The 57,671-nt window shown below is 65.1% G+C and carries 47 protein-coding genes, 1 tRNA gene and 1 pseudogene (2 of these 49 cut by a window edge); 30 read left to right on the top strand and 19 right to left on the bottom strand.

Features of this window, described 5'->3' with window-relative positions; genetic code table 11:
- The 4 genes from pstB to rnt all read left to right on the top strand — a co-directional run.
- Window positions 1–799, top strand: the 3' portion of a protein-coding gene (gene pstB, locus ACCQ15_RS07885) for a phosphate ABC transporter ATP-binding protein PstB (protein WP_005913798.1). 32 nt of this gene lie to the left of the window's left edge; only the last 799 of its 831 coding nucleotides appear in the window; the start codon falls outside the window, past its left edge; its stop codon occupies window positions 797–799.
- A 128-nt stretch (window positions 800–927) separates the two neighbouring features.
- Window positions 928–1,638: a phosphate signaling complex protein PhoU gene (gene phoU, locus ACCQ15_RS07880; RefSeq protein ID WP_008572166.1), complete on the top strand. Its 711-nt coding sequence runs from the start codon at window positions 928–930 to the stop codon at window positions 1,636–1,638.
- A gap of 110 nt (window positions 1,639–1,748) precedes the next feature.
- Window positions 1,749–2,156, top strand: coding sequence for an RcnB family protein (locus ACCQ15_RS07875; RefSeq protein ID WP_011346994.1), 408 nt, complete (start codon window positions 1,749–1,751; stop codon window positions 2,154–2,156).
- Window positions 2,157–2,413: 257 nt separating this feature from the next.
- Window positions 2,414–3,055, top strand: a complete 642-nt coding sequence (gene rnt, locus ACCQ15_RS07870; protein ID WP_008572178.1) for a ribonuclease T — start codon at window positions 2,414–2,416, stop codon at window positions 3,053–3,055.
- Between the two features lie 232 nt (window positions 3,056–3,287).
- On the opposite strand, the gene ACCQ15_RS07865 is transcribed toward rnt, so the two are convergent.
- The 4 genes from ACCQ15_RS07865 to rnr all read right to left on the bottom strand — a co-directional run bounded on the left by ACCQ15_RS07865 (window position 3,288) and on the right by rnr (window position 10,918).
- Complete coding sequence (locus ACCQ15_RS07865; protein ID WP_372381398.1) at window positions 3,288–6,323, bottom strand: diguanylate cyclase domain-containing protein; 3,036 nt, start codon at window positions 6,321–6,323, stop codon at window positions 3,288–3,290.
- Between the two features lie 261 nt (window positions 6,324–6,584).
- The gene (rlmB, locus tag ACCQ15_RS07860) at window positions 6,585–7,334 is read right to left on the bottom strand and encodes a 23S rRNA (guanosine(2251)-2'-O)-methyltransferase RlmB (protein ID WP_011346992.1); all 750 of its coding nucleotides are present in this window, start codon (window positions 7,332–7,334) and stop codon (window positions 6,585–6,587) included.
- Window positions 7,335–7,642: 308 nt separating this feature from the next.
- Window positions 7,643–8,116 (bottom strand): GFA family protein, encoded by a 474-nt coding sequence (locus tag ACCQ15_RS07855; RefSeq protein WP_033837274.1) that lies wholly within the window; start codon window positions 8,114–8,116, stop codon window positions 7,643–7,645.
- Window positions 8,117–8,389: 273 nt separating this feature from the next.
- Window positions 8,390–10,918: a ribonuclease R gene (gene rnr, locus ACCQ15_RS07850; protein WP_372357533.1), complete on the bottom strand. Its 2,529-nt coding sequence runs from the start codon at window positions 10,916–10,918 to the stop codon at window positions 8,390–8,392.
- Between the two features lie 121 nt (window positions 10,919–11,039).
- Between rnr and ACCQ15_RS07845 the strand changes: the two genes are divergently transcribed.
- A tRNA-Leu gene (locus ACCQ15_RS07845) sits at window positions 11,040–11,126 on the top strand.
- 346 nt (window positions 11,127–11,472) lie between these two features.
- Here ACCQ15_RS07845 and ACCQ15_RS07840 read toward each other — a convergent pair.
- Window positions 11,473–12,996, bottom strand: coding sequence for a platelet-activating factor acetylhydrolase IB subunit (locus ACCQ15_RS07840; protein WP_372381397.1), 1,524 nt, complete (start codon window positions 12,994–12,996; stop codon window positions 11,473–11,475).
- A 294-nt stretch (window positions 12,997–13,290) separates the two neighbouring features.
- The gene (locus ACCQ15_RS07835; protein WP_029819122.1) at window positions 13,291–14,472 is read right to left on the bottom strand and encodes an acyl-CoA dehydrogenase family protein; all 1,182 of its coding nucleotides are present in this window, start codon (window positions 14,470–14,472) and stop codon (window positions 13,291–13,293) included.
- An 88-nt stretch (window positions 14,473–14,560) separates the two neighbouring features.
- On the opposite strand from ACCQ15_RS07835, the gene ACCQ15_RS07830 reads away from it, so the two are divergent.
- The 3 genes from ACCQ15_RS07830 to metH all read left to right on the top strand — a co-directional run bounded on the left by ACCQ15_RS07830 (window position 14,561) and on the right by metH (window position 19,603).
- Window positions 14,561–15,556 (top strand): ArsR/SmtB family transcription factor, encoded by a 996-nt coding sequence (locus tag ACCQ15_RS07830; RefSeq protein WP_011346987.1) that lies wholly within the window; start codon window positions 14,561–14,563, stop codon window positions 15,554–15,556.
- Complete coding sequence (locus ACCQ15_RS07825; protein ID WP_014089821.1) at window positions 15,553–16,683, top strand: homocysteine S-methyltransferase family protein; 1,131 nt, start codon at window positions 15,553–15,555, stop codon at window positions 16,681–16,683. Before ACCQ15_RS07830 ends, ACCQ15_RS07825 begins: the two co-directional genes overlap by 4 nt.
- A 166-nt stretch (window positions 16,684–16,849) precedes the next feature.
- A complete protein-coding gene (gene metH / locus ACCQ15_RS07820; protein ID WP_057681567.1) occupies window positions 16,850–19,603 on the top strand; it encodes a methionine synthase in 2,754 nt (917 codons plus the stop codon).
- Window positions 19,604–19,744: 141 nt separating this feature from the next.
- Here metH and ACCQ15_RS07815 read toward each other — a convergent pair whose 3' ends face one another.
- The 11 genes from ACCQ15_RS07815 to ACCQ15_RS07765 form a co-directional block, all read right to left on the bottom strand.
- Complete coding sequence (locus tag ACCQ15_RS07815) at window positions 19,745–20,950, bottom strand: AGE family epimerase/isomerase (RefSeq protein WP_046935174.1); 1,206 nt, start codon at window positions 20,948–20,950, stop codon at window positions 19,745–19,747.
- Window positions 20,947–21,933 (bottom strand): carbohydrate kinase family protein, encoded by a 987-nt coding sequence (locus ACCQ15_RS07810; protein WP_218506882.1) that lies wholly within the window; start codon window positions 21,931–21,933, stop codon window positions 20,947–20,949. Before ACCQ15_RS07810 ends, ACCQ15_RS07815 begins: the two co-directional genes overlap by 4 nt.
- Window positions 21,930–23,240 (bottom strand): L-fucose:H+ symporter permease, encoded by a 1,311-nt coding sequence (gene fucP / locus ACCQ15_RS07805; protein ID WP_008576532.1) that lies wholly within the window; start codon window positions 23,238–23,240, stop codon window positions 21,930–21,932. The genes ACCQ15_RS07810 and fucP overlap by 4 nt, the downstream gene beginning before the upstream one ends.
- A gap of 13 nt (window positions 23,241–23,253) precedes the next feature.
- On the bottom strand, window positions 23,254–24,429 hold the full coding sequence (locus ACCQ15_RS07800; protein ID WP_218502493.1) for a LacI family DNA-binding transcriptional regulator: 1,176 nt from the start codon (window positions 24,427–24,429) through the stop codon (window positions 23,254–23,256).
- Window positions 24,430–24,566: 137 nt separating this feature from the next.
- On the bottom strand, window positions 24,567–25,418 hold the full coding sequence (locus ACCQ15_RS07795; protein WP_031421979.1) for a transporter: 852 nt from the start codon (window positions 25,416–25,418) through the stop codon (window positions 24,567–24,569).
- 331 nt (window positions 25,419–25,749) lie between these two features.
- Window positions 25,750–26,484, bottom strand: a complete 735-nt coding sequence (locus tag ACCQ15_RS07790) for a DUF2058 domain-containing protein (RefSeq protein WP_014089817.1) — start codon at window positions 26,482–26,484, stop codon at window positions 25,750–25,752.
- An 18-nt stretch (window positions 26,485–26,502) separates the two neighbouring features.
- Window positions 26,503–26,739 (bottom strand): SlyX family protein, encoded by a 237-nt coding sequence (locus ACCQ15_RS07785; RefSeq protein WP_008576524.1) that lies wholly within the window; start codon window positions 26,737–26,739, stop codon window positions 26,503–26,505.
- Window positions 26,732–28,081, bottom strand: coding sequence for a UDP-glucose dehydrogenase family protein (locus tag ACCQ15_RS07780; RefSeq protein ID WP_218489366.1), 1,350 nt, complete (start codon window positions 28,079–28,081; stop codon window positions 26,732–26,734). Before ACCQ15_RS07780 ends, ACCQ15_RS07785 begins: the two co-directional genes overlap by 8 nt.
- Window positions 28,082–28,106: 25 nt before the next feature.
- The gene (locus ACCQ15_RS07775; RefSeq protein ID WP_372381551.1) at window positions 28,107–29,030 is read right to left on the bottom strand and encodes an FKBP-type peptidyl-prolyl cis-trans isomerase; all 924 of its coding nucleotides are present in this window, start codon (window positions 29,028–29,030) and stop codon (window positions 28,107–28,109) included.
- Window positions 28,948–29,133 (bottom strand): hypothetical protein, encoded by a 186-nt coding sequence (locus ACCQ15_RS07770; protein WP_223866235.1) that lies wholly within the window; start codon window positions 29,131–29,133, stop codon window positions 28,948–28,950. The genes ACCQ15_RS07775 and ACCQ15_RS07770 overlap by 83 nt, the downstream gene beginning before the upstream one ends.
- A gap of 30 nt (window positions 29,134–29,163) precedes the next feature.
- Entirely contained in the window at window positions 29,164–29,721 is a 558-nt protein-coding gene (locus ACCQ15_RS07765) for a glutathione peroxidase (protein ID WP_011346979.1), read from the bottom strand.
- Window positions 29,722–29,854: 133 nt separating this feature from the next.
- Here ACCQ15_RS07765 and ACCQ15_RS07760 point away from each other — a divergent pair, with 133 nt between their 5' ends.
- The 7 genes from ACCQ15_RS07760 (at window position 29,855) to ACCQ15_RS07730 (ending at window position 34,503) form a co-directional block, all read left to right on the top strand.
- Window positions 29,855–30,103, top strand: coding sequence for a hypothetical protein (locus tag ACCQ15_RS07760; protein ID WP_074038585.1), 249 nt, complete (start codon window positions 29,855–29,857; stop codon window positions 30,101–30,103).
- Between the two features lie 2 nt (window positions 30,104–30,105).
- On the top strand, window positions 30,106–30,468 hold the full coding sequence (locus ACCQ15_RS07755) for a GntR family transcriptional regulator (RefSeq protein WP_003483692.1): 363 nt from the start codon (window positions 30,106–30,108) through the stop codon (window positions 30,466–30,468).
- Window positions 30,465–31,340, top strand: coding sequence for an ABC transporter ATP-binding protein (locus ACCQ15_RS07750; RefSeq protein ID WP_005913764.1), 876 nt, complete (start codon window positions 30,465–30,467; stop codon window positions 31,338–31,340). Before ACCQ15_RS07755 ends, ACCQ15_RS07750 begins: the two co-directional genes overlap by 4 nt.
- The gene (locus ACCQ15_RS07745) at window positions 31,337–32,323 is read left to right on the top strand and encodes a hypothetical protein (protein WP_011346978.1); all 987 of its coding nucleotides are present in this window, start codon (window positions 31,337–31,339) and stop codon (window positions 32,321–32,323) included. Before ACCQ15_RS07750 ends, ACCQ15_RS07745 begins: the two co-directional genes overlap by 4 nt.
- Window positions 32,324–32,333: 10 nt before the next feature.
- On the top strand, window positions 32,334–33,152 hold the full coding sequence (locus ACCQ15_RS07740) for a DUF4097 family beta strand repeat-containing protein (RefSeq protein WP_280297458.1): 819 nt from the start codon (window positions 32,334–32,336) through the stop codon (window positions 33,150–33,152).
- A 34-nt stretch (window positions 33,153–33,186) separates the two neighbouring features.
- Window positions 33,187–33,717: a DUF2884 family protein gene (locus ACCQ15_RS07735; RefSeq protein WP_280297457.1), complete on the top strand. Its 531-nt coding sequence runs from the start codon at window positions 33,187–33,189 to the stop codon at window positions 33,715–33,717.
- A gap of 363 nt (window positions 33,718–34,080) precedes the next feature.
- Complete coding sequence (locus tag ACCQ15_RS07730) at window positions 34,081–34,503, top strand: hypothetical protein (RefSeq protein WP_014089812.1); 423 nt, start codon at window positions 34,081–34,083, stop codon at window positions 34,501–34,503.
- A gap of 128 nt (window positions 34,504–34,631) precedes the next feature.
- On the opposite strand, the gene ACCQ15_RS07725 is transcribed toward ACCQ15_RS07730, so the two are convergent.
- Window positions 34,632–36,035, bottom strand: coding sequence for a class II fumarate hydratase (locus ACCQ15_RS07725; protein ID WP_136733829.1), 1,404 nt, complete (start codon window positions 36,033–36,035; stop codon window positions 34,632–34,634).
- 283 nt (window positions 36,036–36,318) lie between these two features.
- Here ACCQ15_RS07725 and ACCQ15_RS07720 point away from each other — a divergent pair, with 283 nt between their 5' ends.
- Window positions 36,319–37,641: a hemolysin family protein gene (locus ACCQ15_RS07720; protein ID WP_372381396.1), complete on the top strand. Its 1,323-nt coding sequence runs from the start codon at window positions 36,319–36,321 to the stop codon at window positions 37,639–37,641.
- 10 nt (window positions 37,642–37,651) lie between these two features.
- Here ACCQ15_RS07720 and ACCQ15_RS07715 read toward each other — a convergent pair whose 3' ends face one another.
- On the bottom strand, window positions 37,652–38,635 hold the full coding sequence (locus ACCQ15_RS07715) for a CAP domain-containing protein (RefSeq protein WP_184420639.1): 984 nt from the start codon (window positions 38,633–38,635) through the stop codon (window positions 37,652–37,654).
- A gap of 164 nt (window positions 38,636–38,799) precedes the next feature.
- On the opposite strand from ACCQ15_RS07715, the gene purB reads away from it, so the two are divergent.
- The 14 genes and pseudogenes from purB to ACCQ15_RS07645 form a co-directional block, all read left to right on the top strand.
- Window positions 38,800–40,167 (top strand): adenylosuccinate lyase, encoded by a 1,368-nt coding sequence (gene purB / locus ACCQ15_RS07710; protein WP_057681578.1) that lies wholly within the window; start codon window positions 38,800–38,802, stop codon window positions 40,165–40,167.
- Between the two features lie 243 nt (window positions 40,168–40,410).
- The gene (locus ACCQ15_RS07705) at window positions 40,411–40,911 is read left to right on the top strand and encodes a DUF3060 domain-containing protein (RefSeq protein ID WP_011346970.1); all 501 of its coding nucleotides are present in this window, start codon (window positions 40,411–40,413) and stop codon (window positions 40,909–40,911) included.
- A gap of 245 nt (window positions 40,912–41,156) precedes the next feature.
- Entirely contained in the window at window positions 41,157–42,650 is a 1,494-nt protein-coding gene (locus ACCQ15_RS07700) for a ribosomal protein uL16 3-hydroxylase (protein WP_372381395.1), read from the top strand.
- A 29-nt stretch (window positions 42,651–42,679) separates the two neighbouring features.
- A pseudogene (locus tag ACCQ15_RS07695) lies at window positions 42,680–43,057 on the top strand (DUF7931 domain-containing protein); the annotation flags it as partial.
- A gap of 180 nt (window positions 43,058–43,237) precedes the next feature.
- Window positions 43,238–46,066 (top strand): 2-oxoglutarate dehydrogenase E1 component, encoded by a 2,829-nt coding sequence (locus ACCQ15_RS07690; RefSeq protein WP_071117718.1) that lies wholly within the window; start codon window positions 43,238–43,240, stop codon window positions 46,064–46,066.
- Between the two features lie 42 nt (window positions 46,067–46,108).
- Window positions 46,109–47,323, top strand: coding sequence for a dihydrolipoyllysine-residue succinyltransferase (sucB, locus tag ACCQ15_RS07685; protein ID WP_372381393.1), 1,215 nt, complete (start codon window positions 46,109–46,111; stop codon window positions 47,321–47,323).
- A 111-nt stretch (window positions 47,324–47,434) separates the two neighbouring features.
- Window positions 47,435–48,877: a dihydrolipoyl dehydrogenase gene (lpdA, locus tag ACCQ15_RS07680; RefSeq protein ID WP_008572001.1), complete on the top strand. Its 1,443-nt coding sequence runs from the start codon at window positions 47,435–47,437 to the stop codon at window positions 48,875–48,877.
- 213 nt (window positions 48,878–49,090) lie between these two features.
- A complete protein-coding gene (locus ACCQ15_RS07675; protein ID WP_008572002.1) occupies window positions 49,091–49,684 on the top strand; it encodes an LOG family protein in 594 nt (197 codons plus the stop codon).
- A gap of 266 nt (window positions 49,685–49,950) precedes the next feature.
- A complete protein-coding gene (locus ACCQ15_RS07670; protein ID WP_008572004.1) occupies window positions 49,951–50,553 on the top strand; it encodes an IMPACT family protein in 603 nt (200 codons plus the stop codon).
- The gene (locus tag ACCQ15_RS07665; RefSeq protein ID WP_372381391.1) at window positions 50,550–52,319 is read left to right on the top strand and encodes an ABC transporter transmembrane domain-containing protein; all 1,770 of its coding nucleotides are present in this window, start codon (window positions 50,550–50,552) and stop codon (window positions 52,317–52,319) included. The genes ACCQ15_RS07670 and ACCQ15_RS07665 overlap by 4 nt, the downstream gene beginning before the upstream one ends.
- 241 nt (window positions 52,320–52,560) lie before the next feature.
- Window positions 52,561–53,460 (top strand): hydrogen peroxide-inducible genes activator, encoded by a 900-nt coding sequence (locus ACCQ15_RS07660; RefSeq protein ID WP_011346962.1) that lies wholly within the window; start codon window positions 52,561–52,563, stop codon window positions 53,458–53,460.
- A gap of 89 nt (window positions 53,461–53,549) precedes the next feature.
- Window positions 53,550–55,238, top strand: a complete 1,689-nt coding sequence (locus ACCQ15_RS07655) for an ABC transporter transmembrane domain-containing protein (protein ID WP_011346961.1) — start codon at window positions 53,550–53,552, stop codon at window positions 55,236–55,238.
- Window positions 55,222–56,307, top strand: a complete 1,086-nt coding sequence (locus ACCQ15_RS07650) for an efflux RND transporter periplasmic adaptor subunit (RefSeq protein ID WP_011346960.1) — start codon at window positions 55,222–55,224, stop codon at window positions 56,305–56,307. Before ACCQ15_RS07655 ends, ACCQ15_RS07650 begins: the two co-directional genes overlap by 17 nt.
- Window positions 56,304–57,671: the 5' portion of a TolC family protein gene (locus ACCQ15_RS07645; protein WP_011346959.1), read on the top strand. It continues 36 nt past the right edge of the window; 1,368 of the gene's 1,404 nt are visible here — the first part of the coding sequence; it begins with the start codon at window positions 56,304–56,306; its stop codon lies off the right edge, out of view. Before ACCQ15_RS07650 ends, ACCQ15_RS07645 begins: the two co-directional genes overlap by 4 nt.

The raw sequence follows: 57,671 nt of genomic DNA, 5'->3' as shown, positions 1-57,671 counted from the left end.
TCGCATCGCTGTTCCGGCCGCCACGGGGGCGCCGACGGCGCAGGCGCCGGTGAAGGTGGCCGCACGCAATCTGGATTTCTATTACGACAAGTACCACGCGCTCAAGAGCATCAACATCGAGATTCCCGAAAAGCGCGTCACCGCGTTGATCGGTCCCTCCGGCTGCGGCAAGTCGACCTTGCTGCGCATCTTCAACCGCATCTATGCGCTGTATCCGAAGATGGAAGCGCGCGGCGAGGTGTTGCTGGACAACGAAAACATCCTGTCGCCGAAGTACCCGATGAACCGCCTGCGCAGCAAGGTGGGCATGGTGTTCCAGAAGCCGGTGCCGTTTCCGATGACCATCTTCGAAAACGTGGCCTACGGCATCCGCCACCACGAAAAGCTGTCCAAGGCCGACATGCAGAACCGCGTCGAGCAGGCCTTGCGCCAGGGCGCGCTGTGGGACGAGGTGAAGGACAAGCTGGGGCAGAGCGCACTGGGGCTTTCCGGTGGCCAGCAGCAGCGCCTGTGCATCGCACGTGCGGTGGCGCTGCGCCCGGATGTGTTGTTGCTGGACGAACCGACGTCCGCGCTGGACCCGATTTCCACCAGCCGCATCGAACAGTTGGTGGAAGAGCTCAAGCGCGACTACACCATCGTGATCGTCACCCACAACATGCAGCAGGCCGCGCGCGTGTCCGACTATACCGCCTTCATGTACCTGGGCGACCTGATCGAGCATGACCGCACCGAAACCATTTTTTCGCAGCCATCCAAGCAACAGACCGAGGACTACATCACCGGCCGCTTCGGTTGATGTAAGGCGCGCCAGCGCAACGCCGCATTGACGCAGTTCCGCCGCACCGCCCGGCACGACATTTGCATCATGTGCCATGTCGCCAAGGTTACGGCGGACATCCACCACTGCCACGAATCGAGACCACGATGAACCAGCACCTCAACGACCATATCGTCAAAAGCTACGACGAGGAGCAGCACCGTCTTGTCGCCGAGATCGTGCGCATGGGCGAGACGGCGGTGGCGCAGCTGGAAGCCGCGCTGGATGTGGTGGAGCGTCGTGATGACAACGCCGCGCACCGCATCGTGGTCAACGACGAGGCGATCGACGCACTGGAGCATGCGATCAGCCACGACGTGATGCGGCTTGCATTGCGCGGCCCGATGGCGCGCGATCTGCGTGAAATTCTTGCAGGCCTGCGGATTCCGGCCGATATCGAACGTATCGGCGATTACGCGGCCAACGTGGCCAAGCGCTCGATCGCGCTCAATTCCGCACCGCCGCTGCCGCAGACCGTGGGCCTGCGCGCGCTTGGCCAGATGGCGGCCGATGCCGTGCGCGAAGCCGTACAGGCGTATCGCAACAAGGATGCCGATGCGGCGATCCGTGTCCGCGACGAAGATGCACGCCTGGATGCGCAGTACACCGCGTTGTTCCGCGAGCTGCTCACCTACATGATGGAAGACCCGCGCAATATCACCCCGTGTACGCATCTGCTGTTCATGGCAAAGAATCTGGAACGCATTGGCGACCACGCCACCAACATCGCCGAGAACGTGTGGTTCCTGGTGCATGGCGAGCAGCCCTTGCCTCCGCGCGTGAAGCGCGACGACACCAGCAGCACCGGCGTCATCTAGACCGCGGCAGCGTGGCCGTAAGGCGCCGCAAGGCCTTCTCATTACGTATTCAGCTTGAAACTTCTACGGTGCAGCTGCACAGGCATTTCCTGTGACCCAGGAGTCCGCTGATGAAACGTTTCGTTGGATCCTTCATGGCCTTGACGCTGCTGACCTCTGGCGCAGCGTTTGCAGCACCGCAGCAGCACGAGCTGGATCACGACCGTGACCGCAATGCGCAGCGTCACGACGACCATGGTCCTGACCGCCATGACGATCACCGCGACGACAGGCATGACGACAGGCGCGACGATCGCCGCAACGCGCATCACGAGGATCATCGCAACGAGCGCCGCGGCCCGCCGTATCGCCGCGGCGAGCGGCTGGCACCGGACCATCGTGGTAGTCGCGTTGCCGACTACCACAAGCACCATCTCAAGCCGCCGCCGCGCGGGCACGAATGGCGTCGCGTGGATAACACCTACGTGCTGATCGCAGTGGCCACCGGGCTGATTACCAGCGTCGTCGCGGGTCGCTAAGGGCTCGCTCACCGTGTCGTTAGGGAGGCCCGGTCCGTGGCAACGCGGATCGGGCCTTTTCATTTCGGTGTATGGCGACTGTCGCTGTGTGGTCTGCAGTCGCCCGGTTCGGGGAAGACGCTCGCAGACAGTGGGCCGGCAATGCACGCCGACGCCACTCGAGTGGCCGTGCACCCAATCGTCGGGGCGTCGCTGCCGCCGGTGTGGGCGTGCCAGCCTGCAGCCAGGGCAGAGCCCGGCGTGCGACCTGCTAGGCTATGCGGATGAACGAACCGGTCGATGCACAGCCTGCACCCTCTTTTTTGCCGATGTCGCGCCGCTTTCGTGGCTATCTGCCCGTGGTGGTGGACGTAGAAACCGGCGGGTTCGACTGGAACAAGCACGCACTGCTGGAGATCGCCTGCGTGCCGATCGAGATGGATACCGACGGACGCTTCTTTCCCGGCGAGACCGCCAGCGCGCACCTGGTGCCGGCGCCCGGGCTGGAGATCGACCCGAAGTCGCTGGAAATCACCGGTATCGTGCTCGACCACCCGTTCCGCTTCGCGAAACAGGAAAAGGACGCGCTGGACCATGTGTTCGCGCCGGTGCGCGCAGCGGTGAAGAAATACGGCTGCCAGCGCGCAATCCTGGTCGGCCACAACGCCCACTTCGATCTGAATTTTCTCAACGCCGCCGTGGCGCGCGTGGGCCACAAACGCAACCCGTTTCATCCTTTCAGCGTGTTCGACACGGTGACGTTGGCTGGCGTGGCCTATGGCCAGACGGTGCTGGCACGCGCCGCCCAGGCCGCCGGCCTGGACTGGAATGCCGCCGACGCCCACAGCGCGGTCTACGACACCGAACAGACCGCACGCCTGTTCTGCAAGATCGCCAACGCCTGGCCCGGGCCGGTGTGAGGACGGGATTCGGGATTGGGCATTCGGGATTGGCAAAAGCGTCGTGGTTTCTGGATTGAAGCGGCCAATCGCGTACGTTTACCAAGCACGAGCCGCAACCGTTTGATCACGACGCAGCACTGCTGCCTGCTGCCGTACCCTCATCTGCCCTTCTGGGCACCTTCTCGTGCAGGAGAAGGAACGCCTGCGCTGCCGTTGCCAATCCCAAATCCCGATTCCCGAATCCCGGCGTCTAACCCACACAGATCCGATCGCGACCGGCGCTCTTGGCCTCGTACAAGGCGTGATCGGCGCGCTGCATCAGCGACGAGCCGGTGTCGTCGTCGCGCAGCGCGGCAACACCGGCGCTGAAGGTCACCTGCAAGCCCTCGACGCTGGCCCAGTTGTGACGGGCGTGGAAGAGCGCGCGGATGCGCAGGCAAAGCGCCTGTGCCTCGTCCAGCGTGGTGTCGGCCAATAGCAGCGCGAATTCTTCGCCGCCCAGGCGTGCCGGCAGATCCGAGGCGCGCGCGGCCGCCGTCAGGAGCACTCCCACCTCGTGCAGGACCGCATCGCCGCTGGCGTGCGAATAATGGTCGTTGATGCGCTTGAAGTGATCGATATCCAGAATCGCCAGCACCAGCGGCCGCCCACTGCGCCGTGCACGGCTGATATCGCGCGCCAGCGCTTCGTCGAAATGGCGACGGTTGGGTAGCCCGGTCAATGCATCTTCGTGCGCCTGGCGCTCGAACACATCGGACTTGATGCGCAAACGCGTCAATAGCTCGCTCTTTTCCTGATTGGCCTGCAGCAAGCGCTGCGCCTGCCGTTGCAGGTCTTCGGTGCGCTTGCGCACCAGCTCGGCCAGGCGCGCGTTATGGGTCTTGTAGCGATGCAGCAACACCCGATACAGCAGGGCCAGCAGCAAGAGCGCCCCCAGCGCCGCGGCAAAGCGCACATCCTGGCGTTGCCACCACAGCGGCAATACCTCGAACGCCCACACCGCTTCGTGCGGGCTCCATGCCCCGCCCGGATGGCGCGCAGCCACGTGCAGACGATATCGGCCCGGCGGCAGGCCGATGAATTCCACGCTGCGCTGCCGGCCGCGTTCGGTCCAGGTGTTGTCCAGGCCTTCCAGCCGGGTGCGGTACTCGATTCGCTCCGGCAGCAGAAAGCTCATGCCGACGTAGGACACGTTCAAGCGATGCCCGCCAGCCAGTTGGGCGCGCTGGCGCCACACCAACGGGCGGCCATCCTGCTGCGCGTTCTCGATCACTGCCGGCGGCGGGCGACGTTCGCGAAAGCGCTGCAGACGTGAGGGGTCGACCATGCTTACCCCGCCAGCTGTCACCACCCACACCGTGCCGTCGGCGCGCCGCAGCAGGCTGGGGCCGGAACTGCCGTTGGCCTGTGCATTGCCCATGCCATCGATCTCGCCATAGCGTTCGATCGCGAGCGTGCCGCGCCCATCGGCAACTGCATCGAGCGTTTTGAATTCGGTACGCAGCACGCCGCGATTGCTGCTGATCCACGCATTGCCAAGCCGGTCTTGTACAAGCTGGAACACCGTATCGACCGGCATCCCCTGCTCCAGACCCACGCGTGCGAGAACGCCATTGCGCTCGCGATACAACCCGCGGTCGGTCGCGATCCACATGGCATCGCCGATGGCCTGAAAACCGAATACGCTGCGCGCGCCGCCCAGTTGCTCAAGATTCAACTGGCGCAGCTTGCCGTTGCGTAGCACTGCCGCACCATCGACCGAACCGATCCACACCGCGCCATCGACGTTGGCCAATGCGGTCACCACGCTGGCAGGCAAGCCGTCGATCGCCAACGGCGTGCGCTTGCCATCCACCAGCTGCACCACGCCACGCTGGGTTGCCAGCCATACCGTCTCGTGGTCGTCGATCACGATCGCGCGGATATGCCCGCCGGGAATGCCCTCGGCCTCGCCGTAATGGCGCAGCACGCGCCCGGCGCGCAACACGAAGACACCATCGGCATAGGTGCCTACCCAAAGATCGCCGTGCCGGTCCAGCGCCAGGCTGAGCACCGAAAGGCGTCGCCCCGATGGTGTGGCCACCGGCACCGCCACGATGCGCCCGTCCGGCAGCATCCGGTCCAGGCCGGCGGTTCCGGCAATCCACAGGCTGCCGTCGCGGTCTTCCAACATGGCGCGGCTGTAGTCGCCGCTTAATCCATCGCGCTGGCTGTAGCGACTGAACAGTGTCTCGCGCAGCCGGAACAGACCGCCGTTTGCGCCGACCCAGATGCTGCCTTCGGCGTCCTCGCGCAGACTGACGATGCGCCCAGTCGGCAGGCTGCGACCGGCCGGCAGATGCTCCACGCCGTACGGCCCGATCCGCAGCAGCCCCTGGTTTTCGCTGCCCAGCCACAGGTCGCCATTGCGATCCTGCAGCATCGCGGTGAAGTGACCCTGCCCCGGCACCCGATGCATCAGCTCGGCGCGCTCGCCCTGCAGGCGATACAGCTGATCTCCCGCAACCACCCACACCGTGCCGTCCGTTGCGCGATACGGCCATGCCAACCCCGGCGGAAACCCGAATGCGGCCGGCGCGCGGTGCATGCGCCCATCCGGTTCGCGGTAGATCAATCCATCGAAGGTGCCGATCAACAAGCGCCCCTGCGCATCGACCACCATGCGCGGAAAGCTGCTTTGCAGCGGTGCGTCATCGTGCGGCGGGAAATAGTCGAAGCGCCCATCCGGCCACAGGCAGCCCAGCCCGTGCCCTTCGAACAACAGCCACATGCGGCCTTCGGCGTCCATGGTCATGGCATGGATCAACGCCTGCGGCCACTGCCCTTGCCGCTGCCACTGTCGCCATTGCCCGTCGGCACCATGCCGGACCAGATTGCCGCGCGCATCGCTCAGCCACAGCGCGCCATCGCGATCAACATACAGCGCGCCGACGCCGTTATCGGGCAGCCCAGGGCGCGTGCTGCGGTCGATCACGCTGAATTCCAGCCCGTTGTAGCGCACCAACCCTTCCCAGGTCGCGAACCACAGATACCCGTCGCGGGTCTGGGCGATGTCGCGCAAGGAGTTGTGCGGCAGCCCGTTGCGCGAACTCCAGCTATCGATGGCGTAATCGCGCAAGCGTGCCGTGCCGGCCGGTGAGGCAGTCGCAACAAGCGAACACAGCGCCAACAACAGGCAGGCGCCGACACCGAGCCAGCGCGGCTGCCGTCTATGTTTTCGTCGTGCTGACGCCTGGACGCCGCAACTGCTCTCGCCTGTTTGCCAGGCGCCCACCCCATCGTTCATCACACACAACGCGCCGTTCGCTGGCGATATGGTAGGCAAAAACGTCGCGCTGCGTTCGACGGTGGCTGCGCATGCCTGGAAAGCCTTGCTGCACCTCCCTGCGCGTGCGCCAGTCAACGCCTCGCGAACCGCATCTGCGCGGAACATTGCGCAGATGCCCATCGGCAATGCAACGATCAAGCGTTGGCGCTGCTGTGCATCGCGTAACGCGCGTGGGTTACGCAGGCCGGCACGCCTGCGCTCGCGCCTGCATGCGGGCCGTTAGGTGCCCAGGCGCTGGCGCACGGCCTCGAACAGGGTCACACCGGTGGCGACCGACACATTGAGGCTTTCAATTTCGCCGGGCATCGGGATCTTGACCAGGCCGTCGCAATGCTCGCGGGTGAGACGGCGCAGGCCATCGGCCTCGCCACCCAGCACCAGCCCGACATTGCCGCGCAGATCCACGCTGTACAACGAAGCCTCTGCTTCGCCGGCCAAGCCATACAGCCACACACCCTGCTTCTGCAGGTCGCGCAGGCAGCGCGCCAGGTTGGTCACCGCCACCACCGGAATGCGGTCGGCCGCACCGGCGGAGGTCTTGCGCACGGTGGCGTTCACCGTGGCCGACTTGTCCTTGGGAATCACCACTGCGGTGACCCCGGCCGCTGCCGCACTGCGCAGGCATGCGCCAAGGTTGTGCGGGTCCTGCACGCCATCGAGGATCAGCACCAGCGCGCGCCCTTCGGCGGCCTCGACCAACCCTTCCAGCTCGTTCTCGGCCCACAGCCGCGCGGCGGCATAGCGTGCGGCCACGCCCTGGTGGCGTACCTGCCCCCCCACACCGTCCAGTGCCTGGGTATTGACCCGGCGGACGTCGATGCCCTTGCGGCGCGCCTGTTCTTCGATCTCGGTCAGGCGCGGGTTCTTGCTGCCGGCCTCGATCAACACCTCGCGCACGTTGTCGGCGTCGTTCTCGACGGACGAGGCGACAGCATTGACGCCGACGATCCACTGGTTCTGCTTGCTCATTGCGGGCATACGAAGAGGTAAAGGGGAATGGTAGGGCCTGCGGCCTGTCACGTCACGGCCGGTGCGTGGAGCCCGGCGATGCCAACGACGCGATGCGGCGATGGCACTGGTGCTGGACGCGCAGCGCCCGGGGCCAATGGCGCACGCCTGCATTGACCGCACGCTCACCGCGCACCCCATCGTGTCGATGGATGCCTGCCAGATGGCGCACTGGCGCGTGTTGCCGCGGCCAGTGACGGCCGCGAGCGAGGTGACGCCATTGCTGCTCGCATGCCGCGATCAGCAGCACAACAAACCAAAGCCTTTTCTCACGCCGGCCAATGCGCAGTGTCGTGATCGGGATGTTGTCGCGACACCACGCTGGCCAAAAAAGCCTCCGCGGCGGCATCGTCTTCGGGTGGACGCGTAGGCAGCTGCGCCAGGCCATCGACGAAGGGCAGTTTGCGATCCAGTCCATATTGGATATGCGGCGGCAACTGCTCGGGCGTGTCGAAGGCACCCGCCGCAACTGCCACGCCGTCGGGTGCCTCATACGTCAATGGCGTGCCGCATTCGGCGCAAAAACCGCGCTGCACGACGTTCGACGATGCAAAGCGCTTGGGCTCGCCACGGGTCCAGCGAAACTCGGTGCCTCGCACAGACACCAACGGCGCGTAATACGCGCCGAATGCCTTCTGACACATGCGGCAGTGGCAGATCGAAGCATCCACCAACGCACCACGCACATGAAACCGCACCGCCCCGCACTGGCAGCCACCGCTGTATTCGCTTGAAGTGTCCATGCCCTGCTCCGCGTCAGTCTGTTACGGACATCATTGCAGACCCACTCGCCTGCAACAGCCCACCGGCCTCTCTCACAGCGAATAACACGACTGCGATCACTGCCACGCGGATGCGGCCAATCGTGGAAGTTGCCGCGAACCGCCGGCGCGCCGCAGTTCATCAGCCCCGTCTGTACCCGCCCGACGACCCACGCTTCATTTTAGTGGCTGCTTGTCACCACCACCTCGCGTGGCGGGCTGCCAGTTCGGCCGCCCGCAGCGCCGTCCTGCAACTCAGTACGGCTTCTTCTTGCGCTTGGTCGGCTTCTCGCGTGGCGGCAGCGGCGCTTCGGGCGCTGCGCCATTTTCGTCGGCCAGGCGGAAGTCGATCTTGCGCTCTTCCATGCTGGCCTTGAGCACCAGCACGCGCACCGGGTCGCCGAGGCGGAACTCGCGACCACGGCGCTCGCCGCTGAGCGTCTTGCGAATCGGATCGAACTGGTAATAGTCCTGCGGCAGCTGCGTGACGTGCACCAGGCCGTTGACCTTGGACTGCGTCAACTCCACGAACAGGCCAAATCCCGTCACACCGCTGATCACGCCATCGAACTGGCCACCGACGTGCTTTTCCATCCACGCGGCGCGGTAGCGCTCGTCCACTTCGCGCTCGGCTTCATCGGCACGCCGTCCGCGCTCGGAGCATTGCAATGCCAGCGCCGCCATCTGACGCGGGGTATAGATGAATGTCTGCGGGCTGGCGCCGGTCAACGCATGCTTGATTGCGCGGTGTACCAGCAGATCCGGGTAACGCCGAATCGGCGAGGTGAAATGCGCGTATGCCTCCAACGCCAGACCGAAATGGCCGTTGTTCTCCGGCGAATACACCGCCAGGCTCTGGCTGCGCAGCAACACCGATTCCAGCAACGCCGCATCCGGGCGCGCGCGCACTTTCTTCAGCAACTTGGTGTAATCGCCGGGGCGCACCTTGCTCCATGCCGGCAAGCTCAGCTGGAACTCCTTGAGGAACTCCAGCAGGTCTTCGTACTTGCTCTCCGGCGGGCGCTCATGCACACGGTAAGGCGCAGGCACGTGCACGCTCAGCAGGTAGCGCGCCGCCTCGACGTTGGCGGCGATCATGCATTCTTCGATGAGCTTGTGGGCATCGTTGCGCACCAGCATGCCGGCCTGGGTGACCTCGCCGGTGTTGTCGAGCACGAAGCGCACTTCGGAGGTTTCGAACTCGATCGCCCCGCGCTGCGTGCGTGCCTTCGACAGCACGTGATACAGCTGATGCAGGCGCTGCACCTGCGGCAGCAGCGGGCCGATGAAGGCCTTGGTGTCCGCATCGTCTTCGCCCACCGCCTTCCAGACCTGGTTATAGGTCAGGCGTGCGTGCGAATTCATCACCGCTTCGTAGAAACGCGAGCCGGTCACTTCACCATCGCGTCCCACCTGCATATCGCAGACGAAGCACATGCGGTCGACCTTGGGCATCAGCGAGCAGATGCCGTTGGACAGCGTTTCCGGCAGCATCGGTACCACGAAGCCGGGGAAATACACCGAGGTGGCGCGCTTTTGCGCTTCGTCGTCCAGCGGCGTCCCGGGACGGACGTAGTTGGACACATCGGCGATTGCCACCACCAGACGGAAGCCGTCGACATTGGGTTCGCAATACACCGCGTCGTCGAAATCCTTGGCGTCTTCGCCATCGATGGTGACCAGTGGCATCTGCCGCAGGTCCACGCGCCCGCCGATCATCTGCGGCTCGACCACCAACGGCACGGCCGCCGCTTCGTCCAGCACTTCCTGCGGAAATTCGTGCGGCAATTCATGGCCGTGGATGGCCATTTCGACGACCAGCGACGGCGTCAGCTTGTCGCCCAGTACCGCGATGATCTTGCCGATCGCCGGGCGGCGCGCGTCCGGCGGCGCGATCAGTTCGCAGACCACCAATTGGCCTTCGCGTGCCTCGCCGATACCGTCCGGGGCAATCTGCACATTGCGCTGGATGCGCTTGTCGTCGGGGTCGACGTAAGCCACCCCGTGCTCATAGAAAAAGCGCCCCAGCATGCGGGACATGCCACGCTCGAGCACGCGCGCAATGGCACCTTCGCGACGGCCGCGACGGTCGATGCCGGTGACATTGGCGAGCGCGCGGTCGCCATGCATGACCTTGCGCATTTCGAACGGCGGCAGGAACAGGTCGTCGCCGCCCTCGTCGGGCTTGAGGAAACCGAAGCCCTCCGGATTGGCGATGACCACGCCGGCGATCAGGCTGGTCTGCTGCACCGGCGCGTAGCCACCGCGGCGGTTCTGCACCAGTTGCGCTTCGCGCACCATTGCGGCCAGGCGCTTGCCCAGCGCATCGATGCGGTCGCTCAGATTGAGCTGCTCGGCAATTTCTTCGGCGGTCTGCGGACCGTCGCAGGCTTCAAGCAATTGCAGGATGGCCTCGCGGCTGGCGATCGGCTCGGCATACCGAAGAGCCTCGCGCTCGGCATGCGGATCCTTGAATTCGGCAGTCGTAGGTGCAGCGGTCTGGAAGCGTTCCGGCGGCGGCGCAGACGGGCCACTCTTGCGCGGATGCGGAGCGCGCGGCGCAGGCGGCGCGGACGCCTGCTGTGGCGAGGCTTTGGAGGGGTTGGATGCTTTGTCGGCAGCGCGCTTGTTGGCGGACTTGGTCGATGCGCCGGCTGCGGCGCGGACCAGGAAGTCTGGCATCCAGCCCGGCAACTTCTGCTGTTCGGCAGTGCTGGAATCGCCTGCGCCGGTGGATTTGCGGCGACTCGGCCGATCGGAATCTGGGGTTTTTTTCTTTGTCATTGCTTACATGGTACTGCGTGGCGCGGCGAGATGGGCAGCAAGGCCGGCGCGACCGCCGACGATTGCCGCATGGAACCCATTGACAAGCCAGCCGGGGGCCTGCAAAATTCGCGGCTCACCTGCCCAGGTGGCGGAATTGGTAGACGCACTAGCTTCAGGTGCTAGCGGGGGCAACTTCGTGGAGGTTCGAGTCCTCTTCTGGGCACCAGTTTAAAAAGACCTCCGAGCAATCGGGGGTCTTCTGGTTTCTGGGGTTCGAAAATGCAGTGCGCTGCACTCGATCGCCGCGCCCTCGCCGGCAGCCCGGCCCTAGCTCGCTCTTTCGGCGTTGGAAACGGCAGACCAGCTCATGCCGGGCCTCGCCCGGGACGCAGATGGCCTCGCTTGAGCCCGTTGGCCATCATCACGTTCCACGCCGGAGCGTGGCCCCGCGCACTCCTGAAAACCAAACGCGACTGCCGACCCGCGCGACGCGCCAGCGCGCGGGCGGCCGCACGTCCCCCCCTTACCCTCCGCGCTCGCTTTTGGATGAACGCGCTCGCGTGCCGCCACCGTTACGGCGCAGCGGTAATGCCCGCCTCGCGCAGCGCCTGCGCCCAGATGCGGTAGCCGGACTCGCTGGGATGGGTGCCATCGGGCATCAGCGCTTCGGGCAGCGTGCCGTCGGGCTGCAGCATCTTGGGGCCGATATCGACCAACTGCACCGCCGGATCCTTGGCATAGCGCGCGACCAGCAGCCGGTTTGTCTCGGCGATCGGCGCGCGCCGTGCATCGTCGGGGTTGCGGCCACGCGGCATGATCGCCATCAGGATCAGCTTGCTGTTGGGAAGGCGACGGCGCACCTCGCTCACCACCGCCTGCAGACCCAACTCCGCTTCAGCCGGGGTGCTGGCGCGCGCTTGCGCCGTGCCGCTGAGATTGTTGGTGCCGATATGCAGCACCACCCAGCGCGGGTCCAGACCATCGAGTTCGCCCTGCCGGATGCGCCACAGCACATTTTGCGTGCGGTCCCAGCCGAAGCCCAGATTCAGGACCGGCCGCGTGCCATACAACCATTGCCATGATTCGGGGCCACTGACGCGCGTGGCCTGCGGTGGCCCAGACCAGAAATGCGTGATCGAGTCGCCGATCATCACCACCTCCGGCTTCAGGCTGCGCGCGACGGCCAGCGCTGCGTGGTGGCGTGCGTACCAGTCGTAGGAATCCTGCTCCAGCCAGTCGACCGGCATCAGCGAGGTCGCCGCGTCACGGCCGAGTTCGGCCACCGGCTTGACCGGTGGCTCGCCCAACAGCCGCGCCAGCGTGGGCTCGATCGCTTCGGCCAGCATGCGCTGCCCCCGCGTGTCCGGATGCAAGGCACCGGCCGCCGGACGGAACCGGGTGTCGTAAAACAGATCGGTGCGGAGTTTGCCGTCGCGCTGGAAGACCGAACTCACATCCAGATAGGTCACGCGTGGGTTGTCGCCGTAACGCACGGCCAGGCCCTGATTGATCTGCGCATCGCGCCGCGATTTTTCGCTGGAGAGATCGCTGGGCAACACGCTCAGCAGCAGGATGTGCGTTCGCGGCAGCTTCTGCTCGATCGCCGCGACCACCGCATCGATACCGAGTTGGGTCTGTTCGGCGGTTTGACCGAGATGGCCGGTGTTATTGGTGCCGATCAGCACCAGCGCGACCTTCGGCTGCAGCCCGTCGACTTCGCCATTGGCCAGCCGCCACAGCACGTTTTCGGTGCCGTCGCCACTGAAACCTAGGTTCAGCGCACCGCGGCTGCCGTAGAAGGTTTGCCAGGTCGGTTGGAAGTCTTCGTCCGGCGCCTTGGCTTTTTCGTAGTTTTGAGTGATCGAATCGCCGATCAGCAGCAATTTGGTATCCGGGTGCTGCTTGACCTGCTCCAGCACCTGCGCATGCCGTTGCGCCCACCAGGACTCGCGCAGACGATCGGTTGGCACGATCGAAGGCGGCGAGGTTTGCGCGCCTGCCGTCGTGCAGAACAGCAGCAGCCCCCAGCACCACAGGGTATGCGCTAAGCCGGAGCGTGAAACACGGGACAAAGCAGCGTGCGAAGACCGGGACATGCGCGCACCAGACACGGGAGAAGCGTCGATTGTGGTCCGCGCATGCAACGCAGGACAACCCTTGGCATAGCCGCCCTTGATGATCACAACGCACTGCAGCGAGCACTCCGACGTTGCCGCGTTGCTGCGGCAATGCTGAGGGAATGACGGGCTTCGCCGCGACCCTGTCGTGCCGCGTGCGATCACCAAGCGCTGGATTGCCGAGGCGCCCGCGTCGATTTCGGTGATCTTGGCATCGCGGAAAGCGCTCCAGCGGTGCCGCGCGCAGCGGCAGCGCTGGAGCGCGGCAAGACCTCAGCGCAGCCCGGTTTCGCCGCGCGCGATCACCAGGCGCTGGATTTCCGAGGTGCCCTCGTAGATTTCGGTGATCTTGGCGTCACGAAAGTAGCGCTCCAGCGGCATTTCTTTCGAATACCCCATGCCGCCATGAATTTGCACCGCCTGATGGGTGATCCACATCGCCGCCTCGGATGCGGTGAGCTTGGCCACGGCCGCTTCGGTACCGAACTTTTGCCCCTGCCCCTTCAACCACGCCGCGCGCAACGTCAGCAGCAGCGCCGCATCCAGCTTGCACTTCATGTCGGCGATCTTGGCCTGGGTCATCTGGAACGTGCCGATCGCCGCGCCAAATGCCTTGCGCTCCTTGACGTAGGCCAGCGTGGCCTCATACGCCGCGCGTGCAATCCCGACCGCTTGCGAGGCAATGCCGATGCGCCCGGCATCCAGAACGCTCATCGCAGTCTTGAAACCCTCGCCTTCCACGCCCAGCACCTCGTCGGGCTGCGCAACGTAATCGGCAAACTCGATTTCGCAGGTGGCCGAGGCACGGATGCCGAGCTTGGGCTCGGTCTTGCCGCGATGAAAACCGGCGCGGTCGGTATCGACCATGAAGGCGGTGATGCCGCGCGAGCCCTTGTCCGGCTCGGTCACCGCAAACAACACGATGTACTTGGCCACCGGGCCGGAGGTAATCCAGCTCTTCTTGCCATTGATGACGAAGCTGCCATCGGCCTGCTTGACCGCGCGGCAGCGCATTGCCGAGGCATCCGAGCCGGACTGCGGCTCGGTCAGCGCGAACGCACCGATGTGCGTGCCCTCGGCGATCGCGCGCACGTACAGCTGCTTCTGCGCTTCGCTGCCGTTTTTGAGAATGCCGGTGCAAAACAGCGAGTTGTTGACCGAGACGATGGTGGAGTGCGCGCCATCGGCCGCGGCGATTTCGATCATCGCCAGCGCATAGCTGATCGGGTCCATGCCGGCGCCGCCGTACTCGACCGGCACCTCGATGCCCATCAGACCGTTTTCGCCAAGCAGGCGGATATTTTCCAGCGGGAATTCGCCGCTACGGTCGAATTGCTCGGCGCTGGGCGCGATCTTTTCCTGCGCGATGCGGCGCGCCACATCCTGGATCATCAATTGTTCTTCGGTAAAGCTGAAATCCACGTCGCACCCCTTCAGGCCTGAGCTGGACCCCATTGTAGCGCCAACCATTCGCATGCGTATGTAGTTGACCGCACCTGCCGCCGGCCCGAAAATATCTCCATATCGCGATATAGAGATATTCATGGATCTGGAAGACTGGTCGGCCCGCTTGAAGGTATTCGCCGACGCCACCCGAGTCCGCCTGCTGGCCTTGCTGGAGCAGGAAGAACTCACCGTGGCCGAGCTGTCGGCCATCACCCGGCTGGCGCAGCCGCGGGTGTCCACGCACCTGGCCAAACTCAAGGAAGCCGGGCTGGTCCGCGACCGCCGCGCCGGGGTATCGGCGTACTACCGCTTCGACGAAGTGTCGCTGGACCCGGCGCAGCGCGCGCTATGGCTGGCACTGAGCACCGGCAGCGACGATCCGTTGTTGCGCCAGGATGCCGAGCGCGTGGCCGCGGTGTTGGCCAACCGTGCCGCGGACCAGAACTGGGCCGATTCGGTGGCAGGCGACATGGAGCGGCATTACTCGCCCGGACGCACCTGGGAAGCGCTGGCGCGCACCGCCCTGCCCCTGCTGGAAACCGGCGACGTGCTCGATATCGCGTCCGGCGACGGCGTGCTGGCCGAACTGGTGGCACCGCATGCCACCCGCTATATCTGCATCGATACCAGCGCGCGCGTGGTTGCGGCCGCCAGCGAGCGCCTGCGCAAACTACGCAACGTGGAAGTGCGCGAAGGCGACATGCATGCGCTGCCATTCCCCGATGCCAGCTTCGACCTGGTGGTGCTGATGCACGCGCTGACCTACGCGGCCAAACCGGCGCAGGCGGTGGCCGAGTCGGCGCGCGTGCTGCGCCCGGGCGGCCGCCTGCTGCTGTGCAGCCTGGCCAAGCACGAACACCGCGCCGCGGTGCATGCGTACGGCCACGTCAATCTGGGGTTTGCTGCCAAGGAGCTGCGCAAGTTCGTTGAAAAAGCCGGGCTGGACGTCTCCAGCCTGGAGACGGTGACACGCGAAAAGCGCCCGCCCCATTTCGAAGTGATCTCGTTGATTGCTGTGAAGCCGGGAATGGGGAATCGGGATTCGGGAATCGCCGACCGCAGCGCCGCTGTCTCACGGAGCATCGCATCATGACGCCTGCAGCACTCCACTCCCCCGTTGCACATGCCCTGCCCTGGCTACGTCCCGAGCGCGCAGCCAAGCTCACCGCCGCGCTTGCCGAGCGCATCCTCATCATCGATGGCGCGATGGGCACCATGATCCAGCGCCACGACCTGCAGGAGCCCGATTATCGCGGCACCCGCTTTGCCGAGGGCTACGACAGTGCGCACGTGCACGGCCCCGGTTGCGACCACGCACACGTACCGCAGGGCCACGATCTGAAGGGCAACAACGATCTGCTGCTGTTGACCCGCCCGCAGATCATTGCCGGCATTCATCGCGCCTATCTGGATGCAGGTGCCGATCTACTGGAAACCAATACCTTCAACGCCACGTCGGTGAGCCAGGCCGACTATCACCTGGAACATCTGGTGTACGAGTTGAACAAGGCGGGCGCGCAAGTCGCGCGCGCCTGTTGCGACGAAGTCGAGGCGTTGACTCCGCACAAACCGCGCTTTGTGATCGGCGTGCTCGGGCCCACCAGCCGTACCGCTTCCATCAGCCCCGATGTCAACGATCCCGGCTACCGCAACACCAGTTTCGATGCACTGCGCGAAACCTATCGCGAGGCCATCGAGGGCTTGATCGATGGCGGCGCGGATACGCTGATGGTGGAAACCATCTTCGACACGCTCAACGCCAAGGCCGCGTTGTATGCGATCGAAGAGGTCTTCGAGGCACGCGGCGGGCGTTTGCCGGTGATGGTCTCCGGCACCATCACCGACGCATCCGGGCGCACCTTGTCCGGACAGACTGCCGAAGCGTTTTATGCATCGGTCGCGCACGGCAGGCCGTTGTCGATCGGCTTGAATTGTGCGCTCGGCGCCAAGGATCTGCGCCCGCACGTGGAAACCTTGGCGCAGATCGCCGACGCGTATGTCAGCGCGCATCCGAACGCCGGCTTGCCGAATGCCTTCGGCGAATACGACGAGACGCCGGAAGAAATGGCGTCCACGCTACGCGAATTCGCACAGGCCGGCCTGCTCAACCTGGTCGGCGGCTGTTGCGGTACCTCGCCGGACCATATCCGCGCCATCGCCGAAGCGGTCGCCGATCTGCCACCGCGGCAATTGCCTGGCGCACCAGAGCTGGCGGCGTGATGCGTCAGGCTCACCCTCATCCACCCTTTGCGCACCTTCTCCCGCCTGCGCGAGCAGGTGGCGCGCAGCGCCGGATGAGGGCTGCATTGCACCGCGCCCCAGGGCCGGGCCGTGAACACCTACTCACCACGACCGATCGCGCCGTCATCGTCCAGCAGAGCCTTGCATGAGCACTCCCCGCTACACCCGCCTGTCCGGCCTTGAGCCGCTGGTCATTACGCCGGACCTGTTGTTCGTCAACGTCGGCGAGCGCACCAACGTCACCGGCAGCGCGCAGTTCCGCAAGCTGATCAAGGAGGAGCGCTACGAGGAAGCGGTGGAGGTCGCGCGGCAGCAGGTGGACAGCGGTGCGCAGATCCTCGACGTCAACATGGACGAAGGCCTGATCGATTCGGAGAAGGCGATGACGCGCTTTCTCAACCTGATCATGTCCGAGCCGGATATCGCGCGCATTCCGGTGATGGTGGATTCGTCCAAGTGGAGCGTCATCGAAGCGGGATTGAAATGCCTGCAAGGCAAGAGCGTGGTCAACTCCATTTCGCTCAAGGAAGGCGAAGCAGTGTTCATCGAACACGCCCGCAAGGTATTGCGCTACGGCGCCGCCGCGGTGGTGATGGCCTTCGACGAGGCGGGCCAGGCCGACACCTGCGCGCGCAAGGTCGAGATCTGCACGCGCGCCTACACGCTGCTGACCGAGCAGGTTGGCTTTCCGCCGGAAGACATCATCTTCGACCCGAACATCTTTGCCGTGGCCACCGGCATCGAAGAGCACGACAACTACGCGGTGGACTTCATCGAAGCCACCCGCATCATCAAGGACACGCTGCCGCACTGCCATGTGTCCGGCGGCGTTTCCAACGTCTCGTTCTCCTTCCGCGGCAACGAAACCGTACGCCAGGCAATCCACTCGGTGTTCCTGTTCCATGCGATCAAGGCCGGCATGGACATGGGCATCGTCAATGCCGGCGGCATGCCGATCTACGACGAGCTGGATCCGGAACTACGCGAACGCGTGGAGGACGTGATCCTCAACCGACGCCGCGACGGCACCGAACGTCTGCTGGAAATCGCCGAGCGCTACAAGGGCACCAAGGGCGCGGCGAAAGTCGAAGACCTGGCCTGGCGCGACAAGCCGGTCCGTGCGCGCCTGGCGCATGCGCTGGTGCACGGCATCGACGCATTCGTGGAAACCGACACCGAAGAAGCGCGCCGGCATTCCACGCGCCCTCTGGACGTGATCGAAGGCCCGCTGATGGACGGCATGAACGTGGTGGGCGATTTGTTCGGCGCCGGCAAGATGTTTTTGCCGCAGGTGGTCAAGTCCGCGCGCGTGATGAAAAAGGCGGTGGCCTATCTGCTGCCCTTCATCGAAGCGGAAAAACTGCGCACCGGCGATGTCGGCAAGTCCAACGGCAAGATCATCATGGCCACCGTCAAGGGCGACGTGCACGACATCGGCAAGAACATCGTCGGCGTGGTGTTGGCCTGCAACAACTTCGATGTGGTGGATCTGGGCGTGATGGTCTCGGCGCAGGTGATCCTGGATCGCGCTCGCGAAGAAAACGCGGATCTGATCGGGCTGTCCGGCCTCATCACGCCATCTCTGGAAGAAATGTCGCATGTGGCGCGCGAGATGCAGCGGCAGGGCTTTGACATTCCGTTGTTGATCGGCGGCGCAACGACCTCGCGCGCGCACACCGCGCTGAAGATCGACCCGCACTACACCGCGCCCACCGTGTGGGTGAAGGACGCCTCGCGTGCCGTGGGCGTGGCGCAGTCGCTGATCTCGCGCGACCTGCGCCAGGCCTTCGTTGCCGCCAACGATGCCGATTACGCGGAAATCCGCGCACGCCACCGTAACCGCGGCGATGCCAAGCGCCTGGTGTCGCTCGAAAAAGCCCGTGCGCAGCGCTTCGACGGCGATTGGGACACCTACACTCCACCGGCCCCACGCCAGCCAGGCATCCACGTTTTCGACGACTACCCGTTGCAGGAGCTGATCGAACTCATCGACTGGACGCCGTTCTTTCAGGCATGGGAACTGGCCGGCAAGTTCCCGGCGATTCTCAGCGACGAAATCGTCGGCACCCAAGCCAGCGAGCTGTATCGCGACGCACGCCGCATGCTCAAGCGCATCGTCGAAGAGAAGTGGCTGACGGCCAAGGCCGTGTTCGGGCTGTGGCCGGCAAATAGCGTTGGAGACGATGTTGTCGTCCTGACGGAGCCGGCAGAATCGGGAATCGGGAACCGGGAATTGCAAGGCGATGCCCGCACACTCGACCATTCCCGATTCTCCATCCCCCATTCCCTGCACTTCTTGCGCCAGCAAGTCGACAAGCCCATCGACCGCCCCGACTTCTGCCTGGCCGATTTCGTCGCTCCCAAGAGCAGCGGCAAGCAAGACTGGATCGGCGCGTTCGCGGTCACTGCCGGCATCGGTATCGATGCGCATGTGGCCCGGTTCGAAGCCGCGCACGACGACTACAACTCCATCCTGCTCAAGGCGTTGGCCGACCGTCTGGCAGAGGCGCTGGCCGAGCGGCTGCATCAACGCGTGCGCACCGAGTTCTGGGGTTATGTGGAGGACGAAGCGTTGGACAACGAAGCCTTGATCGCCGAGCGCTATCGCGGCATTCGCCCGGCTCCCGGCTACCCGGCTTGCCCGGAACACAGCGAAAAACGCACCTTGTTCGATCTGCTCGATGCCGAGCGCAACGCCGACATGTCGCTGACCGAAAGCTTTGCGATGCTGCCCACTGCCGCGGTCTCCGGTTATTACTTCAGCCATCCCAAGAGCCAATACTTCGTGGTCGGGCGACTAAGCAAGGAACAGGTGGCCGATTATGCAAAGCGCAAGAGCATCACGCTGGCATTGGCCGAGCGTTGGCTGGCATCGAATCTGGATTACGACCCGGAGTAAGGGCATCTGCTGACCGCAGATATCGTAGGAGCGCACCCGGGCGCGATGGGGGGTCTTATCGGTAAAGCCTCATCGCGCCCGGGTGCGCTCCTACGCGGCAACGCCACCGCATTGCGCGGCGGCGCTTGGATCACGCCAGCATCAAGCAGCCGGCCGCAACACGTTCAAGACTTCGTAGCACGCGCCCATGGTGTGGTAATCGGTCTTACCCGCCGGGCTTTTCTCATCGCTGTACTTGCGGTTGTCCGCATCCAGGATGCGATACCACGCGCCATACTGATGGTCGATCATGTGCGCCCACGAATAGGCCCACAGCGTGTCGTACCACTGCCAGTAGCGATCGTCGCCGCTGCGCTGCGCCAGCAATGCAGCAGCGGCCAACGACTCGGCCTGCACCCAGAAATACTTGTCGTCGTCGCAGACATTGCCGTCAGGGTCGAAGCCGTAATACAGCCCACCGCGCTGCGTGTCCCATGAGCGCTCCACTGCCACGTCGAACAGATGCTGCGCGGTCGGCAGCAACCAGTCGGCCGGCGCATAGCGATCCAGCAGCATCAGCAGCTTGGCCCATTCGGTCTGATGGCCGGGCTGAAAACCCCACGGGCGGAACAGGTGCTTGGGATTGTCGCGGTTGTAATCCCAGTCGATATTCCACTGCAGATCGTAATGCTCCCACACCAACCCATCGGCTTTGGCTGCCTGGCGACGGGTCATGTTCTCCGCGAGCACCAGTGCGCGATCGAGATAACGCTGCTCGCCACTGGCTTCGTACGCGGCGATCATCGCTTCGCACATATGCATGTTGGCGTTCTGGCCGCGGTAGCTGGTGAAGTTGAACTGCGCATCGGCTTCGTCGCGGTACAGCCCGAACTCCGCGTCCCAGAAGTACTTCTCCAGCAGTTGCCAGGTCTCGTCCATCCACGCGCGTGCCTCATCGACACCGGCCTTCAAACCACACGCATACGCCAGCAACACGAACGCCACGCCGTAGCAGTGATTCATGTCGTCTTCGACCACGCCATCGCGCAGCGTCCACGCATAACCGCCGGTTTGCGGGTTGCGATGCACATTGCGCAGATAGTCCAGCCCGTGACGTACCGCCTGCAGATACGCAGCATCGCCGAACTCGCGGTAGGCCATTGCGTAGTTGAAAACGAAGCGCGTACTGCTGACCAGGTGCCGATGCCCGGCATCGTAGATCGAACCGTCATCGCGGAAATACTGGAAAAACCCACCTGCCGGATCGATCGCGCGCGGATGGTAGAACGCCATGGTGTCGGCGATGTGCTGGCGCAAGACGTCAGCCGAACGGAAATCGGGTGCGGGTGTTGCAGGCAAGCGGCTCATGATTGTTCCTGGATCAAGGAATGGACTTCATCGATGCTCGGCATTGCCGCGAACGCGCCCTTGCGCGTCACCGCCAGCGCGCCGACCGCGGCAGCAAACCGAATCACCTCATTGATTGCCGCGGAATCGCCGCATAGCTGCTCCAGCGATGCAGCACGCGTTGCCAGCTGATACAGCAGCCCGCCGACGAACGCATCGCCAGCGGCGGTGCTATCGCGCACCTGCACCTGGAACGCCGGCACCTGGCCCGCATCGGTGCGTGTCTGCCAATGCACCGGTCCGCCGCCATCGGTGACCAGCAACCAACTGGCCCTGCCCTGCCACAGCTTTTGCGTGACCGCACTGGCATCGCCATCGAGCGTTCCCGCCAGATACTCAAGCTCCTCGCGCGAAAGCTTGACCACATCGGCCAACGCCAGCGCCTCCCATAGCAACGCCGCCGGATCGACATCCTGCGGCCACAGCATCGGGCGCAGGTTGAGGTCAAGGCTGACGATGGCGCCATCGGCGCGCGCACGGCGCATGCCGTCGAGCGTGCACTGGGCAATCTGCGGCTCGGTCATGCTGTTGGAGCACACATGCAATACCGCTGCCTGCGTAAACCCGTCCGCGGCGAAGTGCTCGGGACGGAACAACAGGTCCGCTGCCGGTGGACGGTAGAAACTGAAACTGCGTTCGCCCGCGTCGTCCAACGCAACGAACGCCAACGCAGTCTTGGCCTGATCGGTGCGCACGATGCCATCGGTCGCCACGCCGGACTGCTGCAGGCTTTGCAGCAGGAAATCGCCGAACATGTCGCGCCCGAGCATGCCGACGAAATGCGCAGCACCCCCCAGGCGCGCCACCGCAACGGCGACATTGGCCGGCGCACCGCCGGCATATTGCGCGAAGGTACGCGCCTGGTCCGGGCCGGCCTGCGGCAACGCCAGCATGTCGATCAGCGCTTCGCCGAAACACACTACCTGATGCTTGGTCGCACTCATGCGCGTGCCTCCGCCAGTGCGCCGCGCAACCGCGAGCCCCAGATACCGTAGAACACGATGTACAGGTAGCACAGCAACGGCAGCACGAACGACTCATGCAGGCCGATGCTGTCTGCCAGCAGCCCTTGCAGATACGGCACGATCGCACCGCCGACAATGGCCATGATCAGCAGGCTCGACGCGCGCCCGGTCAGCGGGCCGAGCCGTTCGATACCCAGGGTGAAGATGGTGGGGAACATGATCGAATTGAACAGGCCGATCGCCACCAGCGCATATACCGCCAACATGCCGCCGCTAGCCATGGTCAGGCCCAGCAACACCGCATTGATGGCCGCGAACACCGACAACAACACGCGCGGCGACAACTTGGCCAGCAGCGCCGAGCCGATGAAACGGCCGATCATCGCCAGCGTCCAGTAGGCCGACACGTACTTGGTTGCCTCACGCTCGGTGAACCCACCGATCTGCGGCAGCGAGAAGTAATTGACCATCAGGCTGCCGATGGCCACTTCTGCGCCTACATAGAAGAAGATCGCCAACACACCGAAGCGCACATGCGGGTGTTGCAAGGCATCGAGCAAGGAATGCTTGCTGTCGTCTTTCTGTGCGCTGGCGTCGGTCAGTGCCGGCAGGCGGAACAAGAACACGAAAATCGCCAGCAAGAACAGCACGATACCCAGCCCGATGTACGGGCCTTGCACGGCCTGCGCTTCCTGCACGCGATAAGCCAGTTGCTCGGCTTCCGGCAGGGCCTTCAGCTGGTCGCCGCTCATCACCGTGTTGGAGAGGATCAACCAGCCGCCCAACAGCGGCGCGATCGCGGTACCGAGCGAATTCAACGCCTGGGCCAGGGTCAGGCGACTGGAGGCGCTGCGCTCGGGCCCCAGCAAGGCGACGTAGGGATTGGCGGCCACCTGCAGGATGGTGATGCCGGTGGCCAGCACGAACAATGCGCCGAGAAATGCGCTGTACACGCGCAGTTCCGCCGCCGGCCAGAAACCCAGCGCGCCGACCGCCGCCACCGCCAACCCGGCCACGATGCCCTGCTTGTAGCCCAACCGATTCACCAGCCAACCGGCCGGCAGCGACATCAGGAAGTACGCACCGAAGAAGGTGAACTGCACCAGCATCGCCTGCGCGAAATTGAGCTCGAACACCGCCTTCAGATGCGGGATCAGGATGTCGTTGAGGCAGGTCAGAAAGCCCCACATGAAAAAGATCGTGGTGACCACCGACAACGCGACGCCGTTGTTGACGGGCGCCTTGTTGCCGCTGGGCACGGAGGATTGCGTGGAAAGGGAAACCATAGGGATTGCCTGGTCAGCGGCCTGAGGCCTTGGTGGGGGAATGGGCGGATGGACCGCTTGGGGGAGGTGATGACATTCGCGATGTCGGTCCGCAGGCGCTGCTCGCACGAATATTCAAGGCAACTGCGGCGGTCAGCTGTTGTGCGGCGAGCTCGGGGCTACCGATGCGTTGCAGTACCAGCTGCGCAGCCTGCCTGCCACGTGCACGCGGGTCTGCAGCCAAGGTGGTCAATGCAGGCGTAAACAGAGCCGCTTCGGCGATGTCGTCGAAGCCGGTCACCGCAAAGTCGCGGCCGGGCACGATGCCGTGCCTGGCCAGGGCCGCCATCAAACCAAGCGCAACGCTGTCGTTGTAGCAGACCGCTGCAGTCGCAGCCTGCGCCGCACTGCTCAGCAAGCGCGCCCCGCACAGTGCGGCGTCCTGGCGATTTGGAGCCGACTCGACGTAATGCGTTTCCAGGTTCGCCTCCTGCATCGCGCGCGCGTAGCCGGCGCGACGCTGCCGGCAGGAACTGGATGCGGCATGCCCACCGAAGAACACGATACGCCGATGACCTTGCGCAATCAGGTGCGAGCAGGCCTCGAACGCGCCTTGTGCGTTGTCCAGCGCCAGCAGATCCCATTGCGCGCCCTCCACCTCGCGATTGAACAGCACCACGTTGCGTTGGCGGCCGAGCACCTGGGTCAGCGCCTGCGCCTGGCTGCCTTCGGCCGGCGACAGGATGATGCCCGCCGGCGTGTGCTCCATCAGCGAGGTCAGCACTGCCTGTTGACGCTGCGTCGATTCGCCGGTGCTGCCGAGCAAGGTGACATAGCCGGCTGCGCCCAGTGCCTCGTCCACACCGGCGGCGAACTCGGCAAAAAACGGGTTGGACAAATCGTTGATGACCAGCGCGACGCTGGACGAGGTGCGTTGGCGCAAATTCGCCGCGGCGCGGTTGTAGACGTAATTCTGCCGATCCAACTCGGCCTCCACGCGCGCGCGCGTGCTCGCATGCACAAGCGGGCTCCCGCGCAGCACCAGCGACACCGTCGCGCGCGAGACACCGATGGCGCTGGCGATATCGCGTAGCGTCACCGCGCCGCGCCGCGCGCCCGGCGTACCATCGTCCGCAGTCATCTCGGGTGTCGGCTTGGCTGGCGTCACGTGGCGAGCCTTGCGGTGGAAAAAAGACGCATGCAGTGGCATCAAATTGGATCGATCCAATTAGGCCTCTTCCGCGCAGTCAATGCATGCGGCAGTGCAACATACTTCATTTCGCAAGAGGCCAAGCCCAGGTCAACGCACCGACTGGCCAGTGATCCGACAGCGGCGGTTCGCACCAGTCACTCAAACGCGATCGATAGCCCGATGCCACCTTGCCAGTCCGGGCTTTCCGAGGTCAGTCCCCGCAACACCGACACATCCAGCTGCATCGCATGCGGCAGCTGCCAGGCGCCACCCGCGCCGGCCACGCGCGAATGCGCGCTGCCGGTGTCCACGCCCGCTTCCACATAGCTACTGAAATGGTCGCCGGAAAAAAACGTGTAATTGGGCGCGAAGGTCCAGGTGTGCCCGTCGTCATCGCGCGCGTAATTGACGTACAACGCGATGGCACGCTGCTGCGCCAGATCCCAGGATGCAGTCACACCGAGTTCGCGCGAGTAGCCGTCGCTGAAGGCCGGGCTGCCGGTCGGGATGCTGTAAGTGCCCAGCGCAGCCCAATGAAAGCTCTCCGAACGCGATGGCAAGGCCACCTTCAATCCGACACTGCTATCCCCGCCGCCACGTACCCGCACGCCCCCACCATGCTGCCAGTTATAGCTGTCGCTCCCGAGTTGCAGTTCGACATTCTGGAACAACCCCAGACGCAGCAGCGTGTCGGCGGTGTATTGAGTCGTGCGCTGCCCGTCGCTGCGGTCGGTACTTGCATCCGGCAAGCCCTGCTCCCAGGCAAACGCACCTGGCTGCAACGCCTCCGCAGCGAATGGAATGCCCGGCCGGTCGAACGCCGGCGCATCGTCTGTCTGCGCGGCGGCGTGCCCGCTAGCCACGCACAGCGCAAGCATCACCAAGGCCGACGCCGTTCGGCGCGGCGCCTGCACCGGCACCGGCACGCGACTGAAGGCACGACTGTCGACGGCCGCCACGACGTTGAGTGTCAGAAATTTCGACGACAGGGACATATGCAGCACCATTGGCAGGACGGAGCAACCGAGCAGGGACGAGGGCGCGGCAAAAGGCGCCGGCCTGCATCGACACGTAACGGCGCGCATGGTGCCGCGCCACCCGTGACCGGCTTGTATAGCGTCGCGCTGCGTGTTGTCTTCCGCGCCAGCGGTCGGGGTGAGCCCCGATGGCCTTGCATGAAGCACCATGGTCAAGCAACCAACCCGCATTCTGCGCCAGACAATCCGATGACCGCCCTCTGGCTTGCGCGGTGGCTACGCGCCTATTGCCTGGGGAAAATGCAATGAAAATGGGCACCCGCAGGTGCCCATGTACAACACACACCACGCATCGGGCGTTCTACCAGACTAGGTCGTCGGGCACCTGATACTTCGGATCAGCGTACGGGTCATCGCCCGCTGGTGCGTTCGGGTCCACCTTCAAGGCGACCGATGGGGCGAACACCGCCTCGGCTTCGGCAAGCAGCTCGGCAGTCACCAGCAGATAGCGTCCGTTGAGTTGCAGCACACCCAGCTCGCCGGCGTTGAGCGCCTTGAGCTGATCGGCGGTGACGTAGATGCGCTTGATCTTGCCGCCATACGGAAAATGCCGGGCGATATCCGCAGCGGCATCATTCAAACCCTTGTCCTTCACCAGCGCTTCGAGCTTGGCCTTGGCTTCGCGACGCAGGCGTGCTTCTTCCTGCTTCACTCGCTCGGCTTCGATGCGCTCGTCCTTCTCGCGCTGCGCACGAATCGCATAGGCCTTGGCCAGATCGATATCTTCGCGCGTGCGTGCCGGCCGGGGGCCGTGACGGTCTGCAGCGGCATGCTGCGGACGCGGCGCTGCGCCGGGCTTGCCGTCATGCCGACGCTCGGGCCTGCCAGCGGGTTTGCGCTCGCCATTGCCGTCGGTTGACGCGGCGGCATGCGGTCGCTGCGGTCCCCTGCCCTGGCCCGGCCGATTCCCTCCGGGTGCTGGCTTGCCGCCATTGCCATGTGCACGCGCTGCAGGCCGTGCGTCGGGTTTGCGTTCGGGCTTGGGCGCGGACTTGAAGCCCAACCCAAGCAACTGGTCACGTAAGGTATCGCTCATGGCGGCGGCAATCTGCAATCAATAGTGCGGAGGCGGCGGTTCGTCCGCTGCATCGGCAAACAATGTGGAGCGCACCTTGCCCAGATCCTCGAGCAGGTGGCGGATCAGTTCGGCGTTGCGTGCACCCGTCAAACGGGCGTCTGCAAGTGCTTCACTCAGTTCGTTGAGCGCCTGCTCCTGAAAGGACAGGCGCGTTTCCAATTCGATCAACCGCGCTTCCAGCGCGCGGTCGTGCAGCGGGAGTTGCTCATGCATATAACGAACGGCCTCGTCCAATGGCGTAGTACGCCAGACCTGCGGCTTCGATCTCCTGCGGGTCGTAAAGGTTGCGGCCGTCGAAGACGACATCGTCCTTCAAGGCCTGCTTGATCTTGCCGAAGTCCGGGCTGCGGAACTGCTTCCACTCGGTGACCACGACCAGGGCGTCGGCACCTTCCAGTGCAGAAAAGGCATCGTCGCAATACGCCAGATCATCGCGCTCGCCGAAGATGCGCCTGGCTTCGCGAGTGGCTTCAGGGTCGTAGGCGCGCACGGTGGCACCGGCTTCCCACAACTGTTCCATCAGGCGACGGCTGGACGCAGCACGCATGTCGTCGGTATTGGGCTTGAACGCCAGACCCCACACCGCGAAGGTCTTGCCGGCCACACTGCCGGTGCCCTCGGCACCGTAATGCCGCTGCACCAATTCGAACAGATGGCCCTTTTGCGCGTTATTGACGCTTTCCACTGCCTCGAGCAGGGTCGGCCGCATGCCGTACTGCTCGGCTGTCTTGGCCAATGCCTGCACGTCCTTCGGGAAGCACGAGCCGCCGTAGCCGGCGCCGGGATAGATGAAGTGCCAGCCAATACGCGGATCCGAACCGATGCCGTTGCGCACGTGCTCGACGTCGGCACCGACACGCTCGGCAATGGTGGCAATCTCGTTCATGAAACTGATCTTGGTCGCCAGCATCGCGTTGGCCGCGTACTTGGTCAGCTCGGCCGACCGCACGTCCATTTCCACGATGCGATCGCGATTGCGGTTGAACGGTGCGTACAGCCGCCGCATGCGCGCAATGGCCGCCGGCTTCTTGGCACCAATCACGATGCGGTCCGGGCGCATGCAGTCGGCCACCGCGTCGCCTTCCTTGAGGAATTCGGGGTTGGAGACGACATCGACCTCGTGCGCAACCCCGCGCGCGGCCAGTTCTTCCTGGATCGCCACGCGCACCTTGTCGGCGGTGCCGACCGGCACGGTGGACTTGTTGACCACGATCGCCGGGCCGTCGATATGCCGGCCCACCGTGCGCGCAACTGCCAGCACGTATTGCAGGTCGGCACTCCCGTCCTGGTCAGCCGGCGTGCCGACGGCAATGAAGGTGATCTCGCCATGCGCGATGGCTGCAGCCGCATCGCTGGTGAAGCGCAACCGGCCGGCGGCATGGTTGGCCTTCACCATCGGCTCCAGGCCGGGCTCATAGATCGGAATCAGCCCGCGATTGAGGGCATCAAGCTTGGCTTGATCGATATCCACGCAGACGACCTGGTGCCCCACTTCGGCCAGGCAGGCACCGGTCACAAGACCCACGTAGCCGGTGCCGAAGATCGCAACGCGCATGGAATGGAATGCCTGCCGCGGAAGATCAGGGAAGGATACCCATCAGCTCGACATCGAACGTCAACGTTGCGTCAGGTCCGATCGGCCCGCCTTGCGTGCCGTTCGGGCCATAGGCCAGGTTGGACGGAATCCAGAAACGGTATTTCGAACCGACCGGCATCAACGCGACGCCCTCGGTCCAACCGGGGATGACTTGATCCAGACCAAACTCCGCCGGCTGGCCGCGCTGGTAGGAACTGTCGAAGACCTGCCCGTTGAGCAGCTTGCCTTCGTAGTTCACACGCACCTTGCTGGTCCGCATCGGGCGCTCGCCGCTGCCCTGGCGCAACACCATGTACTGCAGGCCGGACGCGGTGGTGATCACGCCCTTCTCGGTCTTGTTCTTGGCAAGGAACTCATTGCCTTGCTTGCGATTGTTGGCAGCGGCGGCACCCTGCTTGGCAGAGGCGAATGCCTGCATGGTGGCTGCGGCTTCCTGCTGGGTCAGACGCGTGGTGCCCTTGGCGAACACGGTACGCACCGCTTCCATCAGGATCGACAGATCGATCTCGTCCTTGATGCCGGCCAGCGACGGACCAACCGCACGATCGCCGAGCATCAGGCCGACATTTTCCTTGGACGGTGCGGCCGGCGCGGCGCCCGGCGCCATGCCTGGCACCTGCTGGCCATTGCGGGCAGCGAGCGCGGTACGCAATGCGGTGTCGGTGGCCTGGGTCTGCTCATCCGACAACAGCGGCTTGCCGCCCTTGAATGCATTTTCGATGGCGCGTTGCATCGCGTTCACATCGATGTCCTGAGCAATCGGCTCGAACGAACGTGCCACGTCCATACCGATGGCGTAGCTCATGTCCTCGCGCGTGCTCTTGTCAGACGATGCATTCAAAGCTGGCTTCTCCTTGGTGGCCGCTGCGGCCGGTTGCTGCGACATCGCCGGCATCGATGCCGACATTGCCACCATCAGTAACGACGCCGCCGCGCCGCGCTTTCCCATCTTCATTCGATGCACTTCCCAAAAGTGAAAAGACACGCCACCGATGGCGCTGAATGCGCATTGTCGCATGCGCGCGCGGCGATGCGAGCGCTCAGTGCGCCGGTGCCTTGAGCTCGCGTTCGATTGCTGCCAGCACGCTCGGATCGTCCGGTTTGATCTTGCTGGGGAACTGCGCAACCACCCGGCCATCGCGACTGATCAGATACTTGTGGAAGTTCCAGCCCGGCGCCACGCCAGTGGCCTGGGTCAGGCGCTGATACAGCGGCGTTGCCTGCGCACCCAGCACATGGACTTTTTCGAACATCGGGAACTTCACCCCATAGGTCAGCGTGCAGAATTCCTGGATCTGCTTCTCCGATCCCGGTTCCTGTCCCTGGAAATCGTTGGATGGAAAACCCAGCACCGTGAAGCCGCGGCTGCCGAAGCGCTGGTTGAGCGCTTCCAGCCCTTCGTACTGCGGGGTGAAGCCGCACTTGCTGGCGGTGTTGACCACCATGACAACCTTGCCGCCGTAGGTACGGTTCAGGTTGATTGGCGTCTTGCCGGCCAGCGGCCGGTATTCCACATCCAGTACCGGAGTGCCGGCAGCGAACGCGGATGTTGCAAAAAAGCCAGTCAATACAAGAGCTAGCAGACGATTGAGCAACATGAGCAATGCCCTTCGAAAGTTGAGGCGGCGCACCGATAAGGGGTGCCATCAGTTGGGGATGACAAACAGTTGACTGCCTGCGTGTCGGTGTTATAGTTGAATACAACACCAGTCACCCAACGCAGGGGAAAGCATGAACAGCACACGCTTGACGCGACCAGTTCCGCTGTTGCTGTTCGGCAGCACCCTGTTTGCCATTGGTTGCCTGGGAGCCGCTTCCAGTCAGGTGACGGAGTCCGACGCCGATTATGGCGTGTCGGAGGCGGTTACGGAAAACGCGACAACTCCCCCCGAAGCGCGTTCCCGGCCTGGCCGGCATGTGCGCGCCTCGCTGTCGATGCCCTATTTCTCCTTCGCGCAGGCCCTGCGCCCACGGAGCTGATCATGAACGACATTCAGTGGAGCGACGGCGCTCCCATCTACCGCCAACTCAAGGAACGGGTGATTGCCATGATGCTCGATGGAATTCTCAAGCCCGGCGATGCCCTGCCCTCGGTGCGCCAGGTGGCGGCCGATTACCAACTCAACCCCATCACCGTCTCGCGCGCCTACCAGGAACTGGCCGACGAGAACCTGGTGGAGAAACGCCGCGGCCTGGGCATGTTCATGACCCCGGAGGCCGCACAGAAGCTGCGTGGCAGCGAACGCGAGCGTTTCTTGAATGAAGAATGGCCCGCCGTGCTGGAAAGGATCCAGCGCCTGGGACTGTCCATCGACGATCTGTTGCCACAGGGAAAAACACCATGACCGCCGTCTCCTCCGACCATGTGGTCGACGCACGTGGCCTGCGCAAGGCCTACAAGCATCGGCTCGCGCTGGACAACACCAGCTTCACCATCGCCGCCGGCCGCATTATTGGATTGATCGGCCCCAACGGCGCCGGCAAGACCACTGCGCTCAAGGCGGTGCTGGGGCTGACCGATTTCGCCGGCGAGTTGCAGGTACTGGGCATGGATCCGCGCACCCAGCGCAATGCGCTGATGAACGAGGTCTGCTTCATTGCCGACGTGGCGGTGCTGCCGCGCTGGCTGCGGGTCGGCGAAGCGATCGACTTCGTCGCCGGCGTGCATCCGCGTTTTGATCGCGCCAAGTGCGAGCGCTTCCTGGCCAATACCCAGCTCAACCGCAAATCGCGGGTGCGCGAGTTGTCCAAGGGCATGATCGTGCAGCTGCATCTGGCGCTGGTGATGGCCATCGACGCACGCATCCTGGTGCTGGACGAACCGACCCTGGGCCTGGACATCCTCTACCGCAAGCAGTTCTACCAGCGCCTGCTGGAGGATTACTTCGACGAGCAGAAGACCATCATCGTCACCACCCACCAGGTCGAAGAGATCGAACACATCCTCACCGATGTGATGTTCATCCGCGACGGGCGCATCGTGCTCACCGCCGACATGGAAAGCGTCTCCGAGCGCTACACCGAAGTCCTGGTCGGTGCCGACCAGCTGGATGCAGCGCGCGCCCTGAAACCGATCGACGAGCGCGGCCTGCCGTTCGGCAAGACCGTGATGTTGTTCGATGGCGCGCCGAAAGAGCAACTCGCCCGTTTTGGCGAAACCCGCAATCCCGGCCTAGCCGACCTGTTTGTTGCGGTCATGAAGGGGACCTACGCATGAATGCAGTGACCAACCAAGCATCACCCGCACGCACCTTCGCCTGGCTGCTCAAACGCGAATATTGGGAGCACCGTGGCGGCTTCGTGTGGGCGCAGTTCATCACCGGCGGCATCGCGGTGTTCTTCGCGCTGCTGGGCGCGGTGATCGGTGCGATCAGCGCCCGCCGCAACATGGTCGGCGACAGCATCACGATGGACGATCTGGCCGAATACACGCGCACGCTGGGCCAGGTCGGCGACGGCCTGCTGCTGGGCGGCATCGGCATCGCCTCGGTGGTGCTGGCATTCGTGGTGTTTTTCTACGCACTCGGCAGCCTGTACGACGATCGCCGCGACCGCAGCGTGCTGTTCTGGAAATCGTTGCCGGTATCGGACGTGCAGACCGTGTTGTCCAAGGCTGCCTGGGCGTTGCTGCTGGCGCCGCTGATCTCCATCGCGATCGGTGCGGCGGTCGGCATGGCGCTGTGGCTGATCGCCATCGTTGGCGCCCTGATTGCCGGCGTGCCCAGCCCCTGGGCGCTGGCGACACATTCACATCCGTTCTCGCTGCTGTGGCTGTTGCTCAAGACCGTGCCGATGAGCCTGTTGTGGGCACTGCCGACCGTGGGCTGGCTGATGTTCTGCTCGGCCTGGGCCAACAGCAAGCCGTTCCTGTGGGCGGTGCTGTTTCCGCTGCTGGCCTGCGTGATGCTGAGCATTCTCTCGGCGATGCCGGGCGTGTCGCTGCCGATCGGCTGGATCTGGTACATCGTCGGCTACCGTGGCCTGCTCAGCGCCCTGCCCGGCACCTGGTCGCCACTTGCCGTCAGCGGGAACCTGGACAGCAGCACCCTGCAAAGCCCCAGCGACCTGGTGCAATGGGCCCTGCAGCACACCGACAGCACGCGCGTCTATGGCAGCGCGGACATCTGGATTGGCGCAGCCGTCGGTATCGCCTTGATCGCCGCTTCCATCTACCTGCGCCGTCGGCGCTCCGAAGCCTGAGGGACCTCCCATGCGCCTGACCCTGAGCCTGGCCATCCTGCTCGCATTGCCCGGTGTTGCAGCGGCAGAGGAGCAGTGCAAGTTCTCCGAACCACGCAGCCTGGACCTGCAACTGACCGGCGTGAAGTCGGTCCTGTTCGAGGTCGCTTCCAACGACCTGCATCTGGACGCCTCGCCCGGCGGCGGCGGGAAACTGGGCGGGCGCGCCTGTGCTGCCAGGGCCGAATTGCTCAAGAGCCTGACCGTGACCCAGAAGCGCGTCGGCGACAAGCTGGTGGTGAGCTTGAACGATGACCGCCGGTTTTCCTTCGGCAACAGCTATTCCTACCTGGACCTGCGCGGCAGCGTGCCCAACACGATGCTGGTGCAATTTGACGTGGGTTCCGGCGATGCGCAGATCAACGGGGCCGCCGCAGTGAGCGCCGACGTGGGTTCGGGCGACATGACCATTCGTCACACCAAGGGCCGCGTGACCGCCAAGGTGGGTTCCGGCGATGTCGAGCTGGAAGATCTGGGCGCGCTGCGCGTGCTGGCAGTGGGCTCGGGCGACCTCAAGGCGCGTGAGGTGCACGGTGCGGTAGAGGTGGCGAAAGTGCAGTCCGGCGAGATCAAGCTGCACGGCGTCGCAGGCAACATCAAGATCGGCACGATCGGCTCGGGCGATGTGGATATCCGCGATGTGCAAGGCAATGTCAACGTGGAGTCGGTCGCTTCCGGCGCGTTGAATGTCCGCAAGGTGCGTGGCGATCTGAGCGTGGCGCACAAGGGCAGCGGCGATATCGATGTGAGCGAGGTCTCCGGCAGCACCCGGGTACCGACAGACAAATGACGACGACTTCTTTCAGGATGTGGGGGAATTGCTGATGAAATTGCTTGTTTCGGCGGTAGTGATGAGCGTGTTGCTGGCGGGTTGCGGCAAGTCCGAACCCACCGTCAACGTCTCCGGCCAGGCCAATGGTGCCGGCGTGACTTTTATCGGCAAGAGCCTGACGCTCAAGCGCGATGGCTTGCCGGCCGCCACCATCGGTGTCGATGGCGCGCTCAGCATCGACGGCAAGCCGGTGGACTTGAATGAGGCGCAACGCCAGGCGATGCGCAGTTACTACGCGCAGGTGCAAGGCGTGGCCAAGAAGGACATCGACATCGGCACCCAGGGCGCGGCGTTCGGCGCACATGCCGCAGGCGAAGCGATCAAGGGCGTGCTCAGCGGCAACTCAGATCAGATCGGCGACAAGATCGAGGCCGAGGCAGACACCTTCAAGCACAAGGCCCTGCAGATCTGCGATCAGCTGGCCACGCTGCGCACCGCACAGGATGCAGCCGCACACCTGGTGCCGGCCTTTGCGCCGTACTCGACCCTGACGCAGCACGACATCGACGATTGCCGCAAGTAGATGGCCCGACAGACCGACGACGCGCACCGCCGGGCGGGCGTCGTCGGCGCGGCTCGGCATGTGCCGATCGTCCACTGCGACGCCGGTGCGCCACACGCTGGTTGACGACCGTTCGCAGGCAGGTGGCAGCGCCTCCATCCGCAACGCTCAGCAACTGCGTATCGCACCGCCTGCGCAGCTGTTCGCATGGCGCGTGCCATCGCTGATCGGCGGGCCGGAACGCGCTTCGAACCGGCGATGCGTGCACGGTAACCAAACGCATCGACGCCCTGCGACATTTTGGCAGGCACCGGACGGCCGCTTTGCCGATCCGCAGACCGGAGCGGGATTACACTAATGCGCTTCCCTCACTTCATCGACCCCATGAACAAGTTCGTGATGCTCTGCATGGCGCTTCTGCTGTGCACGCTTGCTGCCTGCGGCGACCAGTCGTCTCGCCGCGCCGAACGCGGCAAGCCGCGCGTTGCGGTCACCACGCAGTCGGTGATGATCCGCCGCCCGCCGGCTGCCAATGCCGAAATCACCCCCGACGGCACGCTCAAGATCGACGACATCGCGCTGCCTCAGAAAGAAGCCACACGCGCCAAGCTGCAGTTGCTGTTCGGCCACCTGCAGATGTTGCGTCAGCAGGCGGTGAACGAGGCCGGCCCGGATCCGGAATACAAGTCGATCAAGCTGACCGCCACGCCGCAGATCCAGACGCTCAGTGGGGAATTGCTGGATGAAATTCCGTCGCTGCAGCCGTATCGCGAGAGTTTTAGTAACCTGCAAGCCGAGCGGCATTGACGCCCAGCGCACGTCAGCCCAGCGGCCAGAAGCAGCAAGAGACCCGCAGGACGCGCTTGCGCGCGATGAGCAGTTACCGATCACGCCTCATCGCGCACAGGTGCGCTCCTCCATATGCACTGCGGTGATCAGCCCCCGCCACCGCCGCCGGCCTGGATACCGCCACGCGTCAAGGCTGCCGGGTCGAGCAATCGCCGCAGTTCCGCTTCGCCGAGCCCGCTGTCTTCCTTGGCTACATCCAGTACCGGCCGCTGCTCCTTGTAGGCACGCTTGGCGATGGCCGCGGCTTTTTCGTAGCCGATGATCGGATTCAGTGCCGTCACCAGAATGGGGTTGCGATCCAGCGCCTCGCGGACGCGCTCCTGACGCACCTTCAGCCCGGCAATGGCCGTGTCGGCCAACAGACGCGAAACATTGCCCAGCAAGTTGATCGAATCCAGCAGGTTGTAGGCGATCAGCGGCAAGGTCACGTTCAACTGGAAGTTGCCGGTTTGCCCGGCAATGGTGATGGCAGTGTGGTGGCCGATCACCTGCGCGCACGCCATCACGGTGGCTTCGGGAATCACCGGATTGACCTTGCCCGGCATGATCGAGCTGCCAGGCTGCAACGCCGGCAGTTCAATTTCGCCCAGTCCCGCCAGCGGTCCGGCATTCATCCAGCGCAAGTCGTTTGCGATCTTGATCAGCGCCACCGCCAGCGCGTTGAGCTGACCGGACAGCTCCACCGCATCGTCCTGCGCGGCGAGGCCTTCGAACTTGTTTTCCGCGCTCTCGAACCTGGCTCCGCTCAGGCTGGACAAGGCCTTGGCCACCTTGCCACCGAAGCGCGGGTCGGCATTGATGCCGGTCCCGATCGCCGTACCTCCCAGCGGCAAGCGTCGCAAGCGTTTGAGCGCGTCGTCGACACGCTCCTGCGCCGAACTCAGCTGCGCCGACCACGCGCCGAACTCCTGCCCAAAGGTGAGCGGCATCGCATCCATCAAATGCGTGCGACCGGTCTTGACGATCTTGTCCAGCGATTTGGCGCGCTTGTCGATGGTCTTGCGCAGATGCTTAAGCGCCGGTTGCAGATGTTCCTGCACAGCCAGCAATGCAGACACGCGAATGGCGGTGGGCACCACATCGTTGGAACTCTGGCCGAGATTGACGTGGTCGTTGGGATGCACCGCATCCTTGCCGGCACGCGTGGCCAAGGTGGCAATCACCTCATTGGCATTCATGTTGGACGAGGTGCCCGAACCGGTCTGGTACACATCGATGGGAAACTGCGCATCGAAGCGACCCTCGGCCACTTGCAACGCGGCGGCCTGCACGGTCTTGCCGATCGACTTGGGCAACAATCCAAGCTCGGCGTTGACGCCGGCTGCCGCGGCCTTGATCAAGCCCAGCGCGCGAATGAAACCACGCGGCATCGGCTGCCCGGACACCGGGAAATTCTGCACCGCGCGCTGGGTCTGCGCGCCCCACAGCGCATCGGCGGGTACCTGCAATTCGCCCATGCTGTCGTGTTCGGTCCTGAAACGTTCGCTCATCTGCACTCTCCGCACATTGCTGACTTGTGGTGATCGATGGCTGGCGGCGGGCGTACCCACGCTGGCGACGCCGTCTACGATACTCGCTCGCCGCGTTGCGACGATGTCGTCGCACGCTGTCGGCTAGACTGCCTGTTGATCATGACGAGATGCCAAGCCGCCATGGGCGACGAGCCTGACTGTAGAAACGCAAACGCCACATCTGTTGCCGGGATACCCCGCACCTCCACCGCACATGCGCTAGCACGCAGATGTACCGCTCCTGCAGCGCACGGGGGCGGACATGTTAGGTAACGTCTTGCTCCTGTTGGTCGCGCTGTTGCTGGTGCTGTTGAATGGGTTCTTTGTCGCCGCCGAATTCGCGCTGGTCAAGCTGCGGCACACGCAAGCGGTGGGCCTGGCGCAAACCAACGGCTGGCGTGGGCGCTTGCTGCTCGGGGTGCACGCCCATCTGGATGCGTATCTGTCGGCCTGCCAGCTCGGGATCACCCTGGCCTCGCTCGGATTGGGCTGGGTCGGCGAGCCGGCGTTCGCACATCTGCTGCAACCGCTGTTCGATACGCTGGGCCTGTCGCCGGAAGCGGCACAATTCACCGCACTGGCAATCGCCTTCAGCCTGATTTCGTTCCTGCACATCGTGCTGGGCGAACTGGCGCCCAAGACCATGGCGATCCGCCGCCCGGAACGCATGTCGTTGTGGACCGCCGCGCCGCTGTACGTTTTCTACTGGCTGATGTACCCGGCCATCTGGGTACTCAATACCAGCGCCAACCGCTTTCTGCGCCTGCTCGGCTGGGGCGAAGTGGAACACCACTCGCATCGTTATTCACGCGAGGAATTGATGCTGATTGTCGGCCGCCAGGACCCGAACGCCGCAGCGCCCGACCAGGGGCTGGCCTTGATGAGCCACGCGTTGGAATTGCCGGATCTGGTCGCCGGCGACCTGATGCGTCCGCGCGAGCACCTGCGCAGCCTGCGCGAAGGCATGACCCTGCAAGCGGTGCTGGCCGAATTCAGTGAGTCGCGCTACAGCCGCTACCCCTGGTTCGATGCCGATGGCGAGCAGGTGCTGGGCATCCTGCACACCAAGGATCTGCTGGTGGCAATGGCACGCGGCCAGAACCTGGACGATCTGCGCCCGCTGCTGCGCCCTCCCACCGTGCTGACCCTGGAAACGCCGATTCCCAACGCGCTGGAGCAATTCCGCGCCGGCACCACCCATCTGGCGCTGTGCGTGGAAGAAGAAGGCCGCATCCTGGGCTTTTTCACCCTGGAAGACCTGCTGGAAGTGGTGGTCGGCGACATCGAGGACGAGCACCGCCATGTGGTGCGCGATGCCCCGATCCGTGGCCAGGACGGCTCGCTGCTGGTCGCCGGCAGCACCTCGATCTTCCGCCTGGAACGCCTGCTCGGTCAGGACCTGAGCGCGCCGGACCACGTCAATTCGGTCGGCGGGCTGATCCTGCATCAGCTGCAGCGCCTGCCCGAGGAAGGCGAAACGCTGGAACTGGATGGCCACTTGCTGACCGTACGGCGCATGGCAGGCCACCGCATCCAGGCGGTCACGGTGCGCCCGGTGGGCGAAGCCGTCGATGCGGCCAGCTGATGTCGTCGATTCATTCGGTGGACGCGCGAGGCGATTGGCCGATGCGAAACCAATAACGGTAATCGCGCGACTGTCCACCGAACCGCACCCCGCGGATGGTCACGTCGTAGATCACACCCGGCTGCAAGCGCGGCACCCGGAATTGCAGGCTGTTGGGCACCCCGAAACCTTCGTGGTCCTCGCTCAGGTTGCGCACCTGCAGCTGGCGTCCATCGCGCGCGCGGATCTCCACCTGCGCATCGGCGTAGTCGACATCGCGATTGGCGAACTTGCGCTTGCGGTCCGGCAAGGCGGTAAACGACAACAACGCATCGTCGGCGTAGTACCGGCCCGGGTACTCGCCGATCGGCCAGGCGACGAAATCCTCGCGCGTTCGTGCGGCGACGCCGACCGTCGGAACCAAGCGCAGCGCGGCACCGCTACTGAACGCAGCGCCATCGCGGCCGGCCACCATGCCGAAGGCGACGCGTTGCAGAAACGGATCCAGCAGCCAGCGCCGGTGTCCCAATCCACCGGCGCTGACGTTGTTGGCGTCGGTCAGCCACTCGATCACGATCTCATCGGCGCTGGAAAAACGCAGCAGCGGCGAGCTGACCCCGCCATAGATCAGGCTGCGGCGCGCGCCCTTGGCCGCGCTGCCGGAATAGCAGCGCCAGTCCGGCGTCGGCGCATGGCTGAGGCGGCCGTTGGCGGCAATCACCAAGGCCGCCTGGGTGGCCTCGGGCTCGGCCGCCGGGTCGTCGTCGACCGCGTCGAGACCGTGCAGCCGACGGATGTCGTTGATCAGCGCCAGCACGCGTTGTCGCTGCGCCGGCTGCAACTCGCCGGCCCGGCAGCCGGCGATCGCTGGCCGGGTGCGATACAGCGCCGCCGCCTGCGCGGCGAAGTCGGCATCCTGCGCGGTGGCGGGCAGCGCGGCGGGCAAGATCGCGAAGGCGAGACGAGCGAAGATCGGGCGCATGGCAGGCCGGAACAGCGCGGGGAGCTCTACCATAAAGTGCAGCTCGCGCCATGTCGGGCGTCTCTGCCGCGCAGATAGCCCGCCATTCAGCCCACGCTGGCGTGGGCCTGGCAATCCACTTTCCAGTGCGGCGGGCCTGCCCGCGGCCCTGGCGGCGTAGAATGCTGGCCCCACCGTCACCGCTGCCGCCCTTGCCCATGTCGGATTCCGCCCTGCTCGCCCTGTCCCCGCTCGACGGCCGCTACGCCTCCAAGGTGGATGCGCTGCGCCCGATCTTCTCCGAATACGGCCTGATCAAGGCGCGGGTCAAGGTCGAAATCGAATGGCTGCTGGCACTGGCCGCCGAGCCGGGCATCGCCGAACTGGCGCCGTTCTCGCCGGCTGCCGCGCAGCGCCTGCGCGCCCTGGCCGACGATTTCAGCGTGGCGCATGCCGCGCGGGTCAAGGAGATCGAGCGCACCACCAACCATGACGTCAAGGCGGTGGAGTACTTCATCAAGGAGCAGCTCAAGGACGACGCCGAGCTGGGTCCGGCGCTGGAATTCGTGCACTTTGCCTGCACCAGCGAAGACATCAACAACCTCAGCTACGGCCTGATGCTGGAGCAGGCCCGCCGCGAGGTGCTGCTGCCCAGCCTGGACGGCATTACCGCCGCGTTGCGCACCCTCGCCCACGCCCAGGCCGCCCAGCCGATGCTCTCGCGCACCCACGGCCAGACCGCCTCGCCCACCACGCTGGGCAAGGAAATCGCCAATGTGGTCGCGCGCCTGGAGCGCCAGCGCAAGCAGATCGCCGCGGTCGAACTGACCGGCAAGATCAACGGCGCGGTCGGCAACTACAACGCGCACCTGGTGTCGTACCCGGACCTGGACTGGGCAGCGTTCGCACAGCGTTTCGTGGAAAGCCTGGGGCTGGTGTTCAATCCCTACACCACCCAGATCGAGCCGCACGACAATGTGGCCGAAATCGGCGATGCCAGCCGCCGCGCCAACACCATCCTGATCGACCTGGCGCGCGACATCTGGGGCTATATCTCGCTGGGCTACTTCAAGCAGAAGCTGAAAGAGGGCGAAGTCGGCTCCTCGACCATGCCGCACAAGGTCAACCCCATCGACTTCGAAAATGCCGAGGGCAATCTCGGCATCGCCAACGCGCTGTTCGAGCACTTTTCCGCCAAGTTGCCGATCAGCCGCTGGCAGCGCGACCTCACCGATTCCACCGTGCTACGGGCACTCGGCACCGCGTTCGGCCACACCCAGGTCGCGCTGGATTCGCTGGCCAAGGGCCTGGGCAAGCTCACCGTCAACCCCGAGCGCCTGGATGCCGACCTGGATGCGGCCTGGGAAGTGCTGGCCGAAGCCGTACAGACGGTCATGCGCCGCCACGGCCTGCCGAACCCCTACGAACAACTCAAGGCGCTGACCCGCGGCCAGGGCATCACCGCCGCCTCGATGCAAGCTTTCGTGGAAAGCCTGCAACTGCCGGAAGACGACAAGCAGCGCCTGCGCGCGCTCACCCCGGGCGCCTATACCGGCCTGGCCGAGCAGCTGGCGCGCGCGATCTGAGCAGACCGAACCGCACGCGGTGCAGGGCTTGCGAAGCGGGCCACGTCATCGGACCTCATCGGCGAATTTGCATCGGCATCACCACATGCCGATGCAGCACGATCAAGGCCAATGATGACGAGGCCAAGACGCCCGGGGCGGGACGCGTCGCCCCCCGCACGCGGACGGGCGGCCGGCGAGGGCCTGCACATGGTGACCGAACCGGACTGCTATCGTGCCGGCCTCACTTTGAGGAGATCGGCGATGCGCGTCACTCATACGGCACTGACCCTGTTGACGCTGGGAAGCGTCCTCGCACTGAGCGGATGCGGCGGCGATGGCCCCGCCGCGCAGGCCCCGTCGGCGGTATCTAACACGCTGACCGATCCGGCCAGCGGCGCAGACTGTGCCGGCAAGGATGTCCGGCTGACCCGCAATGACAGCGAATGGATCCTGCACGGCGAGTGCGGCACGGTCACCATCACCGCCTCGCGTGGCGCGATGAATCTGGACACCGCGCGCAGCATTCGCCTGGAGGGAAGCAACTTCACGGTGCTCAACCAGCAACTTGGCCAGCTCAGCGTGAGCGGTCACGACAACACGCTCAATCTCACCGATGTCGATCGCGTGGATATCCAGGGCAACAAGAATCTTGTGCTCGCGCGCGCCGTGAAACAGGTGCGGTTTTCGGGCAACGACAACACCGTCAACCCATCCAGCAAGCCTGTACTGGACGACCGTGGCAGCGGCAACAAGGTGATGTGATGCGCGCTGGTGCGCTATCGGCGCACGCGGCGATCGGCGTGCGCCGATAGCGCCACCATGCCGCTCGCAACGCCATCGACATGAAGAAGCGATCGGAAATGCCGACCAGCCCTGCAGCGGCGAACGCGAGCCGGCACGCTGCGCGCCGCACAGGTGGACATCCGGCGCGGGCAGTCGACAATAGGCCATTGGCGCCGGCCGATGCCGCGCACCACACTCTCTTCTACATCGTGTAAGGACCCCACATGGCCGTACGTAAAGCGACCCCACTTGCCATCGAAGTCCAGGCCCGTCCGGGACAGCCGCTGGGCATGCCGGTCGAGCGTTTCCTGCGCAATTACTGGCACAAGCACCCGCTGTTGATCCGCAATGCGTTCGCGGATTTCGCCTCGCCGCTGCAGCCGGAAGACCTGGCCGGGCTGGCCTGCGAAGACGGCGTGCTGGCGCGCCTGATCAGCCACGACCGCGCCACCGACGGCTGGGACGTGCGCACCGGCCCGTTCCAGGAAACCGATTTCCCCGGCCTGCCCGACCATGACTGGACCTTGCTGGTGCAGGACGTGGACAAATGGGACGCCGACGTGCGTGCCCTGCTGGAGCACTTCCGCTTCCTGCCGCGCTGGCGCATCGACGACATCATGATCAGCTTCGCCGCCACCGGTGGTTCGGTGGGCGCGCACGTCGACCATTACGACGTGTTCCTGCTGCAGGGCCAGGGCCACCGCCGCTGGCAGATCGATGCGCGCACCGTCCAGGGCCGCAAGGCCACGCCGCTGGCGTTCCGCGACGATGTCGAGCTCAAGCTGCTGCGCGAGTTCAAGCCCACCCACGATTGGGTGCTGGGCCCGGGCGACATGCTCTACCTGCCGCCGCTGATCCCGCACCACGGCGTGGCCGAAGACGCCTGCCTGACCTTCTCCATCGGCACCCGCGCACCGTCCTCGGCCGAGCTGATCGGCGATTACCTGGACACCTTGATTGCCGATGCAGACGATGCCGTGCGCTATCACGACCAAGACCTCAAGGTGCCGGCCGACCCCTACGAGATCGACGTCACCGCGATGAACCGCGTGGTCGCTGCGCTCAATGCGCTGCGCATGAACGACCCCGACCGTCTGGGCGACTGGTTCGGCCGCTTCATGACCACCTACCGCGCCTCCGGCGACGTGGTGCCGGCGCCCGAGCCAATCCCGCGCGAAGCGGTCGAGCAGGCGCTGGAGGAAGGCGTGCTGCTGCACCGCCACCCGTGGTCGCGACTGGCCTGGCGGCGCGCCAAGCGCGGTGCCACGCTGTTCTGCAGCGGCCTGGAGTTTGCGCTGTCGGCCAAGGATGCGTCCCGGCTGGCGGCAGCCGAAGAGATCGACGGCACCTTGTACGCGCAGTTGTCCCCGCGTGGCCGCGAGGTGGTGCTGGAGCTGCTGGCACAGGGCCACTACCAGCGCGCCCACGAAGATGCCGAGGACGACATCGCAGACGACGACCACGCGCATGCCCTGAGCGTGTCGGCCGACCACGACGACCAAGACGCCGACGACGACGCGCCGGAGGCGGACGGGGACATCGATGCCGACGCCGATGTCGATGTCGAACAGGTTGCCGCCTCTGCCGACACCCCGGCAGAGGCGCTGCAGGCCGATGTCGAACCCGGCGACGCCGCCGAAGCCGAGCAGGAAGTCGACAGCGCGATCGCCGACGAGACCGATTCCGACGACAGCGACGACGCCACCAAGCCTGCATGAGCGCGCACGCCAGACCGCAGATCGTCACGCTGGATCCGGCCGCCGACGCCGCGGCGCTGCGTGCGCTGCGGCCGGCCTGTGCCACCGCCCGCCACGACAAGCGCGTGCATATCCTGGTGCAAGACACCGCCAGCGCCGCGGCCAGCAGCAGCGCGATGCTGCGCCTGGCACAGCGCCTGCCCAGCGTGTTCCGGTTCCGCGCGGTCAGCGACCCGGTCGATGCAAGTTTTGCATCGGCCTATGTTGTCGGCGACGACGCCTACTACTTTCGTCCAACGGGTCATCGCTTCGATGATGGCGAAACCTGGCTGTCGGGTGCAGCGCGCAGCCGCCAGTTGGAGCGCGAATTCGCGCAGATATGGGAGCGCAGCGCGCTCTGGAACGAGCCGCGCGCGCTCGGCATCTGACCCCAAAGCGCCCCTTGCACGTAGGCGCGCGCGCAATTGGTCTACCCCGCCGGTCAGCTTGCAGACGCCCCCTCACTAGCGCAAGGGGGTATAATTTTTCGAGATTTGAGACCGACCGATGGGGCATCTCGCCCTGCCGCTTCCGCACAATCATCCCCACAGCAGACCCGACTTACCATCGTGGATAATCTCCTAAAGCAGTTCGCGCAGTCATCGCAGCTCGCCGGCGGCAACGCCGCCTATATCGAGGATCTGTACGAGCAGTACCTCGTCGCCCCGGACAGTGTCGATCCGAAGTGGAAGAGCTACTTCGATGGTTTCGAAGGTCGCGGTGCCGGTGACGTCCCGCATTCGGCGGCCATCGCCCACATCCTCACCGCTTCCAAGCAGGCTGCCAACGCCGGCACCGGCGCAGGCGCCAGTGACGAGCGCGAGCGCAATGTCGGCCGTCTAATCACCGCCTACCGCGCCCGTGGCCACCTCGGCGCACAGCTCGACCCGCTGGGCCTGGTCCCGCCGGTCAACCCGCCCGACCTGGACCTGCCGTTCCACAGCCTGTCCCAGGCCGATCTGGACAGCGAATTCAGCACCGGCGGCGTCGGTGGCCAGCCGCGGATGAAGCTCAAGGATCTGCTGACGCGCCTGAAGGCGACGTACGCCAGCAGCATCGGCGCCGAGTTCATGCACATCCAGGAGTTCGACCAGCGCCAGTGGATCTACAAGCGCCTGGAAGACGCCGGCGGCAAGATTGCCGGCGATGCGGCCAGCCGCAAGCGCACCCTGGAGCGGCTCACCGCTGCCGAAGGCCTGGAGCGCTACCTGCACACCAAGTACGTCGGTCAGAAGCGTTTCTCGCTGGAAGGCGGCGATTCGCTGATCCCGATGATGGACGAGATCATTCGCCAGTCCGGCAACGATCAGGTCAAGGACATCGTGATCGGCATGGCCCACCGCGGCCGCCTCAACGTGCTGGTCAATACGCTGGGCAAGAATCCGCGCAAGCTGTTCGACGAATTCGAAGGCAAGTTCGAGCATGCCCATGACGACCGCGCGCACACCGGCGACGTCAAATACCACATGGGCTTCTCGGCCGACATCGCCGTTGGCACGGACAAGCAGGTGCACCTGGCGCTGGCCTTCAACCCCTCGCACCTGGAAATCGTCGACCCGGTCGTGGTCGGCAGCGTGCGTTCGCGCCAGGAGCGTTTCGGCGATGCCGAGCGCAAGAGCGTGTTGCCGATCCTGATCCACGGCGATGCCGCATTCGCTGGCCAGGGCGTGGTGATGGAGCTGTTCCAGATGTCGCAGGCGCGCGGTTTCGCGGTCGGCGGCACCGTGCACATCGTGGTCAACAACCAGATCGGCTTCACCACCAGCACCCGCGACGACGCCCGTTCTACGCTGTACTGCACCGACGTGGCCAAGATGATCGGCGCGCCGGTCTTCCACGTGAACGGCGACGACCCGGACGCGGTGATGTTCGTGTCCAAGCTGGCCTACGAGTTCCGCCAGCAGTTCAAGAAGGACGTGGTCATCGATCTGGTGTGCTACCGCCGTTGGGGCCATAACGAAGCCGACGAACCGGCAGCGACCCAGCCGGTGATGTACCAGACCATCCGCAAGCACAAGACCACCCGCGAGCTGTATGCCGCCAAGCTGGAAAGCGAAGGCGTGCTGAGCGCCGACGAGGCCAAGGCACTGGTGGACGGCTACCGCAACAAGCTGGATTCGGGCGAATACACCACCGAACTGGCCAAGCGCAAGCCGGACGAATTCGCCATCGATTGGTCCAAGTACCTGGTCGGAACCGCTGCCGATCCGGTGGACACGCGCGTCAAGCGCGACCAGCTGGACCGTCTGGCCAAGCTGATCACCACCATCCCGGAAGGCGTCGAACTGCACGCCCGCGTGGCGAAGATCTACGAAGATCGCGTCAAGATGGCTGCCGGCGATCAGCCCGGCGACTGGGGCTTTGCCGAAAACCTGGCCTACGCCACGCTGCTGGCCGAAGGCCACAAGCTGCGTCTGGTTGGCCAGGACGCCGGCCGCGGCACGTTCTTCCACCGTCACGCGATCCTGCATGACCAGAAGACCGACGACTACTATCTGCCGCTGCGCCAGCTGGTGCAGAACCCGGAAGACGCCACCGTCATCGACTCGTTGCTGAGCGAAGAAGCGGTGATGGGCTTTGAATACGGCTACTCCACCACCGACCCGAATGCACTGTGCATCTGGGAAGCGCAGTTCGGCGACTTCGCCAACGGCGCGCAGGTGGTGATCGACCAGTTCATCGCCGCCGGCGAAGCCAAGTGGGGCCGCATCGCGGGCCTCTCGCTGTTCCTGCCGCACGGCTACGAAGGCCAGGGCCCGGAACACAGCTCCGCACGTCTGGAGCGCTTCCTGCAGCTGTGCGCGCTGGAGAACATGCTGGTCTGCGTGCCGACCACGCCGGCGCAGTGCTTCCACATGATCCGCCGCCAGATGCGCATGACCACCCGCAAGCCGCTGGTGGTGATGACGCCCAAGTCGTTGCTGCGCCACAAGCTGGCGGTGTCAAGCCTGGAAGAACTGGCCGACGGTCAGTTCCAGCATCTGATCCCGGACGCCAAGGCCGACGCGGCCAAGGTCAAGCGCGTGGTGCTGTGCTCGGGCAAGGTCTATTACGACCTGCTCGAAGACCAGACCAAGCGCGGCCAGGACGACGTTGCCATCGTGCGCATCGAACAGCTGTATCCGTTCCCGCGCGCGCAGCTGGCGGCCGAGCTCAAGGGCTACGGCAACGCCACCGATGTGGTGTGGTGCCAGGAAGAGCCGCAGAACCAGGGTGCGTGGTACCAGATCCGCCATCACCTCAACTTCTGCCTGGCTGGCGGCCAGAGCCTGCATTATGCCGGCCGTGCCCGTTCGCCCTCGCCTGCCGCCGGCCACATGGCCGACCACATCATCGAGCAGCAGAAGCTGGTTGCCGATGCGCTGCTCAACCCGTTCAACGACCAAGTCGCTGAATAACTCCTCTTCCCCAAAGAACGAAAACCCTAGGACGCTCCCCGAATGGCCACCGAAGTCAAAGTTCCGGTACTGCCCGAATCCGTTTCCGACGCCACCATCGCCAGCTGGCACAAGAAGGCCGGCGAAGCGGTCAAGCGCGACGAGAATCTGGTCGACCTGGAAACCGACAAGGTCGTGTTGGAAGTTCCTTCGCCGGTCGACGGCGTACTGAAGGAAATCAAGTTCGACACCGGCAGCACGGTCACCAGCAACCAGATTCTGGCGATCATCGAAGAAGGCGCCGTGGCTGCCGCTGCACCGGCTGAAGAGAAGAAGGCCGATGCACCGGCGCCTGCCGCTGCTGCGCCGGCCGCCGCTCCGGCACCGGCTGCCGCCGCCGCGCCTGCTGCTGCGTCCAAGTCGGCTGCCGATGCGCTGCCGCCGGGTGCGCGTTTCTCCGCAATCACCCAGGGCGTGGACCCGTCGCGGGTCGAAGGCACCGGCCGTCGTGGCGCGGTCACCAAGGAAGACATCGTCAACTTCGCCAAGGCCGGCGGCGTCGGCAAGGCCTCGGGCGCCCGTCCGGAAGAGCGCGTGCCGATGACCCGCGTGCGCAAGACCATTGCCAAGCGCCTGATGGAGTCCAAGAACTCCACCGCGATGCTGACCACCTTCAACGAGGTCAACCTCGCCAAGGTGTCGGCCGCACGCAAGGAACTGCAGGACGAGTTCCAGAAGGCACACGGCATCAAGCTCGGTTTCATGAGCTTCTTCGTCAAGGCCGCCGCCAACGCGCTGCAGCGCTTCCCGCTGGTCAACGCCTCGATCGACGGCGACGACATCATCTATCACGGCTACAGCGACATCTCGATCGCGGTGTCGACCGACAAGGGCCTGGTCACGCCGGTGCTGCGTAACGTCGAGCGCCAGTCGTTCGCCGATGTCGAGCAAGGCATTGCCGACTACGCCGCCAAGGCGCGCGCCGGCAAGCTGGGCCTGGAGGACCTGCAGGGTGGCACCTTCACCATCACCAACGGCGGCACCTTCGGCTCGCTGCTGTCCACGCCGATCATCAACCCGCCGCAGAGCGCCATCCTGGGCATGCACGCGATCAAGGAACGTCCGATCGCCGAGAACGGCCAGGTCGTGATCGCCCCGATGATGTACCTGGCGCTGTCCTATGACCACCGCATCATCGACGGCAAGGATTCGGTGCAGTTCCTGGTCGACATCAAGAATCAGCTGGAAAACCCGGGCCGGATGTTGTTCGGTCTGTGATGAAAGCCGGGATTGGTGATTCGGGATTCGGGATGGCGAAAGCATCTCGGTCTCGAGCATCCTGCGTTTTGCGAATCCCCAATCCCCAATTCCTAATCTCGTGAGCGAAGAATGAGCGAACAAGAACAATTCGACGTCGTCGTCATCGGTGCCGGTCCGGCCGGTTATCACGCCGCCATCCGTGCGGCGCAACTGGGCATGAAGGTCGCCTGCATCGACGCGGCATTGGGCAAGGACGGCAAGCCGGCGCTGGGCGGCACCTGCCTGCGCGTGGGCTGCATTCCGTCCAAGGCGCTGCTGGATTCCTCGCGCCAGTTCTGGAACATGGGGCACCTGTTCGGCGACCACGGCATCAGCTTCAACGACGCCAAGATGGACGTGCCCACCATGATCGGCCGCAAGGACAAGATCGTGAAGCAGTTCACCGGCGGCATCGCGATGCTGTTCAAGGCCAACAAGATCACTCCGTACTACGGCTTCGGCCAGTTGCTGCCGGGCAACATCGTCAAGGTGACCCAGCACGAAGGCGGCGAGATCGAACTCAAGGGCACCAACGTGATCCTGGCGGCCGGTTCGGAGTCGATCGAACTGCCGTTCGCCAAGTTCGACGGCGACACCATCGTCGACAACGTCGGCGGCCTGGATTTCACCGCCGTTCCCAAGCGTCTGGCGGTCATCGGCGCCGGCGTGATCGGTCTGGAGCTGGGCAGCGTGTGGAAGCGCCTGGGCGCCGAGGTCACCATCCTCGAGGCACTGCCGGACTTCCTGGCGCTGGCCGATGCCGAGGTTGCCAAGACCGCGCTGAAGGAATTCAAGAAGCAGGGTCTGGACATCAAGCTGGGCGCCAAGGTCAGCAAGACGGAGATCACCGGCAGTGGCGATGCCAAGCAGGTGGTGCTCAGCTACACCGACGCGGCCGGCGAGCAGACCCTGACCGTGGACAAGCTGCTGGTGGCCGTGGGCCGCAAGGCCGCCACCAAGAACCTGCTGGCCGAAGGCACGGGCGTCAAGGTCACCGACCGTGGCCAGATCGAGGTCGATGGGCATTGCCACACCGGCGTGGATGGCGTGTGGGCGATCGGTGACTGCGTGCGCGGCCCGATGCTGGCGCACAAGGGCTTCGAGGAAGGCATCGCGGTCGCCGAGCTGATTGCTGGCCTGCCGGGTCACGTCAACTTCGACACCATTCCGTGGGTCATCTACACCGAGCCGGAAATTGCCTGGGTCGGCAAGACCGAGCAGCAGCTGAAGGCCGAAGGCGTCGCCTACAAGGCCGGTAGCTTCCCGTTCGCGGCGATCGGCCGTGCGGTGGCCATGGGCGAGCCGGCCGGCTTCGTCAAGGTGATCGCCGATGCCGAAACCGACCGTGTGCTGGGCATGCACCTGGTGGGCGTGGGCGTGTCCGAGCTGGTGCACGAAGGTGTGCTGACCATGGAATTCAACGGCTCGGCCGACGACCTGGCGCGCATCTGCCACGCGCACCCGACGCTGTCCGAAGCGATCCACGATGCCGCCATGGCGGTGAGCAAGCGCGCGATTCATAAGGCTAACTGAGGCCGGGATTTGGGATTCGGGAGTTGGGATTCGCAACTGCGGTTCCCGCCTCTGACTATTCCCAGCCATGACATAACGCCGGGTAGATTCCGGCGTTAAGTTTTTCAGGCCCAGTCAGAACAGTCGTGCAACGTGCATTCCACGGCTTTCCAGATGACATCGACGCGGCGCGCCCCCGCTTTTACGAATCCCTACTCCCCAATCCCGAATCCCATGAAAAGCATCTGCGTCTACTGCGGCTCCAATGCCGGCAACAAACCCGCCTATGCCGAGCGCGCCATTGCGTTGGGCGATCGCATCGCCAAGCAGGGCTTGCGCCTGGTGTATGGCGGCGGCAACGTTGGCTTGATGGGCACCGTGGCCAATGCGGTGCTGGCGGCCGGCGGTGAAGTGACCGGGGTGATTCCGCAGCAGCTGGCCGATTGGGAAGTGGCGCACCGTGGGTTGACCACGCTGGAAATCGTCGGTTCCATGCATGAGCGCAAGATGCGCATGTTCGAGCTGTCGGATGCGTTCGTGGCCTTGCCCGGCGGCTTCGGTACCATGGAAGAGATCTTCGAAATGCTGACCTGGCGCCAGCTCGGCATCGGCAACAAGCCGTGCGCGTTTCTGGACATCGAAGGGTTTTACGCACCGCTGATTGGCATGATCGACCGCATGGTCGAAGAGCGCTTCCTTCACCCGGACCAACGCGCCGACCTGTGGTACGGCGCCGATATAGAGCAGATGCTCGACTGGATGCAGCATTACACCCCGGCGCAGGCGTCGAAGTGGATCGACGAGAAGCGTCGTTCCACCCTTGTGTAATCGAAGGCAGCCAAGACAAACGGCGTCTCACTGCGCGTCGGCTGGATTGCAGAGCGCGGCTCCCTGGTCGCCCGGCACACGATGACAGGCGTACGTAGCCGCTGCCGCGGCGTCGGCACGCACGATGCCACTGCCGGCGCGTCGCCCGCCGTCACTGCCACACTGCGCAGGTGCTGCAGCACGACGGCACGCGCACGGCGCCGTGTTGCCAGCTTGCAACGGCAGTCACGATGGCTGCAGCGATCGGTAGCACCGCCTCGCATAGAATGGCGGCGATGCTCGATACCCTCGCCGCTGATGCGCACCACAGTCTGGACATCAAGCACAGTCGCTTTGTGGCCCACGCTGCCGCATTGGATGCTCCCGCGCATGCGTTGGAGGTCGTGCAGCGCGTGGCAGTGCCGGACGCGACGCACAACTGCTGGGCCTATCGGTTCGGGCAGGACTACCGCTCCAGCGACGACGGCGAGCCAAGCGGCACCGCCGGCCGGCCGATCCTGGCCGCCATCGATGGCCAGGGCTTCGATCGGGTGGTGGTCGTGGTCACGCGCTGGTATGGCGGCATCAAGCTCGGTGCTGGCGGGCTGGTGCGCGCCTACGGCGGTACCGCGGCCGAGTGCCTGCGGCTGGCAACGCGACAGCCATTGATCGCGTTGTCGCTGGTGCAGGTGCAATGCCGGTTCGACGATCTGGGCCTGGTGCACGCAGCACTGGCGGCCTTCCATGCCGACAAACTGGACGAACGCTTCGATGCCGAAGGTGCAGCGTTGCGCGTGCAACTGCCTGCAGATCAGCTCGCCGGCTTGAAAACCCGCCTGTGCGACGCCACTCGCAATCGTGTCCATCTCTCAACCCCGGAAGCCGCATGACCGAGCCAGCCGCTGCACGTTCCAACCCGTTGCGGAAGCTGGGCAGCCTGCGCACCTTGTGGCCATTCGTCCAACGCCAGCGCGGCCTGTTCGCCGCCTGGCTGGTCGCGCTGTCGATTTCCGCTGCCGCCACACTGAGCCTGCCCGCAGCGGTCAAGCGCATGATCGACCAGGGCTTCTCCGGCGACTCGCAGATCAACCAGGCGTTCTCGCTGCTGTTCGCAGTTTCGGTCGTGCTGGCGTTGGCAACTGCGGCGCGCTTCTATTTCGTCGCCCTGCTGGGCGAGAAAGTGGTCGCCGACCTGCGCGGCCGGCTGTACGCGCACCTGATCGGACTGGACGCCGGGTTCCATGACCGCAGCCGCAGCGGCGAACTGGTGTCGCGCCTGTCGGCCGACAGCGAATTGCTGCGGGGGCTGATCGGCACCACCATGTCGGTGGCCTTGCGTAGTTCGGTCACGGTGATCGGCAGCATGGTCATGCTGTTCGTCACCAGCCCGCGGCTGGCCGGCTTCACCTTGATCGGCATCCCGCTGGCGGTGCTGCCGATCGTGCTGGGCGCACGCCGCCTGCAGAAGATTTCGCGCGCAAGCCAGGACCGCGTGACCGACGCCAATACGCTGGCGGCCGAAACCCTGGGCGCGGTGCGCACCGTGCAGGCACACGCGCGCGAGCGTTACGAAAGCCAACGTTTCAGTACTGCGCTGTTTGCCGCCATCGATACCGCCAAGCTGCGCATCCGCACCCAGGCCACCGTGACCGCGGTGGCGATCATGTTGATCTTCGGTGCGATCGTCGCGGTGTTGTGGCTTGGCGCGCACGATGTGATCGCTGGCCGCATGACGCCGGGCACGCTCGGCCAATTCGTGTTGTACGCGCTGATCGGCGGCGGGTCGGTCGGGGCGCTGGCCGAGGTCTGGAACGAGTTGCAGCGTGCCGCCGGCGGCATGGGCCGGGTGAGTGAATTGCTCGACGAACAACCGGCGATCGTGGCGCCGGCCACGCCGCAGGCCTTGCCGCAGCCGCTGCGCGGCGCGATCCATTTCGACCGGGTGGTCTTTCATTACCCGCAACGCCCGGACGCGCCGGCGCTGGATGGGTTCGACCTGCATGTCAGCCCCGGCGAAACCGTGGCGCTGGTGGGCCCGTCCGGAGCGGGCAAGAGCACGGTGCTGTCGATGCTGCTGCGTTTCCATGACCCGGTCAGCGGCAAGGTGCGCATCGACGACATCGACCTGCGCGACGTCGACCCGGTCCTGCTGCGCGAACACATCGCGCTGGTACCGCAGCAACCCACATTGTTTGCCGCCAGCGCCGCCGACAACATCCGCTACGGGCGCCTGCAAGCCAGCGATGCACAGGTGGAAGCGGCGGCGGCCGCCGCCGAAGCCGATGGCTTCATCCGCGCCCTGCCCCAGGGCTACGCCAGCGAACTGGGCGAGCGCGGCACGCGCCTGTCCGGCGGACAGCAGCAACGCGTGGCCATTGCGCGTGCGCTGCTCAAGGACGCGCCGATCCTGCTGCTAGACGAAGCCACCAGCGCGCTCGATGCGCAAAGCGAGCGCGCCGTGCAGCAGGCGCTGGAGCGGCTGATGGAAGGCCGCACCACGCTGGTGATCGCGCACCGGCTGGCCACCGTGCTCAAGGCCGACCGCATCGTGGTGATGGATGCCGGGCGCATCGTCGCGCAGGGTACGCATGCACAGTTGATCGCCGAAGGTGGGCTGTATGCGGAGCTGGCGCGGCTGCAGTTCATCGACCAATGAGCGCCGCCAGGCGCCGTCGTTCCAGCGATGGCACCTGGCGCAACCAGCGAAACGACTGCGCCCACCGCGATGCGGGCGCGGCCGGTGCTCGGAATCGGCATGCGCCGCTCGTACACTGCGGTTACCACGGCTCCTCCGCCCTCGCCGGACGCGCTGCCGCTCCACTCGCTAGCCGTACCTCGCCCGTCTTGTCTCACCGGCCACGCCGGCCGTGCGCTCCCACGCAATCCGATGTGACCCCATGCCCCGCCCCAGAACCACCCTTCGCCAGCTGAGCTATTTCGTCGCGCTGGCCGATACCGGCAGCTTTACCCGTGCCGCCGAGCAGATGGGCGTCTCGCAGCCATCGTTGTCGCAGCAGATCCGCGCGTTGGAAGCGATCATCGGTGCGCCGCTGTTCGAGCGCGGCGCGCAGGCGATCCTGACCCCGCTCGGTCGCGAGCTGCTCGACCGCGCACGCAGCATCCTGCTCGATGTCACCGATCTGGAAGAGGTCCGCGCCACCGCCGCCGATACCTTGATCGGCACCATTCGCCTTGGCGTCTCGCCCACGCTCGGCGCCTATCTGATGCCCAGCCTGGTGGCACGTCTGCATCGCGAGCATCCGGCCCTGCGCGTGCACGTGCGCGAAGGCCTGCCAACCGCACTCGCCGCCGACCTGAGCAGCGGCACGCACGATCTGGTCCTCGCGCAACTGCCGGTGGCCGGCCGCGGCCTGCACAGCGAGCGGCTGTTTCGCGAACTGCTGCATGTGACCATGGCGGCCGATCATCCGCTGCGCACCAAGGCCTGCATCACCCCGGCCGATCTGCGCGGTGCCAACTTGCTGACCTTGATGCCGGAATACCGATTGGCAGAACAGGTTGCCGCGATCGCCATGGACGTGGGCGCCAATGTCTTGCGCGATTACGAAGGCACCAGCCTGGACGCGATCCGCCAGATGGCCGGCATGGGCATGGGTCTTGCCTTGCTCCCGGACCTGTACGTGCGCCAGGAAATCCGCGAAGGCGACGACGTGGTGGTGCGGCCGGTCAAAGGCGGGCGCTACTATAGGGAGATCGGTCTGCTCTGGCGCCAGGGTGCCGGTCGCGCACCGGCCTTCGGTTTGATCGCCAATCTGTTGCGCGCGGTGGCTGCATAGGAAAATCCTATGCGGCACATAAGCGCGATGGCCTTGTTTGCGGGCCGGCAACTCGTCAATGCTTCACTGAACTCATCAACGGATATCGAATGGCGGCCAAGCGGATTGGATGGCGGGAAGCGGCGAGCTGGCTGACGGAAGTTGTTGGCCCGGACATGCCGTATGTGCGCCTGACCCTGGTGTACGGCGTTGCGATCAGCCTGCTGTCGCTGGCCACGCCGATCTCGGTGCAGTTGCTGATCAACAGCGTTGCCAACACCGCGCTGCCCACGCCGCTGTGGACCTTGTCCGGCCTGCTGCTGGGCCTGCTGCTGCTGGTGGCGGCACTGAGCGCGATGCGGGTGTGGGTGATGGCGCTGTTCGAACGTCGCCTGTTCGCACGCGTGGTGGCGGAAATCACCGTGCGCGCGGTACATGCGCAAAATCCGTTCTTCGCCGACCAGAACCGCGGCGATGTATTCAACCGCTACTTCGATCTGGTGGTGGTGCAAAAGGCAGTGCCCAGCCTGGCGGTCGGTGCGTTCACCATCGTGCTGCAGTCGGCGGTCGGCTTGATCGTCACCAGCTTCTATCACCCGTTTTTCCTCGGCTTCAACGCGCTGCTGCTGCTGACCATCTTCTCGATCTGGATGATCTGGTCGCGCGGTTCGATCCGCTCGGCGGTCGAACTGAGCCAGGCCAAACACAACGCCGCGCATTGGCTGGAAAGCGTCGGCGGCTCCAACGGGTTCTATAAATCCAGCCGCCATCTCAACTTCGCCATGGATCGCTCGGAAAAGGTGACCGCCGACTATGTCGACCGGCATCGGCGCCATTTCCGCTACACCTTCACCCAGACGCTGGCATTCCTGCTCACCTATGCAGTGGCCAGCGCGGCGCTGCTGGCGCTGGGCGGCAGCCTGATCCTGCGCGGCGAGCTGTCGATCGGCCAGCTGGTGGCAGCCGAACTGATCCTGAGCGCAGTGTTCTACGGCATTGCACAGCTGGGCAGCTACCTGGACACGTTCTACGACCTGGTGGCCAGCGCGGAGGAGTTGTCGCTGCTGTACGCCATCCCCCAGGAACGCCCGGTGCTTGCCGCCGGCGAGGCGCCGCGCAACAGCGGGGTACGCCTGGATGGGGTGGTGATCGAGGGCGCGCGTTTCGATTTCGCGCTGGAAGCCGGCGAGCAGCTGGTCACGCTGGCCGATGGCGGCGCCGAGCGCCTGCTGGCCATGGTGCTCAAGCGCCACGTCGTTCCCGACCGCGGGCTGGTGATGGTGGGTGGTGCGGACATGGCCACGTTCGATATGTACCTGCTGCGTTCGGAAGTCACCGTGCTCGACCGCCCGACCATCGTGGAGGTCACCATTCGCGAATACCTGGCAATGGCCTCGGCCGATGTGACGTCCGAAGCGATGCTGCAAGCCATCGATACGGTGGGCCTGCGCGCGCGCATCGCCGCGTTGCCGCAAGGCCTGGACACCCGGCTTGCTGCCTCCGGGTTCCCGCTGTGGATTGGCGAGGTCATGGCGCTGAAGCTGGCCAATGCACTGTTGGTGCGCCCGCGCGTGCTGATGCTGTCGCAGCTGTACGACCTGATCCCGGCCGAGCGCCTAACCCAGGTCCTGCGACGCTTGAAGGATGCAGGAACCACGGTGCTGCTGTGCACCGGGCGGCCGGAGGACATCACCCTGGATGGCTGGTTCCGGCTGGAGCCGGAGCGCCAGCAACGCTACGCCACACGCGCCGAGTTGATCGCATCCACGCAGGAGGTGCCGCATGCCGCACGCCCCTGATCGCATGGCGCATTTCCCGACCCTGGCGGCAATGCGTCCGCCCAGCATCGCCAAGGCGGTCGCCTGGATGCTGTTGATCGGCATCGGCATCGCCGCGGCGATCCTGGCACTGGCGCCGTGGGTGCAGACCGCCAGTGGCAAAGGCCAGGTCGTCTCGCTGGATCCCAGCGACCGTCAGCAACCGGTCACCGCCTTCGTGCCGGGCCGCGTCGAGCGCTGGTACGTGCATGACGGCCAGCATGTTTCCAAGGGCGACCCGATCGCGCGTGTCGGCGATCTGGACCCGGACCTGCTCACCCGCCTGGCCAGCGAGCGCGCGCAGGCGCAGGCGGAAATCGCCGCCATCCAGCAGTCGCGTGCAGTGGCCAGCATCGATGTGGCGCGTAGCAGGCAATTGCTGGCCGAAGGCCTGGCCGGACGCCGCGACTACGAGCTGACCCAGATCAAGGTGGCCGAAGCCGACGCCAAGCTGGCCGAATCGCGCGCCAAGCTGACCCGCATCGACATCCAGCTGAATCGCCAGTCTGCACAGCTGGTGCGCGCCCCGCGCGACGGCCGCGTGCAGCAGCTCAATGCCGCCAGCGGCAGCGCCATGGTCTCGCCGGGCACCGTGCTGGCGGTGATCGCGCCGGAACGGGTGGAACGCGCGGTCGAGCTGTATATCGACGGCCGCGACGTGCCGCTGATCCGCCCCGGCCGCCCGGTGCGGCTGGAATTCGAAGGCTGGCCGGCGATCCAGTTCAGCGGTTGGCCGTCGGTGGCGCACGGCATGTTCGACGGCCGGGTGCGCGCCATCGACCCCAACGCCGCGCCCGATGGGCTGTTCCGCATCCTGGTGGAGCCGATGCCGGGCAAGCCGGCATGGCCGGCGCAGGAATTCGCCCGCCAGGGCGGCAAGGTGCGCGGCTGGGTGCAGGGCGAAACGGTCAAGGTCGGCTACGAACTGTGGCGCCAGCTCAACAACTTCCCCTTGGAATTCGGACGGCGCCCGGCTGCGGCCACGCAGGAAGAGAGCAAGGCCAAGCCGGCCGCACCCAAGTCCGAAGACGAAGCGACGGGTAAGAAATGATCGGCCGTCTTGTCGTCCTGTTGATCGCACTCAGCCCCGGTGCGGCATTCGCCCAGGCCGCTGCGCTGACGCTGGATGAGGTGCTGCAGTCCTCGGCACGCTCGGCACCGCAGATCGTCGAAGCGCTGGCGAAGGTGCGCCAGGCCGAAGGCAAGGGCATCTCGGCCGATGGCGCCTTCGACACGGTGTTCGACATCGAGGGCCGCTCGCGCGAGGCCGGCTATTACGACGGCAGTACGATCGAAACCGGGGTCAAGCGGCCGTTCGAAGAGAACGGCGGCTATTACTACGGTGGCTACCGCTCCTCGCGTGGCTCCTTCCCGATCTACGAGGACAAGTCCTATACCGATCGCGGCGGCGAAGTGAAGGTCGGCGCGCTGTACGCGCTGCTGCGCGACCGCGTGATCGACGAACGCCGCACCAAGCGCAGTATCGCCAGCACCGATATCGATGTGGCCAAGTACGAGGCGGAAATGGTGGCCATCGGCGTGCAGCGGCGCGCCGTGGATGCCTACCAGAACTGGGTCGCCGCCGGGCTGAAGTTGCGCGCCTACAACGAGCTGCTGCAACTGGCCGAGCAACGGCGCAATGCGATTTCGCGCCAGGTCACGCTCGGTGCGCGACCCACCATCCTGCTGACCGAAAACGACCAGAATCTGGTGCGTCGTCGCGCCTTGGTGGTGCGCGCGGAACAGGACTTCGCCAATGCGGCCAACGCCTTGTCGCTGTATTTGCGCGACGAGGCCGGCATGCCGCTGATCGTGTCCGCCGAACGCCTGCCGGCCGACACCTCGGCGCTGGAAGGACTGGCCGGCGCCAGCAAGATCACCGCGCCGGTGGAGCGCCCGGATTACCGCGCCGTGCTGACCCGCATCGACCAGGCCACCGCACGGCTGATGCTGGCCCAGAACGATCTCAAACCACGCCTGGATGTCAGCGTGGAAGTCAGCAAGGATCTGGGCCCGCCCGGCGTCGGCGGCCCGAACCGGTCGCTGACCGACGCCATCATCGGCTTCCGTTTCAGCGTGCCGCTGGAAAACCGCGCCGCCAGGGGCCGCGTGGCCGAAGCGCGTGCCGAGATCGAAGCGCTGGATCAGCGCAGCCGTTTTCTACGCGACCAGATTTCGATCGAGGTCGAATCGATCGTCATCTCGCTCAATGCCGCCGAGCGGCTGGCCAAGATCGCCGATGAGGAACGCGGCTTGGCAGACCGCCTGGCCGCGGCCGAGCGGCGGCGCTTCGAGCTGGGCTCGGGTGACTTTTTCCTGGTCAACCAGCGCGAGGAAACCGCCAACGACGCGCGCGTACGCCTGATCGATGCGCAGGCGCGCATCGCCTCTGCGCGTGCCGAACTGGCGGCGGCC

This window comes from Xanthomonas sp. NCPPB 1754, assembly GCF_041475725.2.
Taxonomy (GTDB): domain Bacteria; phylum Pseudomonadota; class Gammaproteobacteria; order Xanthomonadales; family Xanthomonadaceae; genus Xanthomonas; species Xanthomonas euvesicatoria.
The sequence above is the reverse complement of the archived record's forward strand: the minus strand, read 5'-3'. Positions and strand labels throughout refer to the sequence as shown.

What these genes read in the sequence shown, in the direction of transcription:
- phoU (WP_008572166.1), top strand. Translation starts at nt 928, where the DNA reads ATGAACCAGCACCTCAACGACCATATCGTCAAAAGCTACGACGAGGAG.
- ACCQ15_RS07875 (WP_011346994.1), top strand. Translation starts at nt 1,749, where the DNA reads ATGAAACGTTTCGTTGGATCCTTCATGGCCTTGACGCTGCTGACCTCT.
- rnt (WP_008572178.1), top strand. Translation starts at nt 2,414, where the DNA reads ATGCGGATGAACGAACCGGTCGATGCACAGCCTGCACCCTCTTTTTTG.
- ACCQ15_RS07865 (WP_372381398.1), bottom strand. Translation starts at nt 6,323, where the DNA reads ATGAACGATGGGGTGGGCGCCTGGCAAACAGGCGAGAGCAGTTGCGGC.
- rlmB (WP_011346992.1), bottom strand. Translation starts at nt 7,334, where the DNA reads ATGAGCAAGCAGAACCAGTGGATCGTCGGCGTCAATGCTGTCGCCTCG.
- ACCQ15_RS07855 (WP_033837274.1), bottom strand. Translation starts at nt 8,116, where the DNA reads ATGGACACTTCAAGCGAATACAGCGGTGGCTGCCAGTGCGGGGCGGTG.
- rnr (WP_372357533.1), bottom strand. Translation starts at nt 10,918, where the DNA reads ATGACAAAGAAAAAAACCCCAGATTCCGATCGGCCGAGTCGCCGCAAA.
- ACCQ15_RS07840 (WP_372381397.1), bottom strand. Translation starts at nt 12,996, where the DNA reads ATGTCCCGGTCTTCGCACGCTGCTTTGTCCCGTGTTTCACGCTCCGGC.
- ACCQ15_RS07835 (WP_029819122.1), bottom strand. Translation starts at nt 14,472, where the DNA reads ATGGGGTCCAGCTCAGGCCTGAAGGGGTGCGACGTGGATTTCAGCTTT.
- ACCQ15_RS07830 (WP_011346987.1), top strand. Translation starts at nt 14,561, where the DNA reads ATGGATCTGGAAGACTGGTCGGCCCGCTTGAAGGTATTCGCCGACGCC.
- ACCQ15_RS07825 (WP_014089821.1), top strand. Translation starts at nt 15,553, where the DNA reads ATGACGCCTGCAGCACTCCACTCCCCCGTTGCACATGCCCTGCCCTGG.
- metH (WP_057681567.1), top strand. Translation starts at nt 16,850, where the DNA reads ATGAGCACTCCCCGCTACACCCGCCTGTCCGGCCTTGAGCCGCTGGTC.
- ACCQ15_RS07815 (WP_046935174.1), bottom strand. Translation starts at nt 20,950, where the DNA reads ATGAGCCGCTTGCCTGCAACACCCGCACCCGATTTCCGTTCGGCTGAC.
- ACCQ15_RS07810 (WP_218506882.1), bottom strand. Translation starts at nt 21,933, where the DNA reads ATGAGTGCGACCAAGCATCAGGTAGTGTGTTTCGGCGAAGCGCTGATC.
- fucP (WP_008576532.1), bottom strand. Translation starts at nt 23,240, where the DNA reads ATGGTTTCCCTTTCCACGCAATCCTCCGTGCCCAGCGGCAACAAGGCG.
- ACCQ15_RS07800 (WP_218502493.1), bottom strand. Translation starts at nt 24,429, where the DNA reads ATGCCACTGCATGCGTCTTTTTTCCACCGCAAGGCTCGCCACGTGACG.
- ACCQ15_RS07795 (WP_031421979.1), bottom strand. Translation starts at nt 25,418, where the DNA reads ATGGTGCTGCATATGTCCCTGTCGTCGAAATTTCTGACACTCAACGTC.
- ACCQ15_RS07790 (WP_014089817.1), bottom strand. Translation starts at nt 26,484, where the DNA reads ATGAGCGATACCTTACGTGACCAGTTGCTTGGGTTGGGCTTCAAGTCC.
- ACCQ15_RS07785 (WP_008576524.1), bottom strand. Translation starts at nt 26,739, where the DNA reads ATGCATGAGCAACTCCCGCTGCACGACCGCGCGCTGGAAGCGCGGTTG.
- ACCQ15_RS07780 (WP_218489366.1), bottom strand. Translation starts at nt 28,081, where the DNA reads ATGCGCGTTGCGATCTTCGGCACCGGCTACGTGGGTCTTGTGACCGGT.
- ACCQ15_RS07775 (WP_372381551.1), bottom strand. Translation starts at nt 29,030, where the DNA reads ATGTCGGCATCGATGCCGGCGATGTCGCAGCAACCGGCCGCAGCGGCC.
- ACCQ15_RS07770 (WP_223866235.1), bottom strand. Translation starts at nt 29,133, where the DNA reads ATGCGCATTCAGCGCCATCGGTGGCGTGTCTTTTCACTTTTGGGAAGT.
- ACCQ15_RS07765 (WP_011346979.1), bottom strand. Translation starts at nt 29,721, where the DNA reads ATGTTGCTCAATCGTCTGCTAGCTCTTGTATTGACTGGCTTTTTTGCA.
- ACCQ15_RS07760 (WP_074038585.1), top strand. Translation starts at nt 29,855, where the DNA reads ATGAACAGCACACGCTTGACGCGACCAGTTCCGCTGTTGCTGTTCGGC.
- ACCQ15_RS07755 (WP_003483692.1), top strand. Translation starts at nt 30,106, where the DNA reads ATGAACGACATTCAGTGGAGCGACGGCGCTCCCATCTACCGCCAACTC.
- ACCQ15_RS07750 (WP_005913764.1), top strand. Translation starts at nt 30,465, where the DNA reads ATGACCGCCGTCTCCTCCGACCATGTGGTCGACGCACGTGGCCTGCGC.
- ACCQ15_RS07745 (WP_011346978.1), top strand. Translation starts at nt 31,337, where the DNA reads ATGAATGCAGTGACCAACCAAGCATCACCCGCACGCACCTTCGCCTGG.
- ACCQ15_RS07740 (WP_280297458.1), top strand. Translation starts at nt 32,334, where the DNA reads ATGCGCCTGACCCTGAGCCTGGCCATCCTGCTCGCATTGCCCGGTGTT.
- ACCQ15_RS07735 (WP_280297457.1), top strand. Translation starts at nt 33,187, where the DNA reads ATGAAATTGCTTGTTTCGGCGGTAGTGATGAGCGTGTTGCTGGCGGGT.
- ACCQ15_RS07730 (WP_014089812.1), top strand. Translation starts at nt 34,081, where the DNA reads ATGAACAAGTTCGTGATGCTCTGCATGGCGCTTCTGCTGTGCACGCTT.
- ACCQ15_RS07725 (WP_136733829.1), bottom strand. Translation starts at nt 36,035, where the DNA reads ATGAGCGAACGTTTCAGGACCGAACACGACAGCATGGGCGAATTGCAG.
- ACCQ15_RS07720 (WP_372381396.1), top strand. Translation starts at nt 36,319, where the DNA reads ATGTTAGGTAACGTCTTGCTCCTGTTGGTCGCGCTGTTGCTGGTGCTG.
- ACCQ15_RS07715 (WP_184420639.1), bottom strand. Translation starts at nt 38,635, where the DNA reads ATGGTAGAGCTCCCCGCGCTGTTCCGGCCTGCCATGCGCCCGATCTTC.
- purB (WP_057681578.1), top strand. Translation starts at nt 38,800, where the DNA reads ATGTCGGATTCCGCCCTGCTCGCCCTGTCCCCGCTCGACGGCCGCTAC.
- ACCQ15_RS07705 (WP_011346970.1), top strand. Translation starts at nt 40,411, where the DNA reads ATGCGCGTCACTCATACGGCACTGACCCTGTTGACGCTGGGAAGCGTC.
- ACCQ15_RS07700 (WP_372381395.1), top strand. Translation starts at nt 41,157, where the DNA reads ATGGCCGTACGTAAAGCGACCCCACTTGCCATCGAAGTCCAGGCCCGT.
- sucB (WP_372381393.1), top strand. Translation starts at nt 46,109, where the DNA reads ATGGCCACCGAAGTCAAAGTTCCGGTACTGCCCGAATCCGTTTCCGAC.
- lpdA (WP_008572001.1), top strand. Translation starts at nt 47,435, where the DNA reads ATGAGCGAACAAGAACAATTCGACGTCGTCGTCATCGGTGCCGGTCCG.
- ACCQ15_RS07675 (WP_008572002.1), top strand. Translation starts at nt 49,091, where the DNA reads ATGAAAAGCATCTGCGTCTACTGCGGCTCCAATGCCGGCAACAAACCC.
- ACCQ15_RS07670 (WP_008572004.1), top strand. Translation starts at nt 49,951, where the DNA reads ATGGCGGCGATGCTCGATACCCTCGCCGCTGATGCGCACCACAGTCTG.
- ACCQ15_RS07665 (WP_372381391.1), top strand. Translation starts at nt 50,550, where the DNA reads ATGACCGAGCCAGCCGCTGCACGTTCCAACCCGTTGCGGAAGCTGGGC.
- ACCQ15_RS07660 (WP_011346962.1), top strand. Translation starts at nt 52,561, where the DNA reads ATGCCCCGCCCCAGAACCACCCTTCGCCAGCTGAGCTATTTCGTCGCG.
- ACCQ15_RS07655 (WP_011346961.1), top strand. Translation starts at nt 53,550, where the DNA reads ATGGCGGCCAAGCGGATTGGATGGCGGGAAGCGGCGAGCTGGCTGACG.
- ACCQ15_RS07650 (WP_011346960.1), top strand. Translation starts at nt 55,222, where the DNA reads ATGCCGCACGCCCCTGATCGCATGGCGCATTTCCCGACCCTGGCGGCA.